At 69.8% G+C, this 55,146-nt stretch carries 57 protein-coding genes and 2 tRNA genes (1 of these 59 only partly in view); 28 read left to right on the top strand and 31 right to left on the bottom strand.

Annotation, left to right across the window (positions count from 1 at the left end; translation table 11 throughout):
• From J4573_RS48185 to J4573_RS48170, 4 genes are all read right to left on the bottom strand, one after another.
• Positions 1–200, bottom strand: partial view of a D-alanine--D-alanine ligase family protein gene (locus J4573_RS48185; RefSeq protein WP_208263166.1) — the 5' portion only. It extends 937 nt beyond the left edge of the window; 200 of the gene's 1,137 nt are visible here — the first part of the coding sequence; it begins with the start codon at positions 198–200; its stop codon lies beyond the left edge, outside the window.
• A gap of 21 nt (positions 201–221) precedes the next feature.
• On the bottom strand, positions 222–1,502 hold the full coding sequence (locus J4573_RS48180) for a trans-sulfuration enzyme family protein (protein ID WP_208263165.1): 1,281 nt from the start codon (positions 1,500–1,502) through the stop codon (positions 222–224).
• Positions 1,503–1,709: 207 nt separating this feature from the next.
• Positions 1,710–2,699 carry an NAD(P)H-dependent glycerol-3-phosphate dehydrogenase gene (locus J4573_RS48175; protein WP_208263207.1) on the bottom strand — a complete coding sequence of 330 codons (990 nt, stop codon included), beginning with the start codon at positions 2,697–2,699 and terminating at the stop codon, positions 1,710–1,712.
• 17 nt (positions 2,700–2,716) lie between these two features.
• On the bottom strand, positions 2,717–3,598 hold the full coding sequence (locus J4573_RS48170; RefSeq protein WP_208263164.1) for a lysophospholipid acyltransferase family protein: 882 nt from the start codon (positions 3,596–3,598) through the stop codon (positions 2,717–2,719).
• Positions 3,599–3,680: 82 nt separating this feature from the next.
• On the opposite strand from J4573_RS48170, the gene cofC reads away from it, so the two are divergent.
• A complete protein-coding gene (gene cofC, locus J4573_RS48165) occupies positions 3,681–4,340 on the top strand; it encodes a 2-phospho-L-lactate guanylyltransferase (protein ID WP_208263163.1) in 660 nt (219 codons plus the stop codon).
• On the opposite strand, the gene J4573_RS48160 is transcribed toward cofC, so the two are convergent.
• The 5 genes from J4573_RS48160 to leuC form a co-directional block, all read right to left on the bottom strand.
• Positions 4,337–4,582: a cold-shock protein gene (locus J4573_RS48160; RefSeq protein WP_208263162.1), complete on the bottom strand. Its 246-nt coding sequence runs from the start codon at positions 4,580–4,582 to the stop codon at positions 4,337–4,339. The genes cofC and J4573_RS48160 overlap by 4 nt on opposite strands.
• Before the next feature lie 120 nt (positions 4,583–4,702).
• Entirely contained in the window at positions 4,703–4,978 is a 276-nt protein-coding gene (locus J4573_RS48155; protein WP_208263161.1) for an HU family DNA-binding protein, read from the bottom strand.
• Positions 4,979–5,136: 158 nt separating this feature from the next.
• On the bottom strand, positions 5,137–5,370 hold the full coding sequence (locus J4573_RS48150; RefSeq protein ID WP_208263160.1) for an SCO5555 family protein: 234 nt from the start codon (positions 5,368–5,370) through the stop codon (positions 5,137–5,139).
• Positions 5,371–5,577: 207 nt separating this feature from the next.
• Positions 5,578–6,165, bottom strand: coding sequence for a 3-isopropylmalate dehydratase small subunit (leuD, locus tag J4573_RS48145; protein ID WP_208263159.1), 588 nt, complete (start codon positions 6,163–6,165; stop codon positions 5,578–5,580).
• A gap of 14 nt (positions 6,166–6,179) precedes the next feature.
• The gene (gene leuC, locus J4573_RS48140) at positions 6,180–7,577 is read right to left on the bottom strand and encodes a 3-isopropylmalate dehydratase large subunit (RefSeq protein ID WP_208263158.1); all 1,398 of its coding nucleotides are present in this window, start codon (positions 7,575–7,577) and stop codon (positions 6,180–6,182) included.
• Between the two features lie 97 nt (positions 7,578–7,674).
• Here leuC and J4573_RS48135 point away from each other — a divergent pair, with 97 nt between their 5' ends.
• Positions 7,675–8,394 carry an IclR family transcriptional regulator gene (locus tag J4573_RS48135; protein ID WP_208263157.1) on the top strand — a complete coding sequence of 240 codons (720 nt, stop codon included), beginning with the start codon at positions 7,675–7,677 and terminating at the stop codon, positions 8,392–8,394.
• A 271-nt stretch (positions 8,395–8,665) separates the two neighbouring features.
• On the opposite strand, the gene J4573_RS48130 is transcribed toward J4573_RS48135, so the two are convergent.
• On the bottom strand, positions 8,666–9,283 hold the full coding sequence (locus tag J4573_RS48130) for a TetR family transcriptional regulator (RefSeq protein ID WP_208263156.1): 618 nt from the start codon (positions 9,281–9,283) through the stop codon (positions 8,666–8,668).
• Positions 9,284–9,426: 143 nt separating this feature from the next.
• Here J4573_RS48130 and J4573_RS48125 point away from each other — a divergent pair, with 143 nt between their 5' ends.
• The 10 genes from J4573_RS48125 (at position 9,427) to J4573_RS48080 (ending at position 19,126) form a co-directional block, all read left to right on the top strand.
• The gene (locus J4573_RS48125) at positions 9,427–11,742 is read left to right on the top strand and encodes a glycoside hydrolase family 3 protein (protein WP_208263155.1); all 2,316 of its coding nucleotides are present in this window, start codon (positions 9,427–9,429) and stop codon (positions 11,740–11,742) included.
• Positions 11,743–11,840: 98 nt separating this feature from the next.
• A complete protein-coding gene (locus tag J4573_RS48120) occupies positions 11,841–12,467 on the top strand; it encodes a MerR family transcriptional regulator (protein WP_208263154.1) in 627 nt (208 codons plus the stop codon).
• An 81-nt stretch (positions 12,468–12,548) separates the two neighbouring features.
• The gene (locus J4573_RS48115; RefSeq protein WP_208263153.1) at positions 12,549–12,938 is read left to right on the top strand and encodes a YidH family protein; all 390 of its coding nucleotides are present in this window, start codon (positions 12,549–12,551) and stop codon (positions 12,936–12,938) included.
• Positions 12,935–13,243 (top strand): DUF202 domain-containing protein, encoded by a 309-nt coding sequence (locus tag J4573_RS48110; protein ID WP_208263152.1) that lies wholly within the window; start codon positions 12,935–12,937, stop codon positions 13,241–13,243. Before J4573_RS48115 ends, J4573_RS48110 begins: the two co-directional genes overlap by 4 nt.
• A 38-nt stretch (positions 13,244–13,281) precedes the next feature.
• Positions 13,282–13,788 carry an NADPH-dependent F420 reductase gene (locus J4573_RS48105; protein WP_208263151.1) on the top strand — a complete coding sequence of 169 codons (507 nt, stop codon included), beginning with the start codon at positions 13,282–13,284 and terminating at the stop codon, positions 13,786–13,788.
• A gap of 5 nt (positions 13,789–13,793) precedes the next feature.
• Complete coding sequence (locus J4573_RS48100; RefSeq protein WP_208263150.1) at positions 13,794–14,198, top strand: NUDIX hydrolase; 405 nt, start codon at positions 13,794–13,796, stop codon at positions 14,196–14,198.
• A gap of 207 nt (positions 14,199–14,405) precedes the next feature.
• On the top strand, positions 14,406–15,119 hold the full coding sequence (locus J4573_RS48095; RefSeq protein ID WP_208263149.1) for an alternative oxidase: 714 nt from the start codon (positions 14,406–14,408) through the stop codon (positions 15,117–15,119).
• Between the two features lie 121 nt (positions 15,120–15,240).
• Complete coding sequence (locus J4573_RS48090; RefSeq protein WP_208263148.1) at positions 15,241–16,257, top strand: glycoside hydrolase family 113 protein; 1,017 nt, start codon at positions 15,241–15,243, stop codon at positions 16,255–16,257.
• 91 nt (positions 16,258–16,348) lie between these two features.
• On the top strand, positions 16,349–16,708 hold the full coding sequence (locus J4573_RS48085) for a hypothetical protein (protein ID WP_208263147.1): 360 nt from the start codon (positions 16,349–16,351) through the stop codon (positions 16,706–16,708).
• Between the two features lie 546 nt (positions 16,709–17,254).
• Positions 17,255–19,126 carry a WD40/YVTN/BNR-like repeat-containing protein gene (locus J4573_RS48080; protein ID WP_208263146.1) on the top strand — a complete coding sequence of 624 codons (1,872 nt, stop codon included), beginning with the start codon at positions 17,255–17,257 and terminating at the stop codon, positions 19,124–19,126.
• On the opposite strand, the gene J4573_RS48075 is transcribed toward J4573_RS48080, so the two are convergent.
• Positions 19,117–19,584 carry a helix-turn-helix domain-containing protein gene (locus tag J4573_RS48075; RefSeq protein ID WP_208263145.1) on the bottom strand — a complete coding sequence of 156 codons (468 nt, stop codon included), beginning with the start codon at positions 19,582–19,584 and terminating at the stop codon, positions 19,117–19,119. The genes J4573_RS48080 and J4573_RS48075 overlap by 10 nt on opposite strands.
• 209 nt (positions 19,585–19,793) lie before the next feature.
• Here J4573_RS48075 and J4573_RS48070 point away from each other — a divergent pair, with 209 nt between their 5' ends.
• Positions 19,794–20,873 carry a hypothetical protein gene (locus J4573_RS48070; protein WP_208263144.1) on the top strand — a complete coding sequence of 360 codons (1,080 nt, stop codon included), beginning with the start codon at positions 19,794–19,796 and terminating at the stop codon, positions 20,871–20,873.
• Positions 20,874–22,828: 1,955 nt separating this feature from the next.
• On the opposite strand, the gene J4573_RS48065 is transcribed toward J4573_RS48070, so the two are convergent.
• The 3 genes from J4573_RS48065 to J4573_RS48055 all read right to left on the bottom strand — a co-directional run bounded on the left by J4573_RS48065 (position 22,829) and on the right by J4573_RS48055 (position 23,567).
• Positions 22,829–22,901 (bottom strand) — tRNA-Glu (locus J4573_RS48065).
• A 119-nt stretch (positions 22,902–23,020) separates the two neighbouring features.
• A tRNA-Gln gene (locus tag J4573_RS48060) sits at positions 23,021–23,092 on the bottom strand.
• A gap of 82 nt (positions 23,093–23,174) precedes the next feature.
• Positions 23,175–23,567, bottom strand: a complete 393-nt coding sequence (locus tag J4573_RS48055) for a VOC family protein (RefSeq protein WP_307797502.1) — start codon at positions 23,565–23,567, stop codon at positions 23,175–23,177.
• A gap of 40 nt (positions 23,568–23,607) precedes the next feature.
• Between J4573_RS48055 and J4573_RS48050 the strand changes: the two genes are divergently transcribed.
• The gene (locus J4573_RS48050; RefSeq protein ID WP_208263143.1) at positions 23,608–24,207 is read left to right on the top strand and encodes a PadR family transcriptional regulator; all 600 of its coding nucleotides are present in this window, start codon (positions 23,608–23,610) and stop codon (positions 24,205–24,207) included.
• A 42-nt stretch (positions 24,208–24,249) separates the two neighbouring features.
• Here the strand turns inward: J4573_RS48050 and J4573_RS48045 are convergent, their stop codons facing one another.
• Positions 24,250–24,885 carry a DUF2461 domain-containing protein gene (locus J4573_RS48045; RefSeq protein ID WP_208263142.1) on the bottom strand — a complete coding sequence of 212 codons (636 nt, stop codon included), beginning with the start codon at positions 24,883–24,885 and terminating at the stop codon, positions 24,250–24,252.
• A gap of 5 nt (positions 24,886–24,890) precedes the next feature.
• Positions 24,891–25,655 (bottom strand): fumarylacetoacetate hydrolase family protein, encoded by a 765-nt coding sequence (locus J4573_RS48040; RefSeq protein WP_208263141.1) that lies wholly within the window; start codon positions 25,653–25,655, stop codon positions 24,891–24,893.
• 118 nt (positions 25,656–25,773) lie between these two features.
• On the opposite strand from J4573_RS48040, the gene J4573_RS48035 reads away from it, so the two are divergent.
• On the top strand, positions 25,774–26,259 hold the full coding sequence (locus J4573_RS48035; RefSeq protein WP_208263140.1) for an SRPBCC domain-containing protein: 486 nt from the start codon (positions 25,774–25,776) through the stop codon (positions 26,257–26,259).
• A 12-nt stretch (positions 26,260–26,271) separates the two neighbouring features.
• Here J4573_RS48035 and J4573_RS48030 read toward each other — a convergent pair whose 3' ends face one another.
• From J4573_RS48030 to J4573_RS48020, 3 genes are all read right to left on the bottom strand, one after another.
• A complete protein-coding gene (locus tag J4573_RS48030; protein ID WP_208263139.1) occupies positions 26,272–27,651 on the bottom strand; it encodes a cellulose binding domain-containing protein in 1,380 nt (459 codons plus the stop codon).
• A 108-nt stretch (positions 27,652–27,759) separates the two neighbouring features.
• Entirely contained in the window at positions 27,760–28,125 is a 366-nt protein-coding gene (locus tag J4573_RS48025; protein WP_208263138.1) for a tetratricopeptide repeat protein, read from the bottom strand.
• A 339-nt stretch (positions 28,126–28,464) separates the two neighbouring features.
• Positions 28,465–28,764: a hypothetical protein gene (locus tag J4573_RS48020; RefSeq protein WP_208263137.1), complete on the bottom strand. Its 300-nt coding sequence runs from the start codon at positions 28,762–28,764 to the stop codon at positions 28,465–28,467.
• Positions 28,765–29,098: 334 nt separating this feature from the next.
• On the opposite strand from J4573_RS48020, the gene J4573_RS48015 reads away from it, so the two are divergent.
• The 5 genes from J4573_RS48015 to J4573_RS47995 all read left to right on the top strand — a co-directional run bounded on the left by J4573_RS48015 (position 29,099) and on the right by J4573_RS47995 (position 32,503).
• Positions 29,099–29,905 (top strand): GntR family transcriptional regulator, encoded by an 807-nt coding sequence (locus tag J4573_RS48015; RefSeq protein WP_243774778.1) that lies wholly within the window; start codon positions 29,099–29,101, stop codon positions 29,903–29,905.
• A gap of 52 nt (positions 29,906–29,957) precedes the next feature.
• Positions 29,958–30,371 (top strand): DUF6292 family protein, encoded by a 414-nt coding sequence (locus J4573_RS48010; RefSeq protein ID WP_208263135.1) that lies wholly within the window; start codon positions 29,958–29,960, stop codon positions 30,369–30,371.
• A gap of 178 nt (positions 30,372–30,549) precedes the next feature.
• Positions 30,550–30,714, top strand: coding sequence for a hypothetical protein (locus tag J4573_RS48005; RefSeq protein WP_208263134.1), 165 nt, complete (start codon positions 30,550–30,552; stop codon positions 30,712–30,714).
• 298 nt (positions 30,715–31,012) lie between these two features.
• Positions 31,013–31,855 (top strand): GntR family transcriptional regulator, encoded by an 843-nt coding sequence (locus tag J4573_RS48000; protein WP_208263133.1) that lies wholly within the window; start codon positions 31,013–31,015, stop codon positions 31,853–31,855.
• 39 nt (positions 31,856–31,894) lie between these two features.
• Positions 31,895–32,503, top strand: a complete 609-nt coding sequence (locus J4573_RS47995) for a GNAT family N-acetyltransferase (protein ID WP_208263132.1) — start codon at positions 31,895–31,897, stop codon at positions 32,501–32,503.
• 7 nt (positions 32,504–32,510) lie between these two features.
• On the opposite strand, the gene J4573_RS47990 is transcribed toward J4573_RS47995, so the two are convergent.
• Positions 32,511–32,762, bottom strand: coding sequence for a hypothetical protein (locus J4573_RS47990; protein ID WP_208263131.1), 252 nt, complete (start codon positions 32,760–32,762; stop codon positions 32,511–32,513).
• A 276-nt stretch (positions 32,763–33,038) separates the two neighbouring features.
• On the opposite strand from J4573_RS47990, the gene J4573_RS47985 reads away from it, so the two are divergent.
• Together J4573_RS47985 and J4573_RS47980 are read left to right on the top strand one after the other, a co-directional pair.
• Positions 33,039–34,571 carry a Crp/Fnr family transcriptional regulator gene (locus tag J4573_RS47985; protein WP_243774790.1) on the top strand — a complete coding sequence of 511 codons (1,533 nt, stop codon included), beginning with the start codon at positions 33,039–33,041 and terminating at the stop codon, positions 34,569–34,571.
• A gap of 14 nt (positions 34,572–34,585) precedes the next feature.
• On the top strand, positions 34,586–34,945 hold the full coding sequence (locus J4573_RS47980; protein ID WP_208263129.1) for an antibiotic biosynthesis monooxygenase family protein: 360 nt from the start codon (positions 34,586–34,588) through the stop codon (positions 34,943–34,945).
• Positions 34,946–35,091: 146 nt separating this feature from the next.
• On the opposite strand, the gene cimA is transcribed toward J4573_RS47980, so the two are convergent.
• From cimA to J4573_RS47955, 5 genes are all read right to left on the bottom strand, one after another.
• Positions 35,092–36,675, bottom strand: coding sequence for a citramalate synthase (cimA, locus tag J4573_RS47975; protein WP_208263128.1), 1,584 nt, complete (start codon positions 36,673–36,675; stop codon positions 35,092–35,094).
• A 256-nt stretch (positions 36,676–36,931) separates the two neighbouring features.
• Positions 36,932–38,035, bottom strand: a complete 1,104-nt coding sequence (locus tag J4573_RS47970; RefSeq protein ID WP_208263127.1) for a branched-chain amino acid aminotransferase — start codon at positions 38,033–38,035, stop codon at positions 36,932–36,934.
• A 177-nt stretch (positions 38,036–38,212) separates the two neighbouring features.
• Entirely contained in the window at positions 38,213–39,268 is a 1,056-nt protein-coding gene (locus J4573_RS47965) for a 3-isopropylmalate dehydrogenase (RefSeq protein WP_208263126.1), read from the bottom strand.
• Between the two features lie 79 nt (positions 39,269–39,347).
• Complete coding sequence (locus tag J4573_RS47960; protein ID WP_208263125.1) at positions 39,348–40,025, bottom strand: (2Fe-2S)-binding protein; 678 nt, start codon at positions 40,023–40,025, stop codon at positions 39,348–39,350.
• Positions 40,025–41,257: an ROK family transcriptional regulator gene (locus J4573_RS47955; protein WP_208263124.1), complete on the bottom strand. Its 1,233-nt coding sequence runs from the start codon at positions 41,255–41,257 to the stop codon at positions 40,025–40,027. Before J4573_RS47955 ends, J4573_RS47960 begins: the two co-directional genes overlap by 1 nt.
• 176 nt (positions 41,258–41,433) lie before the next feature.
• Here J4573_RS47955 and J4573_RS47950 point away from each other — a divergent pair, with 176 nt between their 5' ends.
• From J4573_RS47950 to J4573_RS47935, 4 genes are read left to right on the top strand one after another with little or no spacing between them, the layout of a single operon-like run.
• The gene (locus J4573_RS47950) at positions 41,434–42,531 is read left to right on the top strand and encodes a sugar ABC transporter substrate-binding protein (protein WP_208263123.1); all 1,098 of its coding nucleotides are present in this window, start codon (positions 41,434–41,436) and stop codon (positions 42,529–42,531) included.
• On the top strand, positions 42,528–43,304 hold the full coding sequence (locus J4573_RS47945) for an ATP-binding cassette domain-containing protein (protein ID WP_208263122.1): 777 nt from the start codon (positions 42,528–42,530) through the stop codon (positions 43,302–43,304). The genes J4573_RS47950 and J4573_RS47945 overlap by 4 nt, the downstream gene beginning before the upstream one ends.
• Complete coding sequence (locus J4573_RS47940; protein ID WP_208263121.1) at positions 43,301–44,539, top strand: sugar ABC transporter permease; 1,239 nt, start codon at positions 43,301–43,303, stop codon at positions 44,537–44,539. The genes J4573_RS47945 and J4573_RS47940 overlap by 4 nt, the downstream gene beginning before the upstream one ends.
• On the top strand, positions 44,536–45,489 hold the full coding sequence (locus J4573_RS47935; protein ID WP_208263120.1) for an ROK family protein: 954 nt from the start codon (positions 44,536–44,538) through the stop codon (positions 45,487–45,489). Before J4573_RS47940 ends, J4573_RS47935 begins: the two co-directional genes overlap by 4 nt.
• A gap of 649 nt (positions 45,490–46,138) precedes the next feature.
• On the opposite strand, the gene serA is transcribed toward J4573_RS47935, so the two are convergent.
• From serA to J4573_RS47920, 3 genes are all read right to left on the bottom strand, one after another.
• Positions 46,139–47,728 (bottom strand): phosphoglycerate dehydrogenase, encoded by a 1,590-nt coding sequence (serA, locus tag J4573_RS47930; protein ID WP_208263119.1) that lies wholly within the window; start codon positions 47,726–47,728, stop codon positions 46,139–46,141.
• Between the two features lie 383 nt (positions 47,729–48,111).
• Positions 48,112–48,666: a YdcF family protein gene (locus J4573_RS47925; RefSeq protein ID WP_208263118.1), complete on the bottom strand. Its 555-nt coding sequence runs from the start codon at positions 48,664–48,666 to the stop codon at positions 48,112–48,114.
• A 50-nt stretch (positions 48,667–48,716) separates the two neighbouring features.
• On the bottom strand, positions 48,717–50,123 hold the full coding sequence (locus J4573_RS47920; RefSeq protein WP_208263117.1) for a helix-turn-helix domain-containing protein: 1,407 nt from the start codon (positions 50,121–50,123) through the stop codon (positions 48,717–48,719).
• A gap of 183 nt (positions 50,124–50,306) precedes the next feature.
• Here J4573_RS47920 and J4573_RS47915 point away from each other — a divergent pair, with 183 nt between their 5' ends.
• A complete protein-coding gene (locus J4573_RS47915) occupies positions 50,307–50,684 on the top strand; it encodes an ATP-binding protein (RefSeq protein WP_208263116.1) in 378 nt (125 codons plus the stop codon).
• 112 nt (positions 50,685–50,796) lie between these two features.
• On the opposite strand, the gene J4573_RS47910 is transcribed toward J4573_RS47915, so the two are convergent.
• The gene (locus tag J4573_RS47910; protein WP_208263115.1) at positions 50,797–51,468 is read right to left on the bottom strand and encodes a DUF8175 domain-containg protein; all 672 of its coding nucleotides are present in this window, start codon (positions 51,466–51,468) and stop codon (positions 50,797–50,799) included.
• Between the two features lie 226 nt (positions 51,469–51,694).
• Here J4573_RS47910 and J4573_RS47905 point away from each other — a divergent pair, with 226 nt between their 5' ends.
• Positions 51,695–52,153: a VOC family protein gene (locus J4573_RS47905; RefSeq protein ID WP_208263114.1), complete on the top strand. Its 459-nt coding sequence runs from the start codon at positions 51,695–51,697 to the stop codon at positions 52,151–52,153.
• Between the two features lie 167 nt (positions 52,154–52,320).
• Here J4573_RS47905 and J4573_RS47900 read toward each other — a convergent pair whose 3' ends face one another.
• Both J4573_RS47900 and J4573_RS47895 read right to left on the bottom strand, forming a co-directional pair.
• Positions 52,321–52,947: a thymidylate synthase family protein gene (locus tag J4573_RS47900; protein ID WP_307797501.1), complete on the bottom strand. Its 627-nt coding sequence runs from the start codon at positions 52,945–52,947 to the stop codon at positions 52,321–52,323.
• Positions 52,948–53,331: 384 nt separating this feature from the next.
• The gene (locus J4573_RS47895) at positions 53,332–54,843 is read right to left on the bottom strand and encodes a DUF2079 domain-containing protein (RefSeq protein WP_208263113.1); all 1,512 of its coding nucleotides are present in this window, start codon (positions 54,841–54,843) and stop codon (positions 53,332–53,334) included.
• Positions 54,844–55,146: the final 303 nt, after the last annotated feature.

The following is a 55,146-nucleotide window of genomic DNA, read 5'->3' as shown; positions in this document are numbered from 1 at the left end:
GGCGCCAGCACCCACCGGCCGTCCCGGGCGATGCCGACCGGCACCACCTCGTAGCGTTCCGGATCCATCGCGGCCATCACCGCACCGGCCGTGATGCACGAGATGCTGTGCTCGGAGCTGCGCCCGCCGAACACCACGGCCACGCGGATCTTCGCAGCGCGGCCGGTCGCGTCGCCGGAACTAACTGTGTGGTCGGACATGACGTCCGACCCTACCGTTGATCAGCGGGGATCGGCCACGAGCGGCTGGGCGGGGGCGGACGGGGCGGGCCGGATCACCCGGACGATGGTGTCGAGGGCGTCGGTGACGTCCCGGACGAGATCGTCGGCGTCCTCCAGGCCGATGGAGAAGCGGACCGCCGCCGGGTCGACGCCGGCCAGCGAGAGCGCGGCGTCGTCGAAGCGGTGATGGGTCGTCGAGGCGACGTGGCCCACGGACGTGCGCGTACCGCCGATGCCGGTGGCGATCAGCGGGAGGCGCAGCGCGTCCACCAGCGCCAGCCCGGCGTCGCGGCCGCCGTGCGGGGTGACGGTGACGACCGCGCCGAAGCGCGTGCCCTCGGGCCCGGCGTTGAACAGCTTGCGCGCCAGCTTGTGGCTCGGGTGGCCGGGCAGCCCCGGGTACTCGACCGCGCGTACGCCCGGATGCCCGGCGACCGCCGCGGCGAACAGGTTGGCGGTGTCGCACTGGCGGCGCAGCCGCAGCGACAGCGTCTCCAGGCCGCGGCGCAGCAGGAACGCCTCGTCGGGCGCGAGCGCGGCGCCGGTCTCGGCGCGCACCCGGCGGACACCCTCGATCAGCTCGGGGCGGCCCACCACGGCGCCGCCGGTCGCGTCGCCGTGCCCGCCGATGTGCTTGGTGGCCGAGTGGACCACCAGGTCGGCGCCGTGCTCCAGCGGGCGGCAGACGACCGGGGTGGCGAGCGTCGAGTCGACCGCGAGCAGCGCGCCGCCCTCGTGCGCGATCTCGGCGATCAGCGGCAGCTCGGCCACCGACAGGCCCGGGTCGCTCATCGTCTCGGCCCAGACCAGCCGGGTCGTCGGCCGCAGCGCGGCGAGCACCGCGGGCGGGTCGGTCGTGTCGACGAACGTGGTGTCGACGCCGAAGCGGTTCATCAGGCCGGTGAGCAGCTCGCGCGTACCGCCGTACGCGGAGATCGGCGCGACCACGTGCGCGCCCGCGCGGGCGAACGCCAGGAACACCGCGGTGATCGCGGCCATGCCGGAGGCGAACGCCTGGCCCTCCACGGGGTCGGGCAGGCCCGTTCCCTCCAGCGCGGCGAGACCGGCGGCGAACGCGTCGGCGGTCGGGTTGCCCAGCCGGCTGTAGCAGTAGCCGAGGGACGGGTCGCTCACCAGGTCGGAGTGCTCGGCGGCGCCGGCGAAGCCGAACGCGCTGGTACGCCAGACGGGGAGGCCGACCGGCGTCTGCTGCGGTACGGGAGGTGGTGGCAGATGTACGGCGCGCGTGTTCTCGCCCTGCCTGCGAGTCTCTTTACGCATCGTTCACAGCATGTCACACACCGTATCTCCGTACATGCCGTACGCAGCATCGATCTCCACGCCGTATCGCTCTGCACGCGGCATCGCTCTGCACGCGGCATCGATCTACACGCGGCATCGATCTACACGCCGTATCGATCTACACGCCGTATCGATCTACACGCCGTATCGATCTACACGCCGTATCGATCTACACGCCGTATCGATCTACACGCCGTATCGCTCCGGCTTCGGGGAACGAGAGATGAGCGAGATGGCCGCGTCCTTGATCGGCATGCCGCGGTAGAGCACGTTCACCACCGCCTCGGTGATCGGCATCTCCACGTTGTGCTTGCGGGCCAGCTCCAGCACCGGCTCGGAGGACTTCACGCCCTCGGCGGTCTGCTTGGTGGCGGCGATGACCTGCTCCAGCGTCATGCCGCGGCCGAGGTTCTCGCCGAACGTGCGGTTGCGCGACAGCGGCGAGCTGCAGGTGGCGATGAGGTCGCCCATCCCGGCGAGCCCGGCGAAGGTGTGCTCGTCGGCGCCGAGCGCGGCGCCGAGCCGGGAGATCTCCGCCAGCCCGCGGGTCATGATCAGCGCGCGGGTGCTGTCGCCGAAGCCGAGCCCGACCACGACGCCGACGCAGAGCGCGACGATGTTCTTGACCGCGCCGCCCAGCTCGCAGCCGATCACGTCGGTCGAGGTGTAGACGCGGAAGTACGGCGTCATCGACGCGGCCTGCAGGCGCTGCGCCACGTCCTCGTCCACGCAGGCGGCGACCGAGGCGCAGGGCTGGCCGGTGCCCATCTCGCGGGCGAAGTTCGGGCCGGTGAAGACAGCGACCCGTTCCTCCGGCACGTCGGCGACCTCCCGGATGACCTCCGACATCCGCCGGGTCGTGCCGAGCTCCACGCCCTTCATCAGGCTGATCAGCACGGCCTCGGGCGGCAGCGCCGGGACCCACTGGGTGAGGTTCTCGCGCAGCGTCTGCGCGGGCACCGCGAGCGCGACGAAGTCGGCGCCCGCGAGGGCCTCCGCCGGGTCGAGGGTGGCCCGCACACCCGCGGGCAGCTCGATCCCGGGCAGGTAGTCGGGGTTCTCGTGCCGGGTGTTGATCGCCTCGACGACCTCGGCGCGCCGCCCCCACAGGGTGACCTCGCCGCCCGCGTCGTGCAGCAGCTTGGCGAACACGGTGCCGAACGACCCCGAGCCCATCACGGCCGTACGGAAAGTCACGAGGCGGCTCCGCTCTCGCCGGTGTTCTCAGCGTGCTCGGTCTTCTCAGCGTGCTCGGTCTTGTCCGCCGCGGTCGCCTCGGCGTGCTCGGCCTTGGCGGCTTCGGCCTTCTCCTTGGCGAGCAGGGTGCGCCGCTCCTCCTGAGCCTTGTGGTGGTCGTACAGCTCCTTGGGCGCCTCTTCGCCGCGCAGCTCACCGAGCAGGTCGGCGATCGCGCGCATGATCTCCTCGGTCGCCTCGTGCAGCACGTCCTTGGTCAGCGGCTTGCCCTCGTACCTGGACAGGTCCACCGGCGGCCCGGCGATCACCTGCATCTTCTTGCGCGGGAACGGGTGGAAGCCCTTCTTCAGGCTGCCCCGCAGACCGCTCTGGTCGCCCTTCTTATAGGGCAGGAGCTCATGGGCGCCCCAGTTCGCCACCGGAACGATCTTGGCCCCGGTCTTCAGCGCCATCCGCGCCACCCCGGTCTGGCCGGTCATCGGCCACAGCTCCGGGTCGCGGGTGCAGCTGCCCTCCGGGTAGAACATCAGGCACTCGCCGTCCACCAGCGCCTGCTCGGCGTCCTTGAGGGCGAGCGCGGCGTCGGAACGGTCGCGGTAGACCGGGATCTGGCCGGTGCCGCGCAGCACGGGCCGCAGCAGCTTCACGTCGAAGAGTGTCGACTTGGCCAGGTAGACCGGGTAGCGGCCGGACTCGTACACGAAATGCGCGAGCGCGAGCGGATCGGCCTCGGAGATGTGGTTGGCGGCGATGATCAGGCCGCCCTTCCGGGGCACGTTCTTCTGCCCTCGCCAGTCCCGCTTCAGCAGCCCGTACAACACTGGGCGCAGGATGGCGATCGTGAGCTTCCGCCAGGCCGGCGAATACTCGTGGCTCATGCCCGTCCCTCCTAGGTCAATCCCCTGTGAACGAGGGGTGTCCTCAAGTGTCGCGGCTTCGTGCGCATAGTGTCGAGTTGCCATGTCTACAGCAGAGGCCGCGGTGCCTCATCTCCAGTGGTCCCTGGTCGTCCCGGTCAAGGTGCTCGCCAGGGCCAAAACCCGCATGTCCACGGCCGCGGGCCCGCACCGGCAGGCCCTCGCGCTGGCCGTCGCGACCGACACCGTGGCCGCCGCGCTGCGTTGCGACCGCGTACGCGATGTGATTGTCGTCACCGACGATCCCGTTCCCGCCGCCGATCTTGCCGCACTCGGCGCCCGGGTGGTGCCCGACGAGCCGGACGCGGGCCTGAACCCGGCCCTCGTGCACGGCGCCCGCCGGGCCGCCGCCGGATCCCCTGTGGGAGCCATGTCCGCGGATCTACCCGCCCTGCGGCCGGACGAACTGTCCCGCGTCCTCGCCGCCGCCGAATCGGCGCCCGAGGCGTTCGTGCCGGACGCCCTCGGGATCGGAACGACCCTCTACACGGCCCGCCCCGGCGTCCCGTTCGCCCCCGCGTTCGGCGGCGAGTCCCGCATCGCCCACCGCGCCAAGGGCGCCAGGGAACTCCTGCTGGACGACATCGACAGCGTCCGCCGCGACGTCGACACCCTCGAAGACCTCAAGGCCGCCATGGTCCTGGGCCTCGGTCCGCGTACCGCCGAAGTGGCGGCTCTGCTGCCCGCGTTCCGTTCGGCCTAGGCGTCGCCGTCGGGCTCAGCGTCGGCGTCCGGCTTCGGGCGGGGCGGCAGCGCGAACGTCGAGAGCGTGATCACCGATACCCGGCCGTCGTCCTCGGCCAAGTTCACGCGCTGGCCGAAGCGCAGCATCCGGAGGCCACCGGCGTCGAACGCCGCCGAATCGAAGGCGAGCTCGGTCCCGTCGTCCAGCAGCACGCTGCCCGAGCGGGTCTCGGCGTCGTAGGTGCTCACGGTGCCCTGCATGCGATCAGCCTAGCCCGCAGGGCCGTCCGCGCCATCTGCGCCGAACGGCCCCCAGACGCGAGACGGCGCCCGACGCCACGTTGTGGAACGTGGCATCGGGCGCCGGCCCGGACGTGCTCGTTACTTACCGGCCACCAGGTTCTTGAAGTCGGCGCCCGCCTTGAACTTGGGCACGGACGTCGCGGGGACCTGGATGGTCTTGCCGGTTGCCGGGTTGCGGGCCGTGCGGGCAGGCCTGTCGGCCTTCTCGAACGAACCGAACCCGGTGATCGCGACCTTGTCGCCCTTGGCGACGGTGGTCTGGATCGTCTCCAGGATCGCGTCGACTGCCTCGGCTGCGGCCTTCTTGCTGCCCAGCCGGTCGGAGATGGCGTCGACCAGCTCACGCTTGTTCATGGGTGTACTCCTCTTGTTCCCCCCTTGCCCGAACGAAACTAAGGGAGTCTCGGCATCGGCACAATCACTGGACAGCAAGAGTTGCCGTGTCGCTGACGTTTTTGTCGCAATCGCCCCTGTCTCGCCAGGCGCCGGACCGAATCCGGCCACCGCGCACGCTACAACGCCTTGCGGTTCCCGTGGAAATCGGCGAGGAACGAGTCGAGCCGCCGAGCGGCCAGTTCGGGGTCGCGTTTGGCCAGATCGGTGATCGTCAGCAGATGCCTGATGAGGCGCCTGCGGGTCGCCTGCGGCAGCGGCGCGACGAGCTTGTGGGCCTCGCGCAGCTGCTCCGCGAGGGCGGTCAGCACCGGATCGTCCCAGTCGGGCCCGGTCCAGGGCGGCGTGCTCAAAAAGACCCCCAAATGAGTCGAGCGTGTCTCCGCGCAAGGACGATTGTCCTCCGCGCGGAGACACGCTCGGCCACCCGGGGTCGGATGCGGCCTCAGGCCGGGGCCGGATGCGGGCTCAGGCCAAGGTCGGATGCGGCCTCAGGCCGGGGCCGGATGCGGGCTCAGGCCAAGGTCGGATGCGGCCTCAGGCCGGGGCCGGGAGCCTGGTCAGACGGTGGTGGGGAGCCAGGGCGTACGGCGCTCCTCGAACTCCGCGATGTCGTCGGCGTGGCGCAGGGTCAGGCCGATGTCGTCCAGGCCCTCCAGGAGCCGCCAGCGGGTGTAGTCGTCGATCTCGAACGGCGCCACGATCGCGCCGCTGCGCACCTCGCGCTTCTCCAGGTCGACGGTGACCTCGGCGGACGGGTCCTGCTCGGCCTGGTCCTGCAGCGCCTCGACGGTCTCGTTCGGAAGAATCACCGGCAACAGCCCCATCTTGGTGGAGTTGTTGCGGAAGATGTCGCCGAAGCGTGGCGCGATGACGGCGCGGAAGCCGTACTGCTGCAGCGCCCAGACGGCGTGCTCGCGGGACGAGCCGGTGCCGAAGTCCGAGCCCGCGACCAGGATGCTGGCGCCCTCGTACTGCGGCTGGTTCAGCACGAAGGACGGGTCCTCGCGCCAGGCGGAGAACAGGCCCTTGTCGAAGCCGGTGCGGCTGACCTGCTTCAGCCAGACGGCCGGGATGATCTGGTCGGTGTCGACGTTGCTGCGGCGCAGCGGCACGGCGCGCCCGGTGTGCGTGGTGAACGCTTCCATGTTCTCGCTGCTCCTTACAGGTCGGCCGGAGCGGCCAGGTGGCCGGTCACGGCGGTGGCGGCGGCGACGGCGGGCGACACCAGGTGGGTGCGGCCGCCGGGGCCCTGGCGGCCCTCGAAGTTGCGGTTGGACGTCGAGGCGCTGCGCTCGCCCGGGGTGAGCTTGTCGGGGTTCATCGCCAGGCACATCGAGCAGCCCGCCTCGCGCCACTCGGCGCCGGCGGCGGAGATGACCTCGTTCAGGCCCTCGGACTCGGCCTGCTGCTTCACCTTCATCGAGCCGGGCACGACCAGCATGCGGACGCCGTCGGCGACCTTGCGGCCCGCCAGCACGTCCGCGACCGCGCGCAGGTCCTCGATGCGGCCGTTGGTGCACGAGCCGACGAAGACGGTGTCGACCTTGACCTCGCGCAGCGGCGTGCCGGCGATGAGGCCCATGTACTCCAGCGCGCGCTCGGCGGCCTGGCGCTCGACCGGGTCGCCGTAGGACGCGGGATCGGGCACCGAGTCGGCGAGCGGGAGGCCCTGCCCCGGGTTGGTGCCCCAGGTGACGAACGGGGTGAGCTCGGCGGCGTCGATGACGACCTCGCGGTCGAACTCGGCGTCGTCGTCGGTGCGCAGCGACTTCCAGTGCTCGACGGCGGTGTCCCAGTCCGCGCCCTGCGGGGCGTTCGGGCGGCCCTTCAGGTACTCGAACGTGGTCTCGTCCGGCGCGATCATCCCGGCCCGGGCGCCCGCCTCGATGGACATGTTGCAGACCGTCATGCGGCCCTCCATCGACAGCTCGCGGATCGCCTGGCCGCGGTACTCGATGATGTGGCCCTGGCCGCCGCCGGTGCCGATCTTGGCGATGATGGCCAGGATCAGGTCCTTGGCGGTGACGCCGTCGGGCAGGCTCCCGTTCACCGTGACGGCCATCATCCTGGGCTTCACCTGCGGCAGCGTCTGCGTGGCGAGCACGTGCTCGACCTCGCTCGTGCCGATGCCGTGCGCCAGCGCGCCGAACGCGCCGTGCGTCGAGGTGTGCGAGTCGCCGCACACGACGGTCATACCGGGCTGGGTCAGGCCGAGCTGCGGGCCGATGACGTGCACGATGCCCTGGCCGTCGTCGCCCATCGGGTGCAGGCGGATGCCGAACTCGGCGGTGTTCTTGCGCAGCGTCTCGACCTGGGTGCGCGACACCGGGTCGGCGATCGGCGCCAGCAGGTCGGTCGTCGGGACGTTGTGGTCCTCGGTCGCGATCGTGAGGTCGGGGCGGCGGACCGGCCGCCCGGCCATCCGCAGCCCGTCGAACGCCTGCGGGCTGGTGACCTCGTGCACCAGGTGCAGGTCGATGTAGAGGAGGTCCGGTTCGCCTTCAGCGCGTCGCACGACATGCGCGTCGTACACCTTGTCGGCCAATGTGCGGCCCATCGCTCCACCTCACCTGTGTGATCGTCTTATGAGCCACCACCTCGTGGCTCAGGTCACTCGACTTGCATCTCAGATTTCGAGACGGCAATATCGAGGTATGGACAACTCTAGCGGAGTCGGCGTACTTGACAAAGCCGTTCTCGTCTTGAACGCCCTGGAGGCCGGCCCGGCCTCGCTGGCCCAGCTCGTTCAGACCACCGGGCTGGCACGGCCGACCGCCCACCGGCTCGCCGTCGCGCTGGAGCACCACCGCCTCGTCCACCGGGACACCCAGGGCCGCTTCATCCTGGGCCCGCGCCTCGCCGAACTCGCCGTCGCCGCAGGTGAGGACCGGCTGCTGGCGATCGCCCAGCCCATCCTGGCCCAGCTCCGCGACCTGACGGGCGAGAGCGCCTCCCTCTTCCGCCGCCAGGGCGACGTCCGGGTCTGTGTGGCCTCCGCCGAGCGCACGAGCGGCCTGCGGGACACCATCCCGGTCGGCGCCGCACTGCCGATGACCGCCGGGTCCGCCGCCCAGATCCTGCTGGCCTGGGAGGAGCCCGACCGCCTGCACCGCGGCCTGCGCGGCGCCAAGTTCGAGGCCACCACGCTCGCCTCGGTCCGCCGCCGCGGCTGGGCCCAGAGCGTGGGCGAACGCGAGCAGGGCGTCGGCTCGGTCTCGGCCCCGATACGGGGTGCGGGCGGCCGCGTGATCGCCGCCGTCTCGGTCTCCGGGCCGCTGGAACGCCTGACCCGCTCCCCCGGCCGCCTGCACGCCGGCCCCGTCATGGCCGCCGCCGAGAAGATCAGCGAGTCCATGCGCCGCACCACCACCTGAGCTTCAAGAGAAGGCGAAAGCCGTGCCACAGCGCGAGCTGCGGCACGGCTTCGTCCTTTGCCTAGAGGGTCGCGCCGAGGTTCTGGAGTGCGGTGCCGAGATCGTTGAGGAGCACGCCGATCGCTCCCAGCGTCACGGCCGCTGCGATGGAGATACGGGTGAACGTGCGCATGGGACTCCCTGGGTATGCGGGGTCAGAGTCGCTACCCATAGTGACCATCACCACTCGCCTTGTGACTCTCCGTGAGGAGAGGGGTGTGTTGCCACCGGGTCAGGGACGCAGGGTCGCCAGGAGATCGTCGAGGTAGGCGCTGAAGAGGGCGGGCATGTCCACGCCGCCGGGGTCCAGCAGCCATTGGGTCTGCAGGCCGTCCATCATCGCGATGATGCGGGAGGCGTACGAGCCCGGGTCGATGCCGGGCCGCAGTTCGCCGGCCGCCACCCCGGCAGTGAGGGCCTCGGCGATCCAGGTCCGCATGCGCGCGTAGCGTTCCTCGGCCCAGGCGCGGGCGGGATGGTCGGCGGTGACGGCCTCGCTGGTCAGGACCACGAAGAGCCGGACGAGCTCGGGCACGCGGGAGTTGTGCTCGACGAGCCGTACGAGCGCGGCCCAGGCGTCCAGGCCGGTGGGCATCGTGCCGTCCTCGGCGAAGAACCGCTCCATGTCGCGGCGGTCGCGCAGCTCCAGTACGGCGACCAGCAGCTCTTCCTTGCTGCGGAAGTGGTGCAGCAGCCCGGGCTGGGAAAGGCCCGCACGCTCGGCGACGCGGGCCAGTGACGTGCCGCGATAGCCGTTCTCCGCGAACTCCTGCATCGCGATGTGCAGGATCCGCTCCCGCCGCGCGTCGCCCGCCGCATACCCGCGCCGGCCGTCGGTCCTCGTCGCCATCCCCGCCTCCTGCCTGCCCCCAACCCTAGCCAGGGCGAAAGGTAACGCAAAGATAACAAACCTACCGAGTACTCGGTAGTGCGACATAGAGTCGGCTTTGAGCGGAGCTTTGAGTGGACATGTGTCCCTAGGGAGGTTCTTCAATGACCATCGACGTGTCCGTCCTGCGCGAGCGGCTCGCTGAGCTGACGCTGGAGGAGAAGGTCGACCTGCTCACCGGGGCCGACTTCTGGTCGCTGCGCCCGATCGAGCGGATCGGGCTGCGCCGGGTCGTGCTGTCGGACGGTCCGAGCGGCATCCGCGGCACGGCCTGGGACGAGCGCGACACCAGCCTGCTGTTCCCGAGCGCCACCTCGCTCGCCGCCACCTGGGACCCCGGCGTCGCCGAACGGATCGGGCGGCTGAACGGCGCGCAGGCCCGCGACAAGGGCGTGCACGTTCAGCTGGCCCCGACGATCAACCTGCACCGCACGCCGCTCGGCGGCCGCCACTTCGAGAACTACTCCGAGGACCCGCTGCTGACCTCGCGGATCGGCGTCGGCTTCGTGACCGGCGTGCAGTCGGCCGGGGTGGCGGCGACGGTGAAGCACTACGTCGGCAACGACTCCGAGACCGACCGCATGTCCTATGACGCGCGCATCGACGACCGCACGATGGACGACCTCTATATGCGCCCGTTCGAGGACACGGTCAAGGCGGGCGCGTGGGCGGTGATGGCCGCCTACAACCAGGTGAACGGCGCCACGATGACCGAGAACGAGCCGCTCCTCACCGGCGTTCTCAAGGACAAGTGGGGCTTCGACGGCGTCCTGATGTCGGACTGGACGGCGATCCGTTCCACCCAGGCGAGCGCCAACGCGGGCATGGACCTGGAGATGCCCGGCATGCCGCGCAGCCCGTGGCGCGACAAGCTCGTCGCCGCCGTGCGCGACGGCAAGGTCTCCGAAGAGCTGATCGACGACAAGGTGCTGCGCGTCCTGCGCCTGGCGGCACGCGTCGGCGCGCTCGACGGGTTCCCCGAGCCCGCCCCCGCGTCCACGCCCGACGACGCGCGCGACCAGCTTCGCGAGATCGCCGCCCGCGCGACCGTGCTGCTCCGCAACGACGGCGTGCTCCCGCTCGCCTCCCCCGCCAAGGTCGCGCTGCTCGGCCCGAACGCGGTGCGCTTCAGCGCGCAGGGCGGCGGCAGCGCGCACGTCAACCCCGACCACGTCGTCACGCCGGTCGAGGGACTGCGCCGGGCGCTCCCGGACGCCGAGACCGCGGTGCACTCCGGCGTCTACCCGCACGAACGCCTCGCGCACCTGCCCCTGGCGCTCATGTCCGACCCCGAGACCGGCGAGCCGGGCCTGCGCCTGGACTACCAGGACGAGGACGCCAAGCTCCTCGACACCGAGAACCGGCGCGGCACGCACTTCATCTTCTTCGAGGGCCTGCCCAAGGGCACCCGCCGGATCGTCGCGCGCGCCGTCGTCACGGCGGACGTGGCCGGCGTGCACACCTTCGCCGTCGCGGGCGTCGGCCCGTTCGACCTCCGCCTGGGCGACCACGTCGAGTCGGTGACGCTGTCACTGGACGGCGACGACCCGGTCGAGGGCATGATGCGGCCGCCCGAGCACCGCGTCGAGCTGTCGCTGGAGGCCGGGCAGAGCATCCCGGTCGAGGTCGGCTACACGCTGGTCGGCGGGCTGTTCGGCGGCTCGTTCGCGATCGGCCACCACGGCCCGCACCTGCCCGAGGACCAGGAACTGGCCGCCGCCGTCGCCGCCGCGCGCGAGGCCGACGTCGCCGTGGTCGTCGTCGGCACGAACGACGACGTCGAGAGCGAGGGCTTCGACCGTTCGACGCTCGCGCTGCCCGGCCGCCAGGACGAGCTGGTCTCCGCCGTCGCCGCCGCGAACCCACGAACGGTCGTCGTCGTGAACGCGGGCGCGCCCGTGCTGATGCCGTGGCGTGACGACGTCGCCGCGGTCCTGTGGGCGTGGCTGCCCGGTCAGGAGGGCGGCGACGCGATCGCCGACGTTCTCACCGGCGCCGCCGAGCCCGGCGGTCGCCTGCCCACCACGTTCCCGTCGACCGAGTCCGGCATCCTTTCGCCGCACCCGGTGGACGGCGTACTGGAGTATTCGGAGGGCACATCGATCGGCTACCGGCACTACGAGCCGGCGCAGATCGCGTACCCGTTCGGGCACGGCCTCGGCTACACCACCTGGGAGTACGAGTCCGTGACGGTCTCGGACGGCGTCGCGACGGTGACTGTCCGGAACACCGGCTCCCGTCCCGGACGCGAGGTCGTTCAGGCGTACTCGACCGGCGGTACCCTGCGCCTCGCCGGCTTCGCGGTCGCCGAGGCCGCCCCGGGCGAATCCGTTTCTGTGCGGATCGAGCTGGACGATCGCTTCCCGGTGAACGCGCTCCGCGTCGGCCGCTCGATCACCGATCTCCGTCTCGGCGGGTAAGGGCGTTAGGGCTTGAGGGCCGCTGCGACTCGTTGGATAGTGGGGGTATCTGACGGCGCGGGTTGGATAGCGTGGGTATCCAACATAGGGGGTGCGTCGTGCAGATCTCCGAGCTCAGCGACCGCAGCGGCCTCACGGTTCAGACGATCAAGTTCTACATCCGGGAGGGACTGCTCCCGAAGGGGGCCGCCGCCAGCGCCACTCGCTCGGACTACGACGAACGCCACCTGGAGCGGCTCCGGCTCATCCGCGCGCTGCGCGAGGTCGGCGACATCCCGGTCGCCTCGATCAAGAAGATCATCGCGTCGGTGGACGACGAGTCGGTCGGGATGCGCGAGCTGTTCGGCACGACGCAGTACGCGCTCGGCCCGCACGTGGACGCCCCGGACGACCCGCACTGGCGCGCGGCGCGCGAGGACGTGGACGCGCTCATCCGCGAACTCGGCTGGCAGGTGAGCCCGGAGGCGCCCGCGCGGGAACTGCTCGCCCAGACGTTCGTGGCACTGAGGCGGCTCGGCTTTCCCATTACGCTCGTCGAACTCCGGCCGTACATGAAAGCCGCGATGAGCGTCGCCGAGCACGAGATCGGCGGAATCGCCGACGACGCCCCGCGTAGCCGCACCGTTCATTCGATGTTGGTCTCCACGGTGCTGTACGAGCAGGTCCTGACCGCCCTGCACCGGCTGGCGCAGGAGGACGTGAGCGCCCGTAGATTCGGGGATTGAGGCCGATTTCCGATATTGTCAGTCGGAATTCAAATTCACATCGATTGGGTCGATAAACAGCAAAGCGCATATCATCAATGCGTGACCGCGACCCATCCCCCGGAGACCCCAGGCGGCAAGTGGACCGACCGTCTGCTCGCCGAGGGAACCGACCCCGACCCCCGCTTCACCCTGGCCAACGAACGCACGTTCCTCGCCTGGATCCGCACCGCGCTCGCGATGATCGCGGGCGGCATCGGGGTGGCGGTCAGCGGCCACCTGATGGCGGCGCCACTGCGGCACGGCCTGGCGATCGGCCTGTCCGCCGGGGGCGCGCTGATCGCGGCCATGGCGTTCCGCCGCTGGCTGCGCACCGAGCGCGCGCTGCGCCGCGCCGAGACGCTCCCGCCGCCCGCGCTCGCGCCGATCATGGCCTACGGGCTGGCGATCGGCGCCATCGCGCTGCTCGCCGCGCTCCTGCTCACCCGATGAACCTCTGGGACCCCGGCGCGCAGCCCGAACGGACCGCGCTGGCCTGGTCCCGCACCACGCTGGCACTGATCGTCGCGGGCCTGCTGTGCGTACGGCTCGCGCCGACCCCGGGCGGCGCGGCGCTGGCCGCGTTCGTCGTCTGTACGGGCGCGGGGTTGCAGTTGCGCCGTGCCAGGCTGCAGCATCGTCGCAGGGGTCGGCGGCTTCGTGCGGGTGAGCCGGTCGCCGACCCCGTCTCCGTCCTCCTCGCGACCCTCGTCACCGTCGCGCTGGGATTGATCGGGCTCGTTTTCGCGTTGGCCTGACCTGACATCATGCGGCGGGACCACAACGGAGGAACGCGATGCGGATCGCAGTCATCGGCACCGGATTCATCGGCGGCACCGCCGCCCGGGTCGACACGCTCGAACGGGCGATCGCGGACGCGGAGGTCGTGGTGGTGACGCTGCCCGGCCAGGCCGTCGACGCGTACCTGGACGCCAACGGGCCCGCGCTCGCCGGCCGGATCGTCGTCGACGTCGCCAACCGCATGGGCCAGGCCGTTCCGAACAGCGCCGAGCAGGTCCGCGCCAAGGCGCCGGGCGCACGCTACGCCCGCGCGTTCAACACCCTCGGCGGCGAGATGTTCGAGGACCCGATCGTCGGCGGCGAGCGGGCCGACCTGTTCTTCTCCTCCGACGAGGACGCGCGCGCCGCTGTGGAACGGCTGGTCGAGGCGGTCGGCCTGCGCCCGGTGTACGTCGGCGAGGACCAGCACGACGTGGTCGACGGGATCTTCAAGCTCTACTTCGCCCTCGCCATCGGGCAGAAGCACGGCCGCCGCACCGCGTTCAAGCTGCTGACAGACTGAGCCACATGGATCAAGCGGTGCTCGACGTCGTGGCCTGGGTACGCGCCGACCAGGGCCGGATGCTGACCGTACGGTCGCGCGGACGGGACCTGCTCTACCTCCCCGGCGGCAAGCGCGAGCCGGGCGAGGACGACTGGACGGCGCTGTCGCGCGAGGTACGCGAGGAGCTGGGCGTCGAGCTCGAGCCCGGATCGTTCCGCGAGCTCGGCGTGGTCCACGCGCCCGCCCACGACCAGCCCGCGTTCGCGTCCGTGCGGATGGCCTGCTTCACCGCCGACTACGACGGCGAGTTCGCCGCGACGGGCGAGGTGGACGAGTTCCTGTACGTAGGACGTGCGGAGCGCGACCTCCTCGCCCCGGCCTCGCAGGCCGCCCTCGACCTGGCCGGTCGCTCGGGTCTCGTCCCTTAGGGCCCTGGGGCCCGGCGGCCCCTTAGGGGTGATCCCTTACGTCGCTCGACGTACGGGCGCGCGGTGCGCCATCCTCACGGCGCAGCTCGTTCACCGGGAAGAACATCCAGCGCGGTAGTCCAAGAGCATCTCCGCGGCCGACGCCGCGGTGGTCGCCGTCCACGCAACATCGAAGCGGATCAACCACCGCGACGAACGGACGAGACGATGACGATCACCGCCGCCCCCACCCCCGCCCTCGCGCCTGTTACGCAGGGCGCTCCGCCCAAGCTGTCCGCGTGGGAGCTGCGCGCCGCGCAGATCGACACGCTGGAGGCACCCCGTCTGCGGTACGGCCTGCTGGCGCGGATGCTGTTCAAGCAGATGGACCTGGTCTACGGGCGTGAGCGCACGCTGGTGAAGTTCACGATGCTGGAGTTCATCGCCCGCGTGCCGTACCAGGCGTGGGAACGCATGGGCTCCTTCTCGATGTCCCGGCACCGGCGCCGTTCCGCCCTCGCCAAGCGCGTGTACGACCGCATTCTCGAAACCCGCGAGGAGCAGGACAACGAGCAGTGGCACCTGCTGATCCTGCAGGACCTCGTTCAGCGCGAAGGGCACAGGCAGTCCTTCCTGCTGCACCGCGCCGCGCCATGGCTGGTGGCGTTCTTCTACTACCACGTGTCCTGGCTGCTCTTCCTGGTGAAGCCGGAGCTCAGCTACCGCCTGAACGCCGACTTCGAGGACCACGCCGAGCACGAGTACATGAGCTACGTCGCCGAGCACCCCGAGCTGGAACTCCGCCCCGCGCCCACGACCTACAGCGCTGAGTACGGCCACTACGACACGGTGGCCGACCTGCTGCGCCAGATCGGCCACGACGAGCGCGTCCACAAGCAGGACAGCCTCGTCCACATGAAGGCACCCCGTTTCCAGGACTGACCTTGGCCGGGGCTACTCCTGGCCCGGGACTGACCTTGGTCGTGACGGGAGCGTCTTTGGTCTAGGCGCAATGGCTTAACGGCCGATGCCCGTGCGGGCGCTCCCCGCGAAAAGTAGGCCCATGACCATCGAACGAAGGACCGTACTCGTAGGCGCTGCCGCCCTGACGGCCGCCTACGCGACCCCCGTCCAGGCCTCCACCCGCATCCCCTTGCGCGGCATGAACTACGACACCGAACGCGAGGTCTGGCTTACCCCCTACGTACGGCACGACATCAAGGCGATCCGCCACCAGCTCCATTGCACGGGCATCCTGCTCCTGGGCTCGGACCTGCACCGCCTTACCGAAGCCGCTGAAATAGCGACCGCCGAGGGGCTGAAGGTCTGGTTCGAGCCTCGCCAGTTCGACAAGGGTGCCCGTGAGACCCTCGCGTTCATCAAGGCAGTCGGCCACGTTGCCGAGCGCCTCAAAGCGGGTCTGTCCCTAGGCTGCGAGCTCACCATCTTCATGGACGGCCTGGTCCCCGGTAAGAACTACATCGAGCGCGCCCAGGCCCTGGCCACGACCCCCGACTACAACCAGCGCCTCAACAACTTCCTGGCCACGGCCCTCACCACCGTCCGCTCGATTTTCCATGGCCCGATCACGTACTCCTCCGGCGTATGGGAGGACGTTGCCTGGCAGGGCTTCGACATGGTCGGCATAGACCTCTACCGGGATTCCTCGAACGAGAAGACCTACGCCTCAGATGTCCGCGCGCTGCACCGCCACCGCAAGCCCGTCATCATCACCGAGTTCGGCTGCTGCACCTACCGAGGTGCCGACAAGCGGGGCGGCGATGGCTTCGACATCATCGACTGGACGAAGAACCCGCCGGTCATCAAAGGCCACCACGTACGCGACGAACGCGTGCAGGCCCGCTACATCGACGAGTGCCTGACCGTTCACGAGAGACAGGGCGTCCACGGCACGTTCGTCTACAACTTCATCGAGACCGAGTCCCCGTACATGCGCAACCCCAAGCTCGACATGGACATGGCCGGGTTCTCCGTGGTGAAGGTCTTCCCCGACTATGCACGCACCGGCCGCTGGGCGCCCAAGCTCTCGTTCCACACCATCACTCAGCACTTCAAGTAATCAATCCCGACACACACCAACAATGATTGACGTCCGTCACCCACAGTGGACACACTAAGAGCACCAATGATTCTGGTGAACGGGGACACCCATGAACGACCACATCGTTTACGCAACGGACCGCATCCGCTCCGCCTGCGACCTGCCCAGCCTGATGGCCGCCACCTTCGCCGGCGTCGAGCTCATGGAACGCTGCGCCACCGCCCTGGCCGCCGACCACCCCGTCTACAACCCGGCCCTCGCCGAGGCCAGCGACGCCTGGTGGGCACTGTCCGCCGCCCCGTCCCTCAAGATGTACAGCCCCGAGCCCACCCAGGCCGCCACGTTCTCCCTCTTGGTGACCCAGGCCCTCGTGGCCGCCACTTCCCGCACCCTGAACCCCGCAGACCGAGTCGCCTGCCTCGAAGCCGCACGTCACGCAGGCCGCGTCCACGACGCTCTCACCCACTAGGCCACTGGGCCACCACCTCCCACTTTCGTACACTTTCCCTCGCACGAGGGGGCGAACGTGGGCACTGACGACCGGCACGAGGAACGGGGCGAGGATCGGGGCGACTCCGCCCCGACCCCCGTTCCACCCAGCTGGGGCAATGCCGAACCCGAGGACAAGCTCGTAGCCAGCTGGCGTGCCTCTCCCACACCTCCGCCTCCTTCCGAGGAGCCGGCGCCGCCCCCACCTCCCTGGGTCCCGCCGCCCAAGAGCACCCCCGCACCTCACCCACCCAGCCAGGGGCAGGCGGACGCCATGCCCTGGACGCCCAGGCCTTTTCCCCAGGAGGCGGCGCGAAGGCCCGCCACGCAGGCTCGACCTCCTGCTGCGCGGGAGCAGGCCTGGGCGCGACCGGCACCGGCCGCGCCTGCGGGGGATGCGGCGTTCATCCGGCCCAGAGGGCTGCCCACGCCGCCCCGCTCCGGGCTGCAGCGGCTCATACGCCCTGGACTCGCGGTCGTTGTCGTCGTCGCGGCCGGATTGGGCGTCTGGCAGGGATTCCGCCTCATGGGGGATGACAAGCCTGGGGAAGGCCAGGGCGGCGGCGCGCGGAAAGCGGATCAGGTCTTCGCCGTGCCCCCGGCGATGTACGACGGGCACGAGCAGGCGGTCAGCGGGGTCGCGGTCAAGGGAAACACCGCGGTGGCCGTCGGCAGCGAGACCATCGATCAGCCTCGCGGCCAGTTCCTCGTGACCACCGACGGAGGCAAGGCGTGGCGTGCGGTCAACACCGACGGCGTCCCGGCCGCGGTCGCCGCCGGCCCCAAGGGCTGGGTGGCGCTCGGCGAGGCGGCGTGGACCAGCGCGGACGGGCAGGAGTGGACTCGGCGCGCGGGCTCGTTCAGCCCAGGCGACAAGGTCGCGGGCCTGGCCTTCAGCGAGCTCGGTTTCGTCGGGGTCGGCACGTCCTCCCAGGGACGGGCGGTGGCGTGGACATCACCCGACGGCGTGGCGTGGCAGCGCGTCGAGACGGCCGTGGACGCTGAGCCCGTGCGGGTCGCCGCGCACGGGCGCAACGTCGTCATGCAGGATCGCAAGGGCGCCCTGTGGCGTTCGGTCGACGCGCGTACGTGGACCAAGGCCGACGTTCCACAGAGCGACGGGTCGCACGGACCGATCGTCGCGCTGGCGTCCGGGCCCGGCGGGCTCTATGCGGCCCGTGAGGGTGAACGCAAGGACTCCAAGAAGAAGCGGAAGATCGCGGTGTTCTTCCGTTCGGCCGACGGGGTGGGCTGGGCGCGCGCGAGCATGATCGACCGGCGCACGTACGACCGGCTGGGCGCGCTCGGCGGCAGCGACAGCGGACTGGCGGCCCTGGTCCCGCTGACCGACGGCCGCGTGGCCGTTCAGCGCACAACCGACGGCGTCAACTGGCAGAACGTGGAGCGCCTGGCGACCGACGGCGGCCGGGCCGCGCAGGTCGCGGCGGCGCTGCCGAAGGGCGTGCTGGTCGCGGGCACGCAGACGGGCGGCGCCTACCTGACCGCGCCGGGCAGCCGCCACGGCGACGTGGACCTGCTGGGCGTCCCGGGCGCCGTCACCCCCGACCGTACGATCAAGCGGCTGGTGGCCGGCGGTGGAACGATCCTGGCGATCGGCAGCGCGGGCGGCGACGCGGCGGTGTGGAGCACGCGGGACGGCGAGAAGTGGACCCGTTCCGCGGGCGACGGCCTGGGCGGCGCCGGGGCGCAGCGCCTCACGGCCGCCACGTACGGCCCGCACGGCTGGGTGACGGTCGGCGGCAGCACGATCGCCACGTCCCCCGACGGCGCCTCATGGCACCCGGCCGGCGGAGTGCACGGCACCCTGTCGGGCGCCGCGTACGGCACGAGCGGCTACGTGGTGGTCGGCGACAACGCCTGGCGTTCCGACGACCTATCGCGCTGGACGCGTTCCGACCTGAAGGCGAGCGACGTAGCGGCGGTGTCCAAGGGATACGTCGCTGTCGGCGGCAAGGACCACGCCGAGGCCTGGCTCTCCGCCGACGGCGGCAAATGGACCGCCGTCACGATGCCCGCGAACCTGGGTCCGCTCAGCCAGGTCACCGCACGCGGTGACGCGGTCGTGGCGATCGGCGCCGGTGTGGTCGCGTTCTCCGGCGACGCGGGACGGACATGGCGCGGCCAGGCGATCCCGGCGACGCTGAACGCGGTCGTCGCCACCCCGCGCGGCTTCGCCCTCGGCGGCGAGACGTCCGGCGACGCCGCCATGTGGGCCTCGGCGGACGGTGCGACCTGGCGCCCGATCCGGCCGCACGGACGTGCCCTGGACGGCGACGGCCCGCAACGCCTGAACGCCCTGGCCGTGCTCGGCACGGACCTGGTCGCGGTAGGCCAGGACGACGACGTCCCCACCCTCTGGCGAACCCCTCAGCCCTGAGCCTTCTTGCGCTTCCGGTCGGCCTGGGCGGCGGCGAGGATCATCTCGTCGACGACCCAGCGCGCCTCCGGAGACAGGTCGACCAGCGCGCGCAGCACCTCCGAACGCACCACACCGCCCGCGACCTCGCGCCGCAGCGCCTTGAACGTCAGGTCGTCGTCGATCGGGTCGGCCTCACCGGGAAAGCCGAAGTAGCCGATCGGCACGCCGAAGAAGTTCGCCAGCGCGGTCAGCGTGCGCAGCTGCGGGTTGTCCTGCCGCCCCGTGCGCAGCTTCCACACCGTCGTGGACGAGATGTCCTCGCCCGTCGCCCTGGCGATCGCGGCCGCCGTCTCGACGTTGTTGCGGGCCGGCGGAACCTCCGCGGGCCACATGTTCCGGATCAGCCATTCGATCTTCTCCGCGAGCGTCGCTCCCGGAGCGATGCCGTGAACCGCCCCCGCCCGATCCTGAGCCACCTGTTCCCCACGCCCCCTGCTCTGTCGCCGTGCCCGATGACTTTAGTTGACCGAACGCCTTCCCGTCAGCCAGGGACACGGACGACACCGATCGGTATCGGTGTGATCACGGATCTCCCAACCCCGTGTCACCCTCCCCCACCCACCCGACCGGCGCTGATTACATCAGGTCACTGATCACGGGGCATCGTCGGGGGAGGTGGCCACCCGTGAAGGCATTCGCGCTGCTCATCGCGGCACTCGTCCTGCTGCTCTGCGCGCCGTCGACCGCGTCCGCCGCCGACTGCGTCAAGCTCCAGGGCGCCGCCGCCTCGCTGATCAACGGCGGCCGGCTCTGCCGGAATCTCCGGCACGAGATCACCGCCGAGCACCCCGACCTGGGCCGCGCGTTCCGCAAGCCAGTACGAGGCGGGGCCTCTCACAAGTCGCGCCCCGCCCACCACACCCCCACCAAGCCGGCCAAGCCCGTCAAGGCGGCCCCCCGGCAGCCCAAGCCCCAACCCCGCCCCGTTCAACACCGCCCCGTTCAACACAACCCAGCCCCCGACACCCCCGCACCCACCAAAACCATCGTCACCACCCCAGCCGCCAAGGCCACCCCGGCCGCGGCCCCTGCCGCAGAAGACCCGACCCCTGGCATCTGGCCGACCGTCATCGCGGTAGTCCTACTCCTCCTGGCCTTCGCACTCCATCAACAGATGACAAGACCCCTCCCCGCACTCCCCCGGCCCGCCCGTTCCCCCAAACCGCCAACACCGCTCCGCTCAGCTGAAGAGCTGGCCCGCCCCTCCGGCCTGGGTGTGGTCGGCCCCGGTGCCAACGGCTTCATGCGCGCCATGCTGGTCGATCTCCTGTCCCGCGACGCGAAGGTGGTCCTTTCGCGGAACGAGCTGAACCGCATGTTCGAGGGCGCCTTCGACGACGGCCTCATCCAGTCCCTCGCGCCCCGCCTGCACGTCTGCGACCTGCTGGAGGAGGCCGTCGAACACCTGGAACTCGACATGCTCATGGCCGAGGCGGAGCAGGCCAACCCCGACCTCAGCCCCACCCGCGGCCGCGACGTCCCCACGTACTGGATCTCCACGCCCGGCCAGGACGACGACGTAGTAGTACCCCTCGTCACCCGAGGCACCGTCGGCCTGGTCTTCGGCGAATGGCACCATGGCCGCACCTGCACCGTCGACTCGTCCGGCGCGGTCACCTGCACAGACGACGAGACCACCCTGGTGGCGCCGTCCCTCACCCCCGACGATGCCCTGGCCCAGCTCCGCTCGTACGCCTGCTTCTGATCACCAGCACGTATAAGAGATCGTGGCCGACCCGCCGGGCGCGAACCCGACCGACCCCGACCCGAACCCGCGCGCGTAACAACTGACCGTCGGCAAAACCGAAACCGTCACGCTGGTAGAACTCCCGCTCGCCAGCGTTCCGCCCCCGGACGCCGCGAGCCTCGCGACCCCCGAGTTGACCGAGGCCACCGACCAGTGAACGCTCCCACCCGAGGCCGTCAACCTCACCGTGCACCTTCCCGTAGCCGGTGCCGCGATCCGATGACACCCACTGTCGTTCACAATCAGATGCCCAGTGCCCCCACCCCCGCCCGGCTTCTTCTCCGTCCTCGCCTTGGGCGGCGCCTTGCTAGGTGGAGCCGACGAGGCACCAGGGCTAGGCGCCCCCGAAGCCCCGGGCTGCTGCCCCCCGTCACCCTTTGCCGACGGCGAAGCGCTAGGCGAGACAGTCGGCGACCCGAACCGGGTATCCGGCGTCTCCGCCGCCAGCCCGCTGGGCGGAGCCTGCGGCGTCCCGCCATCGGACGTGTAGTCCTTGGCCTTGGGAATCCCGAACGTCACCAGCGTGAGCACACCCCCCGCCAGCAGGATCACCCCGACCGTTCCCCCAGCCGCAGCCCAAGCCCGCTTCCGCTGCCCCTTCCCCCCACCAGGCGCCGCCCGCTTAACCCGAGGAGCCCCCGGTGCAGGCGCCACCCGCACATCCGGCACCTCATCCGCAGGCGTCAACGCCTTCATCCGCCCCTTATCAACCCGCACCCCCTTCCCACCCGCAGGCGTACGAGAGGCCGCAGGCGCACTACGCGGCGTGGGCCGAGGCGGCGCGGGCATGGGGGACAGACCAGGCGCACTCAACGGCGCGGCCGTCTCAGGCTGCGCAGGCGTTCCAGACGGCGTGGGTCCGTTCGGCAGGCCAGGTGCACCTGCCTGTGCGGACCCCGGAGACAGGCCAGGCCCGTTCGGGGGCACAGGCGCACTCAACGGCGTGAACGCCTCCGGCGGCGCAGACACGGCCTCCGGCGCAGGCGCCCCAGGCCGCGCGGTCACGCTCCCCGAAGCGGGCGCGCCTGGCGCTGTGGGACCGTTCACCACGTCGGGCGCGCCCGACGGCGCGGACGACGGGGACACACCAGGCGCGTTCGGACGCACGGGCGCCCTCAGCGGCGCGGTTACCCCAGGCCGCGCGGGCGCATTCCCAGCTGCGGGCGCCCTCGGGTGCGCGGGCATGTTCGGCGATGCGGGCACGCCAAGCGGAGTCGGCGCGTCCGGAGACACAGGCGCATGAGGAGGGGCGGGCGCATGCGGCGGCGTGGGGGTGGTCAGGGGGGTGGGGCCGGCGCCGGATTCGGGGTGGGGGCCGGTTTGGAGGGTGGCGGCCTGGTTGATGGAGACGCCTAGGACTTCGGAGACTTCGAGCGTTCCAAGGCCGTGTTGGCGGGCCAGGTCGGCGGCTTCGCGTTCTAGGTCTGTGGGGCCGGTGAGGGCGTAATGGAAGACCATGCGGCCGGGCTCTAGGCGGGGGTGGCCTCGGGGGCCGTCGGCGAGGCGGCTCAGGCACTCGTCGCGGACCAGGGCGTACAGCCAGGCGCGGAAACGGTCGAGGTCGGGGAGGGCGGCGGGCTCGCGGGCGGCCACCAGCGCCTCGCGGACGGCTTCGACGGCGAGGTCCCGGTCGCGCAGGAGGGCCTCGGCGTAGTCGAAGAGCCGTGGGCCGTACACGTTGTAGACGTGTGCGACGGCCCCGGGCCGGCGGTCGCGGAGGCCCTCGAGCAGCCGCAGGTCGCCAGCGTGGTCGGGGCTTGGATGGGTAGGCACGATCGCGATTGTCCCGGCCTCGCGATCGGAAGTAATGAGGTCGGCCGCACAGGTCGATGGGGGCTTTTGTCACTTGGTTGAGTAGGCCCCGGAAAAGATCGAAGCCCCGACCGCGCAATGCGATCAGGGCTTCTGGGATGTACCCCCGAGCGGATTCGAACCGCCGTTACCGCCTTGAGAGGGCGGCGTCCTAGGCCACTAGACGACGGGGGCTTGCAGCTCTTGCTTGGCCGTTTCGGGCCTCGCCCAGCTTACTGGACGTTCTCCCCTTGTGCGAACCGCTTGCGGACCTACAAGAGAAGCGGCCCGCCCGATCAAGATCGGCGGACCAGCTGGGGTACCAGGACTCGAACCTAGACTAAGTGAACCAGAATCACTCGTGCTGCCGATTACACCATACCCCAGTGCGTTTGAGCTGACCTGCCGGTCGCTCGCGCCTCAAGGAGAATACAGGACCCTGGGACCTGGGACCAAAACGATTGGCGATCAGGCCATGGCGAACAGCTCGAGTTGAATGCCGTCGGGGTCTCGGAAGCACAGCACCGGGCCCCATTCGGTCTCGGCGATGGGCGACTGGGTGACGCCCAGCCCGGCGAGTTTGGCGCTCCACTCCTCCAGTTCGGAACGGGACGCCACCTGGAACGCCAGGTGGTCGAGGCCGGTGCGGCGGTGGTCGAACGAGCCGCCGGTGGCGTCGCGGTGCTGCTGGAAGCCAAGGATCGGCTGGCCGGCCGGGTGGACGCAGATCGTTTCGAGCCACTCGTCGTTGTCGACCTGGGCGAACGGGCTGAAGCCGAGGACGTCGCCGTACCAGCGGACGCTCGCGTCGCGGTCGCGGACCGACAGGGACAGATGAGACACACCAGTGATCTCGGGCACGGTCTCGAAGATACTCCGGATCGGAGTATCGTCAAGGCCCATGGCGGCGCTCACCACGACCTCGTACGCGATCCTGTCCCTGATGGCGGTCAAGCCATGGACCACGTACGAGCTGAAACAGCAGATGGACCGCAGCCTGCGCGCGCTGTGGCCCCGGGCGGGCAGCGTCCTGTACGAGGAGCCGAAGAAGCTCGTGGCCCACGGCCTGGCCGGCAGCCGCGTCGAATACACCGGACGCCGCAAGAGCACGATCTACGAGATCACCGACGAGGGGCGCGCGGCGCTGCGGGGCTGGCTGGACGAGCCGGGCGCGGGGCCGGTCCTGGAGTTCGAGGCGCTGGTCCAGGTCGCGTTCGCCGATCACGGGAACATCGAGCAGCTGCGGGCCGTCCTGGCGCACATCCGGGCGTACGCCGAGTTCGCGCGGGCGGCGATCGAGGAACGGATGACCGAGTACGAGACCACCGGCGGCCCCTACCCCGACCGCCTGCCGGTGATCGCCCTGTCGGCGCGCTTCATGCGCGAGCAGAACGCGTCGCTGCTGCGCTGGGTCGACTGGGCCGAGGCCGAGGTGGCGCACTGGTCGGGCACCACCCCGGCCACCGGCGCACGCGTCCCCCCGGACGGCTTCAGCGGGTGAGCACGTTCAGCGGCTGATCCGCCCGGCGGCGTCCAGCGAGCCTCAGCGGGTGAAGTCGGGCGGGCCTATGTGGTCCTGGCCCCACTCGACGAGCGGGCGCAGCCGCCGCCACGCGTCGCGTACGCGATCCACGACCTCGGGCGTGCGCATCCACGGGTCGGCGGGCCAGCCCTCGTGCGCGTACAGCGACCGGTGGCGCAGCAGCTCGATGCGCGGGTGGTCCTCCGGTACGCCGCGCGGCCGCGTCTTCAGCCGGTCGCCCGCGATCTCCATGCCGGCCGAACGCAGGTCCGCGACGATCGTCTCCAGCGCCTTGCCGGACGACGCGGAGTCCACGGCCGCGCGGTACTGCCGCAGCTGCTCGGGCGACGGCGCGTACATGCCGCCCGCGACCATCAGGCCGTCCGCGTCGAGCTGGAAGTAGAAGCCGCCGCCGGTGTGGCCGCCCTGGTGGGTCTTGTACGGCGTCTTGTCCTTGCTGAAGCGCACGTCGCGGTACGGCCGGAACATCCTGGCCTCGCCGAACTCGTCCTCCAGCTCGCCGAACAGCTCGATCATCGGCTCGCGCACGCACCGCTCGTAGGCGGGCTTGTGCTCGGTCCAGTACGCCTTGGAGTTGTCGGCGAGCAGCCCCTCATAGAACTCGAACGCCTCGTCCTGGAATCCGGTGAAACCCACGGCCCCTACTCCCTGGCGACGACACGGTTGGTGAGCTCGCCCACGCCCTCGACGGTCACGGTGACCTCGTCGCCGATCTCCAGCGGGCCGACGCCGGCCGGGGTGCCGGTGAGGATGACGTCGCCCGGCAGCAACGTCATCACCTGGCTCACGTACTCGACCAGGGTGGGGACGTCGTGCAGCAGCAGCGACGTGCGCGCGTCCTGCCGCACGTCGCCGTTCACGGCGGTCGTGATGGCGAGGTCGGCGGGGTCGAGCTCGGTCTCGATCCACGGGCCGAGCGGGCAGAACGTGTCGAACCCCTTGGCCCGCGTCCACTGCCCGTCCTTCTTCTGCAGGTCGCGGGCGGTGACGTCGTTGGCGCAGGTGTAACCGAGGATGACCTCGGCGGCGCGCGCCGCGGGCACCTCCCGGCACATCCGTCCGATCACCACGGCCAGCTCGCCCTCGTAGTCGACCCGTTCGCTGAGCTTCTGGGGGTAGGCGATCGTCTCGCCCGGCCCGATCACCGCGGTGGAGGGCTTGGAGAACAGCACCGGCTCGGCCGGCGGCTCCCCGCCCATCTCGCGGGCGTGATCGGCGTAGTTCTTGCCGATCGCGATGACCTTGCTCGGCAGGATGGGGGCCAGCATCCGGACGTCGGCCAGCGGGAAGCGCTGCCCGGTGAAGGTGAGCTCACCGAAGGGGTGCGCCGCCACCGCGGCCACAGTGTTCTCTTCCACCACGCCGAAGGACATGCCGCCGTCGGTGGAGAACCTCGCGATACGCATGGTCAGCAGACTAGTACGCTGGCCGGACAGAGCCCGAAGCCGTCGAAACCATCCCATCTCCACCCAGGGGCTGGAAGCATGGAGACGGCCGCCACCGACTGCCGAAGGTCCCTCCCCCATGGCACAGCCGAACGTCCCGGCCCTGTCCGAGCCGATCCAGCAGGCGACGATCGTGCGCAGAGACCGCTCGCACACCTACAAGGTGTTCGTGCGCTCGCTGGGCGCCTGGTGGCCGAACCAACCCTTCTCGTTCGGCGCGGACGAGATCAAGGCCGTTCACGTGCAGGAATCGACCGGCGGGCGCGTCCACGAGGTGTGGGCGGACGGCACCGAGAAGGACTGGGGCCGCGTCGCGGCGTGGGAGCCGCCGAACCGCCTCGTGCTCACCTGGGAGGTCCCGCCCGCCGAGGGCACCGAGGTCGAGATCCGTTTCAGCTCGCTCGGCCCGACCCTCACCCGCGTCGAGCTCGAGCACCGCGGCTGGGACAAGCTGCCGCCCGAACGCCTCAGCGCCATCGCCGAGGCGTTCGCCGGGCGTGGCGGCGACCTGAACGAGGGCTGGAGCCGCATCCTCGGCCACTTCGCCGCCGCCGCCGAGTCCTGACCCCGGCCCCGCTCAGAACCCGCAGGGCTTGCCGTTGACCCGGCAGCCCTTGGGATTGGCCGCACTGCCCGCCGCGCCGTACTGGATCGCCCAGGTCGCGCCGGGCGGGATCGCCTCGGCGCCCTTCTCGCTCTGGATCTCCACCTTGTCGCCGCCGTGCACGAGCCGGCCGCCCCACAGGTTCTTGACGTCGTTCTTCGGCGCGTCGAACGTGATCTTCCAGCCCTTCATGGGCTTGTTCGAGGTGTTGGTGATGACCAGCCGCCCCTCGTAGTAGCCCTCTTCCTGCTGCATGAGCTGATAGGTGATCCCCTTCCCGGTGACCACCGGCCCCACCGGCGCCGTGGTCGGCTGCCCCGGAACGGCCGGCGCAGTAGGCGCACCCGACTGCCCCGGAACGGTAGGCACGGCGGACGGCACCGGCGCACCTGACGCCCCAGGAGTAGCCGACGTCGTCGGCGAAGGCGTACCCGCCTTAGTAGGCGAGCCCGACGCGCCCGTCGTAGGCGAAACGCTCGGCGTCGACGCAGAGGCCGTCTTCTTGTCCGAGTCCTTGCCCCCGCTCAGCACGATCGTTCCGACCGCAGCCCCCGCCAGAACGGCCACGGCCCCGACCGCACCAAGAATCAGCACCCCACGCCGCGCACCCTTACCGCTGCCGCTCCCCGGCGGCGGAGACGGAGTGCCGTACGGCCCAGGAATGCCCCCCGCAGGCATGGCAGCAGCCTGCACTCCCCCAGCAGGCACTGCCGCAGCAGCCGCCATCGACGCCCCGGCAACGTGCTGCACTCCCGACTCGGGTTGCGGCACGGAGCTAGGCTGCGTTCCCGCCTCCGGTGAGACCGGCGCAGGCTGATGCATCTCGACCGCAGGCCCGCCACTGGGCGACTTGGGTACGGGCGGCGTCCCCAGGCCCGCCCGTTCCTGTTCCTGCTCAGACCCGAACAACGCCGTCCAAGGCTCTTCCGAAACCGGAGCCATTGGCTCCTGCTCCGGAAGCGGCACAGCCCCCTGCTCAAACTGCGCCACCACTTGCGGTTCCTGCGGCGCGGTAGGCGGCTCAATCGGCACAGCAGGGGTCTCCGCAACAGCGAAGTCCGTCACCGTGGCCGGGGCCTCTTCTTCCAGCACCGGCGGTACGGAAAAGTCCGTCACGGTCTCAGGCACGTCATCAACAGGAAGGTCTTCCTCTGGATCGTCCACAGGAAGCGCCTCAACGGCAGCCGGGTCCTCATAAGTAGCGTCAAGGTCCACGGGCCGATCGGTGACGGTCTCGTCAGCCAAAGGCGCCGCGTCCTCCGCCGTAGGCGCCTCGCCGGCATCCTTGGGCAGCCGGAACTCGGCTGTGGTCATGTGATCCGGGGGCATCCACCCGGGCTCGTGGCCGCTCATCTCGTCACCTTCCACGGCGCGTCGGACTCATTGGGTCCGACGATGGCGGCGACGATTCGGTTCGTTCGGCGGCGCAGGTTCCGCGACCGACCACGGCCAACCAGGCGTTCAGCCCGCGGGCTGAGCCTCCAGGCCACGCCGCGCGGCGGCGCGCTGGTGACGGTTGAGCATGTCGGTGATCAGCTCGATCGCGTCGGGCGTGGTGGCGTCCGGCGCCCCAGCGATCCAGCGTGTGGCCTCGGCCAGCAGGCGCTCGGACGCGGGCGGCCGCTCATCGGCGAGCCGCCCGAGCACGTCCCCGAGACGCAGTGCTGCCCGGCCGCGGTCGGCCTCGGCCGCGCGGCGGTACCACTGGGCGGCCTGTTCAAGGTCGCCCTCACGCTCATATTGCTCCCCGAGCCCGTACGCCAGATCGACCAGCGACCCGTCCGGACCGTCCCCGACCGCGCCGGGGCTCAAAGGTCGGACAGGCATGCGATCACTCCGGAAGGTCTCTGGGAACGGAAACGGCGCCCGCGATGGCGGACGCTCACGAACACCAATGGTGACCGCGAACCCGGACTTCCGCCACCGCTTTACCCAAGTTTCCTGAGTTTGTCAGTGAACGCCCGGTTACCGAACGCCACCATCAGCTGTCCAGGGGAGGCCACCGGCCAGTTCAGCCATCATGATGTGAGGAACACCTAGACGTGTGAACTTGTAGGTACAAGCTGACAAGCCAAACAACGGCGCACGTGGGGCACGTCCCCGGCGATCATCGCAGCACCGATCCCAGGGGAATGACGACCTTCGAAGCGAGAGAAACCGAGAGCCTCAACGCCGGGAACGGCTGCGGCCGACCACGGCCAGGCCCCCGGCGAGGACGAGAGTGAACGTCAGCACTGAGCAAGCCAGGTCCCAGCCCGCCGGCGCCTCCAGCAGGAACCCGCCCAGCGCCGTTACGCCCAGGGCGACCAGCCCCAGCGCGACCACGACGGCAAGGCGTGCGGTGCCCCCGGCGACCGATACCTCGACCCGCACGTACTCCATGCGCGGGTCGGCCTTCGCCGTCGGCATCTCGTCGACCAAAGCTCCGTATGTGAGTTGGGTGGCTTCCACCTGTCCGTCCTCCACCGATCTCTCCTCATCCGGCGCGGGGTCACCACTCAGGTCACTGGACTCCTCCACCGGTCACTCCTTAGGTCGCCCGTTCGCCCCATTCGTTGACTCGGCACGCCCTGACGGCACTCACGCCAGCAATCTCTAGAGTTCGATCCGATGCACTCTGTAGCATCTGTTCGGTGAGATGGCCGTTCATGGCAGCTACTCGCTCTACTCCCTACAAAGGTGTTTTCCATCCCAAGTAGGGGAAAAACCTGATCATGGGAATCAGTTGTCTCAGACCCACTGAAACCACGCAGCTTCCCTGGTTGGAATGAGGGAGGAGATGGCAGTCAAAGAACCCCCCATGTACCGGAAGATCGCCAACGCCCTCCAGCAGCAGATCGAGTCGGGCGAGCTTCCGCCAGGGGAACAGCTTCCGTCGGAGAAGGAGCTGGCCACCACCTGGAGTGTCTCGGAGAGCACGGTCAAGACGGCGATCAGTGAGCTCCGCAAAGCGGAGCAGGTCAGGACCGTTTCCAAGAAGGGCACGTTCGTCGCTGAGCAACGTGAGCCCTTTTACATCACCCTGAGCAACGTCGACCTCGGCTCCACCGGCAACCCCACCGGAGCCGGGCTGGGCGGCGGCGAGGGCCAGGCCTTCGTCGAAGAGGCGCAACGACAGGGGCACTCCGCGCACTTCACCACGCCCGAGGTCAAGATCCGTAAGGCGACGAAGGCCGAGATCAAAGCGCTCGGGATCCCGGCCGACCGGCCGCGGCCGCAGGTCGTCGGCCGGTCGCAGGAACGGTTCGTCGACGGTAAGCCGCACTCGCTGCAGACTTCGTACTTCGACCTGGACCTGGCCAAGCAGGCGCCCCTCCTCTTCGAGGAAGAGGACATCGAGGAGGGGACCGTCAACTATCTGGCAGCGATCGGACGAAGCCAGAGCGGCTACATCGACGAGTTCGTCGGACGGCCGCCCGCCGACCAGGAACGGGCCTTTTTCGGGCTGCCGAAGCAGAGTGCCGTGCTGGAGATCTCACGCACCGCTTACGATCAGAATCGGCTCCCGTTCCGGCTGACTGTGACCGTTTACCAGCGAGGCGTGAACGCCATCCGCTTCATCACGGGAGAGGTCCCCGACCACATCTGGCCGCGGCCGCCTCGCTAAAGACCCACCAACGTCCAGATCAACTCTAGGCATCACAACAAGGAAGCCGAACATGCCTGAATCGCAACACCCATCGCGCCACCCGGTTCCGGAAGTCAACCTGGTCCACGGCTACACGACGGCCGTAGTCGACGCGCTCATCGCATCGGGCTTCGGAGTGCATCGGTCCTGGCTGGACCCGATGAACCCGATCGACGCCACCGTCATCCTCGGGCGGGACGCCCTGGTGTGGGACGAGTGGACCGGCTGGAACATGGGAGAATTCGTCTCCGGACGACAGGGAGAACGGACCGTCCTTCGAGAGGCCCGCTCGATCAGCGCTAGCGTGCTGGTGGAACCGCGTCACCTGGTTCAGCTCATCGTCGGCGGCGTCCAGTCACCGATGCCGCGGTCGCACCGCGCACCCGACGCCCGCGATGGCCTCGTCGACGCCCTGCACGGCTACGACGTCGCCGATCGACACTGACTTATCCGCAGGCCTCGCGGTCCCGCGACACTCCGCGGGACCGCGAACCGCTTCCGGGCCGTCGTCAGGCCATCGTAGATATTCAATGCGGCCGTCAAGTGCTCCCGCGCGTGCTCAAGGTCGCCCGTCGCGCGTTCCAGCGCACCCAGCTGGTAGTCGGCGAACGCCTGTGCTCGGCATGTACACGCAGATTGATGTACAGCGCCGCCCCCATGCCATCGATGGAGAGCACCTGAAGCTGCCCGCCGGCGGCCGCGCTCTCATCGATGACACGGCAGACCGGCTCGACCTCGTCATCGCGGCCGACGAAGGAAGTCGGCGAGGTCGCGCGGCAGCGTGTTGATCCTCGGCCGGGCCGGTGGTTCTGGTTCGCCGGCCTGTGCGTCGCTCGTCGACTCGGGACACCCAGCAATTTTATCGACGCATTGCGGACGATGATTATCGGATGAGAAACATCTCGGAATTACGAGACCCGAAATGGAGATCGACTGGAACCCCGTTGCGATCCGCGACGTTGCCTCACTTGCTTAACCGGTCGGCTTATCAACTTGTACCAACAAGTCAACATGGCCGCCTTTACCCTCCTTGGAGAGCTAAGAAAACCTGATACCGGCTCATCGTTGCCGAGGACGGAGAGACCAATGGCGGCGCGACGATGGCGTGAAGTCGCCAATGACCTGCTCAGACGCATCGGCGAGGGTGACTTTCCGCGGGAGAGGGAGGGCGGCCGCAGGAAGCTGCCGCCCGAGAGCGAGCTGCAGAGCCACTACGAGACCTCGCGCAACACCATCCGCGAGGCCTTGGACTTCCTCGCCACTCGCGGCCACGTGGTGTCCGAGCAGGGCAAGGGGACGTTCATCGTCTTCCGACCGGAGCCGGTGCACGTGACGCTGTCGGCCACCGAGCTGGGCGTGGGGCCGGGCGGCGGCGAGGGCGAGTGGTACAAGCGCGACGCCGCACTGCAGAACAGGACGCCCACCAGCTCGGCACCACGAGTGCAGATCCAGGTAGTCACGAGCCAGATCGCCTGGTACCTGCAGATCGAGCCGAACACCCAGATCGTGTCCCGGCATCAGGAGATCTATCTCGACGGTGACCCCTGGTCGCTGCAGACCTCGTACTACCCACTGGACTTCGCCCTCAAGAGGGGCGCCAGCAAGCTACTGCAGGCGCAGGATATCCCCGAGGGAGCGGTGAAGTATCTCGGCGACACACTGGGATACCGGGAAGAGGGCTACCACGACGAGATCAAGGCCCGCGCTCCCGACGACAACGAGAAGCGTTTCTTCGCTCTCGGAGACTCCACCCAAGATGTCGTCTTCGAGACGATCCGCACCGCGTACAGCACCGAAGGGCGGGCGTTCCGGCTGACGGTCACGGTCTGGCCGGCCGACCGCAACCTCCTTCACTACAACATCGGTAACGTCCCCGAACCCATCGTCGAGGAACAGCACCGATACCCACCTTCACCGCCCTCGGAGTGAGCCCACGCTGCTTCCCATGGGCACGAGGAAGTGAACGTCATGAGCAGGATCCGCGATCGCAGGATTCGAGCGCGGGGACCGCGCCTTCATGTACGGCCCGCTGTCGAGGACGACCTGGACGACGTCATCAGGCTCATCGACGAGGCCGGGCACTGGCTGAAGACACAGAAGAGCACCGACCAGTGGAACAAGCCCTGGCCGGACCGCGACAGCCGTGACAAGCGCGTGCACGACGGCATCAGCAGAGGGCTGTCGTGGGTCGTGATGGACGGCCCGACGATGGCTGCCACGGTCACGATCACGGCGGTCGGCAATGCCGCCCTATGGACGGACGAAGCGCAGTCAGTTGATGCGGTCTATGTGCACCGGCTGGTCATCGACCGCAGGTACGCAGGGATCGGACTCGGCGCCGAGCTGATCGACTGGGCAGGCGAGCAGGGCCGTCGGCAGCAACCGGGCGCGACCTCGATCCGCATCGACCTCTGGACGACCAACGAGGGGCTTCACGCCTACTACCGCGGGCTGGGGTTTCTCCCCTGCGGGGTCACGCGCGGCTCGGACGACCTGCCGTCCGGCTCGATGTTCGAGAGGCGGCTGCCGGTCGCTCCCCCCTCCATCCCACGGCTCACGACAGACCCACAGCCCTAGCCCGCCGTCAGAGGATCTTCCATTGCATGAGGTCGCCGTCGCGATCCTCACGGCAGAAGACGGCGCCGCCGTCGGCGACCATGCGTTCTATCTCGGCGTACACCACGAGCGCACGGTTGATCGCGTCGGTCTTGGTGTGGCCGGTGAGTTCAGTGATCTCCTGTAGGGAGGTTCGCGCCTTCACGCTGAGATTGACGGTGACCCGTTCCCCCACGGCCGGCACGGCCGCCGACTCCGAAGATGCTCCAGGGTTCTTCATCAGCGGGTTCTCCCATCAGAGGACAGACGCCTCCACCACCGAATGTGCGGTGTTCGCATGCATCTAACCGGGTTGATGCCCGCACTCTATGCCAGAGAAACCCGCCTCAGCATCACCGAATGATCTCAGATCCACCAGACTCTGTGCAATTTGCAACAGAGTTTGATGCAGCAATTGCATGTACTTCATATGTACGGCGTCATACGCTGGCGAGCATCGAGCCCGTTCAGATGTGGCGGGCTCCCTCCCCGGCGGAAGGGAGGGGGAGTGAGCGAGATGAAGGACCGGCGCCGGCTCCGGCCGAGCCTCTCCATCGTGGTCGTCGGCCTCTCGATGGTGGTGATCGCGGGATCCGTCCTGGTGGGCGGCGTCCGCGGTGTGGTCGCCGCCGTGATGGCCCTGATCGCCGTGCCGATCGCAGGGTTCACCTACGACCAGATCGCGCTGACCAGGAAGGGCAGGTCACTGGCCACCACCGTGGAGGAGATCCGGGCGCTCAAGAGCAGCGACGAGGTCGCTTTCACCGGGCCGCTGACAGCCCTGCTGCGGCTGCTGTTGCACCGCAGGCCGGAAGCGCCCGCGACAGCGCTCGAGCCGGTCGGTACGTCTCGGCCGGGGCCGAGCCGAAGCCCGGATGTGACAACCGACCATGACCCGCATGAGGTCTCCGGCTATGGGGGCGGTCTGCCCCGCCGCGGCATCTCATGGCACCGGGGGCCGGATGAGCGGCCTGGTGGGGTGTTCCGGCCTACGTTCTGGGAGGCGCTCACCGGTGGGGAGCAGCGGTCGCTGGAGGGGCGGGCGCGGACGGTGGCGTTTCATCGGGGTGAGGTGATCTGCCGTGAGGGCAGGCCCGCCGAACATGTGACCGTGCTGATCAGCGGCTGGGCGCGGGTGTGGGTGAACGAGCCTGACGGGAGCCGCGACATCGCGTTCCGCGGGCCGGGCGACCTGGTCGGGGAACGGGCGGTGATGCTCGTGCGGTCGCGGTCGGCGATGGTGACGGCGGAGACCGAGATCTGCGCCATGCAGGTACGTGCGCAGAGTTTCCTGCTCTTCCTCGCCGACCACCCGCGGGTGCAGGGCGTACTGGAGCGGGAGGTGTACGACCGGCTCACCGAGGCGCCGCTCCTCGCCACCGCGCAGGCGCCGGGCTGGGAGGCGGCGATCGCGCCGGGCTGGTCCGAACGGTCCGCCTGGCCTGAGGTGCCCAAGTGGTCGGGCGGGAACTGCTCGATTCTGCTGACCGACATCGCCGGGTTCGGGGGTCACGACCGGGACGACGACGACCGGCTGATCGTCCGGGAGAGCATGTACGAGATGCTCCAGGACGCGTTCTCCGGCTCGGGGCTGCGGCAGAGCGACTACTACCAGGAGGATCGCGGGGACGGGGCGCTCATCGTCGTGCCGCCCGACACCCCGACCCGTTCGGTCGTCGACCCGATGCTGGCGCGGCTGGCGGCGGGGCTGCGGCGGCACAACCGGCGCGCGAGCGCGGCGACCCGGATCCAGCTGCGTGCGGCGCTGCACGTGGGACCGGTGACCAGGGACGCGCGCGGCGTCTCCGGCGCCTCGATCATCCAGGCGGCGCGGCTGCTGGAGGCGCCGGTGCTGAAGGACCGGCTCGCCGAGACCACCGCCGATCTCGGCTTCATCGCCTCCACGTTCGTGTACGAGACCGTCATCCAGCAGGGTCCCGGCTACGTCGACCCGGCCTGCTACCTGCCGGTCGAGATCCGGGTGAAGGAGTCGGCGCTCACCGCGTGGATGTATCTGGCGGGCGGGTCGTCCTCGCTCCGGGCCGTGTAACTAGGATCGACGGCATGTCCGTGATCAAGATCAATGTGCTGACCGTCAGTGAAGAGATGCGCGAGGAGCTGGAGCGGCGCTTCGCCGGCCGGGCCGGGCTGGTGGAGTCCGCCGACGGCTTCGAGGCGTTCGACCTGCTGCGGCCGGTCGAGGGCACCGACAGCTACTTCGTCATGACCCGCTGGCGCAGCGAGGAGGACTTCCAGCGCTGGACCGAAAGCCAGGCGTTCAAGCACGGCCACGCCCAGGCCGCCAAGGACGCCGAGGCCTCCGGGCAGGGCCACGGTCACGGGCATGGCCACGGCGGGCCGGCCGCCATGAACGCCGAACTGTGGTCGTTCGAGGTCATCCAGAGCGCCCGGCCCAAGCAGTAAGCGCGCCACGCACGCGAGCGCGCTACCTGAGCCTGGGGGCGATGCCGAAGGCGAGCCACCGGGCGAAGACGGCGAAGCCGTGTCGCGTTCGCGCTTTTGCGGTTCGGGCCCCAAGCCGCCAGGCTTGGGGCCCGAAGCCGCGAAAGCTAATCCAACACAGCCTCGTAGCCGGCGTGGAGGAGGCAGTAGGTGACGGCCTCCTCCAGGGCCTGCCAGGACGCGGCGATGACGTTGTCCTCGACGCCGACGGTGCCCCATTCGCGGGCGCCGTCGCTGGACTCGATGAGCACGCGGGTACGGGCCTGCGTTCCGTGCGTGCCCTCCAGGATGCGGACCTTGTAGTCGACCAGCTCGAGGCGGGCGAGCTCGGGGTAGAGCCTGCCGAGGGCGATGCGCAGTGCGTTGTCCAGGGCGTTGACGGGGCCGTTGCCCTCGCCCGTGGCGATGATCCGCTCCCCCTTGGCGTGCAGCTTGACCGTGGCCTCGCTGACCATGGAGCCGTCGGGGCGGCGCTCGACGATGGAACGCCACGACTCGACCTCGAAGTGGCGCTGCCGGACGCCGGTGAGCTCCTCGCGCAGCAGCAGCTCGAACGAGGCGTCGGCGGCCTCGAAGGTGTAGCCGGTGGACTCCAGCTCCTTGACCCGGTCCACAACGGCCTTGGCCTTCTCGCCAGACAGGTCGTAGCCCAGCTCGCGGCCCTTCAGCTCCACCGAGGCGCGCCCGGCCATGCTGGAGACCAGCATGCGCATGTCATTGCCGACCGTCGCGGGGTCGATGTGCTGGTAGAGGTCGGGGTCCACCTTGACGGCGGACGCGTGCAGACCGGCCTTGTGGGCGAACGCCGACAGCCCGACGTAGGGCTGCTGGCTGCTCGGCGTGACGTTGGTGACCTCCGACACCGCGTGCGCGATGCGGGTCATCTCGGCGAGCTGGCCGTCCGATACCAGTTGCATGCCGCGCTTCAGCTGCAGGTTGCCGATCACCGTGAAGAGGTTGGCGTTGCCCGAACGCTCGCCATAGCCGTTCGCGCAGCCCTGGACGTGCGTGGCTCCGGCCCGTACGGCGGCCAGGGAGTTGGCGACGGCGCAGCCGGAGTCGTCGTGGCAGTGGATGCCGACGCGCGCGCCGACCCCGACCACCTCGTGGACCACGTCGGCGAGCTCGTCCGGCAGCATCCCGCCGTTGGTGTCGCACAGGGCGATCACGTCGGCGCCGGCCTCGGCGGCGGTGCGCACGACCTCCAGCGCGTACGCGCGGTTGGCGTGGTAGCCGTCGAAGAAGTGCTCGGCGTCGAGGAAGACTCGTTGGCCCTCCGCTCGCAGGTGAGAGACCGTGTCGCGGATCATCGCGAGGTTCTCGTCGAGCGTCGTGCGGAGGGCCAGCTCGACGTGCCGGTCGTGACTCTTGGCGACAAGGGTCACGACCGGTGCGCCGGAGTCGCGCAGGGCGGCCACCTGGGGATCGTCGGCGGCCCGCACACCGGCACGGCGGGTCGCGCCGAACGCGGTGAGCTGCGCGTGCTTCAGGTCGAGCTCGGTCTGAGCCCGCCGGAAGAACTCGGTGTCCTTGGGGTTGGCGCCGGGCCAGCCGCCCTCGATGAAGCCGACCCCGAGCTCGTCGAGGTGGCGCGCGACGACGAGCTTGTCCGCGACGGAGAGGTTGAGCCCCTCCTGCTGCGAGCCGTCGCGGAGCGTGGTGTCGTAGACGTGAAAACCGTCGCCCTGCATCGAAATCCCCTTCAGGGTCTGGTCGGCGCCGGGGCCTTGAGAAAACTGCCCCTGGAAAGCAAAAAACCCCTCACGGACGTGAGAGGTCTGCGCGCCGGCGATGTCCTGTTAGCTGCCGGCGCGCCAGCCGATAATTACGAGGCTGTAGCGCATGATGCAGGCAAGCATGCCACACGGACGACAAGGAGCGGACATCTATCTCAAATAACGAGACGGATGCCCGCTCACATGGCGGTTCGGGAAGGCCCGGACGGAACTACACGATCTTGTGGACCCAGCCGTACGGGTCGGGCTTGGTGCCGTACTGGATGCCGATCAGCTCCTCGCGCAGGCGCATCGAGACCGGGCCTGGCTCGCCGGTGCCGATGGTCCACTCGCGGTCGGTGCCCTTGGCGCGGCCGACCGGGCTGATGATCGCGGCGGTGCCGCAGCCGAAGACCTCGGAGATCGCGCCGCTCTCGCAGCCCTCCTGCCACTCCTCGATGCTGATCTTGCCCTCCTCGACCGGGATGCCCAGGTCGGGGGCGAGCTTCAGCATCGAGTCGCGGGTGATTCCGGCGAGCAGGGCGCCGTTCAGCGCGGGCGTGAGGAGCCGCGCGCTGGAGCCCTCGCCGTAGACGAAGATCAGGTTCATCGACCCGACCTCCTCCACCCAGCGGTGCTCGTGGGCGTCAAGCCAGACGACCTGGTCGCAGCCGTTGGCGACGGCCTCGGCCTGCCCGGCGAACGAGGCGGCGTAGTTGCCGCCGGTCTTGGCCTCGCCGGTGCCGCCGGGGGCCGCCCGGACGTAGTCCTGCGACAGCCAGACCGAGACCGGCTTGATGCCGCGCGGGTAGTAGAGGCCGGACGGGGACGCGATGACCATGAAGAGGAACTCGTCGGCGGGCCGGTTGACGCCGAGGGCACGGGTCGTGGCGAACATGAAGGGCCGCAGGTAAAGGCTCTGGCCCTCCTTGCCGGGGACCCAGTCCTTGTCCGTGCCGACCAGCAGCTCCAGCGCGTCCACGAACAGCTGCTCGGGGATCTGCGGCATCGCCATCCGCTGGGCGGACCGGTTCATGCGGGCGGCGTTGGCGTACGGGCGGAACGTGACGATCGACCCGTCGGCCTGCCGGTAGGCCTTCAGCCCCTCGAACAGCTCCTGCGAGTAGTGCAGCACCTGGCTGGCCGGGTCCATGGGGATCGGGCCGTACGGTTCCAGACGGGCGTCGTACCAGCCCTTCCCCTCCTGGTAACGGATCGTGATCATGTGATCCGTGAAGTGCATCCCCCACCCGGGGTCGGCCAGGATCGCCTCCCGGTCGGCGGCCGGTGTCGGCCGCTCGGTAAGGGTGATCTCGAAGTCAAGGGTGCTGCTCATCGTCTCGGTCCTCTCCCGGATCGCCGCCTCGGCCCCGTTGCCGAACGGCATCCTTCATCCCCATTGTCTACTTCGTCCAGCCCACTCCTCCGATCACGGTGCGCGCACAGCAAAAACCGGGCACGCCCGCGAGGCACGCCCGGAGTTCGCTCTGATCTTGGTCAGAGAGGCGCGCCCCTAGCCGGATACTCGCTTCGCGATCGCGTCGCCGATCTGCGCGGTCGACCGGGCGCCCAGGCCCGGGCGCTCGAGAAGGTCGTCGGCGACGGCCTGCTCGACGCGCCGCGCGGCCTCGGCGGCACCGAGGTGGTCCAGCAGCATGACGACGGACAGGATCGTAGCGGTCGGATCGGCCTTGCCCTGGCCCGCGATGTCGGGGGCGCTGCCGTGCACCGGCTCGAACATCGACGGCGCGGCGCCGGTCGGGTTGATGTTGCCGGAGGCGGCGAGGCCGATGCCGCCGGCGACGGCGGCGCCGAGGTCGGTGATGATGTCGCCGAACAGGTTGTCGGTGACGATCACGTCGTAGCGCCGCGGCTGGTTGACGAAGAACATGGTGGCCGCGTCGACGTGGCTGTAGTCGACCTCGACCTGCGGGAACTCGGCCGAGAGCTCCTTCAGGTAGCGCTGGTAGAGCCCGGCGGCGAAGGTCAGCACGTTGTCCTTGTGGACGAGCGTCAGCTTCTTGCGCGGGCGGGCCGCGGCCTGCTCGAACGCGTAGCGGATGATCCGCTCGACGCCGAGGGCGGTGTTGACGCTCTCCTGGGTGGCGACCTCGTGCGGGGTGCCCTTGCGCAGCACCCCGCCGACGCCCGCGTACGGGCCCTCGGTGCCCTCGCGGACGACGATCATGTCGATGTCCTCGGGCTGAACGTTCGCCAGCGGTGTGGAGGCGCCCGGGAGGAGCTTCACCGGCCGCAGGTTGACGTACTGGTCGAGCTCGAAGCGCATCCGCAGCAGCAGCCCGCGCTCCAGAGTGCCGCTCGGGACGGTCGGGTCGCCGATGGCGCCGAGCAGGATGGCCTCGTGACCGCGCAGTTCGTCCAGCACCGAGTCGGGCAGCACCTCGCCGGTCCGGTGCCAGCGGGCGGCGCCGAGGTCGTACGGGGTCTGCTCGAAGCTGAGGCCGGACGCGGGGGCGATGGCCTCGAGGACCTTCAGCCCCTCGGCGACGACCTCGGGGCCGATGCCGTCACCGGCGATGACGGCCAGGCGAACGTTGCGGGAAACCATGCGGGCACTCTACCCCCAACGTCTCAGCTCTTGAGCATCCATCTCATATTCCGGACCCCTCGTCTCGCACACCCCACCTCTAGGGACGGGGAAGGAGCGCACAGTCGCCGCACATCCCGCCGCCGGGAGGCACCTTGTAATAGAGGCAGCAGCTCCGCCTCACGAAGGCGCCTTGGGCATCGAACGAGCCGCTGTCGATGAACGGCTCGCGCGCCAGCAGGTCCCGTACGAGAGCGTTCAGGCGCGGCGCCAGATCAGACCGCAGCCTTCCGGCATACAGCGCCCCTACCAGCGCGGACGCCGCGTTCCCCCAGATCAGCCCGTCCGCCAGCCGTACGGCCTCCAGCATCGCGGCGCGCAACGGCCGCAACTGGCCTTCGACGACCGTCGCATGAACGGCCTCCGCCGCTGATCCGCTGAGCGCGGAAGGCTCGGCGAGCCAGAGGGCGATCGGCGCGCCCGGGGCCCAGCGCCAGTGCAGCGAGCTCAGGTCAGGTACGACGCCGAGCGCGGCCGCGACCACGACGGGCGACCACAGGCGTGAGGCCAGTCCCTGGAAGAGGATCGACGCGGCGACTCGACGCTCGCCCGTGCCCAGGCGTTCGGCGTAGGAGTCGATCAGGCCGAGCAGCCGGTCCGGATCGTTCTCCGGCAGCGGGCGCCAGGTCGGGTCGCACTCCTCGGCCGGGTCGGTGACGATCTCGAAGAACGGCCCGAGCGCCGCCGCCTCGGCCAGGCAGTGGACGGCGCCCGCCATCACCCGACCGCCGGTTCGGCGACGGCGCGGTTGAAGACGATGTCCAGCGCGGTCGCGAGCCCGACCGCGAGCGCGCCGACCACGGTGGCCTCCTCGGCGAGCGCCGAGGGCCGGATCGGCGGCGGGTCGAGCGGCGTCATGTCGGCCAGGCGCTCGCGCACGGCGTCCAGCAGCACGTCCACGCCGTGCCGCCCGAGGCCGCCGCCGATCACGATCAGCTGCGGGTCGAGCAGGGCGATGACGCTGGCGAGCGCGCGCGAGATGTTGCCCGCCTCGTACTGAACGGCCTCCAGCGCGATCGGGTCGCCGGCGCGCGCCGCGTCGTACACCTTCTTCACCGTCAGGCGGCCCGGCATCCCGAACCGGCTCGCGGTCGCGACCAGCCCGGCCGCCGACAGCACGCTCTCCAGCATCCCGTGCCGCTTGGCCTCCGGGGAGCGCGTCAGCGGGTCGGTCTCGCCGACCGGGAGGAACGCGACCTCGCCCGCGGCGCCGCGCGCACCCCGGTAGAGCCGTCCGTCGAGCACGATGCCCATGCCTATGCCCGTGCCGATCGACAGGAACACGAAATTGTCGACCTCGGCGCCGAGCCCGTGCGCCTGCTCCCCCAGCGCCGCGAGCGAGATGTCGTTCTCGATCAGGCACGGCGCGGGCAGCCGTTCGGCCAGCTCGAGAGTCACACCGGGCCGCTGCCAGCCGGGCAGGTTGGGTGCGAGCAGCAACCGGTTGTTCTCGGCGTCGTGCACACCTGGCGTCCCGAGGACGATGTAGGTGACCTCGCCGGGCGCGATCCCGGCCTCCGCCGACAACTCGTCGACGAGCCCCGCGAGCTGGTCGATGAGCGCGGACGCGCTGCGCGCCTGCGAGCGCACGTCACGCCGTACGACCGGCTTGCCGTCCAGGCCCGACATCGCGGCGCGCACCCACTCCCGGCCGACATCGATGCCGATCACGCGGCCCGCCGTCGGATGGATCTCGTACAGCATCGCCGCGCGGCCCGCGTTGCCGGTTCGGTGGCCCACGGTCCGGACCAGGCCGGTTCGCTCAAGGTCGGCGAGGGCGAGCGAGACGGTCGGCTTGGACAGCCCGGTCGCCTGTGCCACCTCGGGGCGCGAGATCGGCCCGTCCAACCGGATCCGTTCGTAAACGGCGCGCTCGTTCATCACCCGCAGCACGCTCGTCGTGCTCGCGATGGGCTTCCCGTTGCCGCCCGTGCCCGTCCCGATCGTCACTTGCCTACCCCCGCATCCACTACCTCGACAGTGGCATATCACGTTCCGGCTTCGAGGACTTCATGGGCCTTGTATTTGTTAGGAAGACTCCCTTACTTTCATCCTAAACCCCGGCCGCGCACCGCCCCGCGCGGCCGGGGACCTGGTTCGGGGGTCGCACGAAAGGCGGAAGCCCGATGCATCGAACGAGGTTCCTGATTCCCGCGGCCGCCGCCCTGCTGGCCGTGACGGCCGGGGCCGCGGCCGGTTGTGGATCCGGCGACAAGAACGACAAGGGCTCCGGGTCCGGCAAGGGGAAGACGATCGCGCTCTTCCTGCCCGAGTCCAAGACCACGCGGTACGAGGCGTTCGACCGGCCGCTGTTCCAGGAGCGGGTCAAGCAGCTCTGCCCCGACTGCAAGATCATCTACGGCAACGCCGACCAGGACCCGAACAAGCAGCAGTCCCAGGTCGAGGGCGCCCTCACCCAGGGCGCCGACGTCATCGCGCTGGACGCCGTCGACGCCAAGGCGGTCGCGCCGCTGGTCAACCAGGCGCGGCAGAAGAAGATCCCGGTCATCGCCTACGACCGGCTCATCACCGGCATCGGCTACGCCTACTTCGTCTCGTTCGACAACGTGCGGGTCGGCCAGATGCAGGGCCAGGCGCTGCTGGACGCGCTTAACCAGCGCGGCACCACCGCCAAGGGCAAGATCGTCATGCTGAACGGCGCGCTCACCGACCCGAGCTCGGGCGACTACAAGAAGGGCGCGCACCAGGTACTGGACGGCAAGGTCCAGATCGGCCGCGAGTTCGACACCCCCGACTGGAGCCCCGACAAGGCGCAGCAGGAGATGGAGCAGTCCATCACCGCGCTCGGCCGCGACCAGATCGTCGGCGTGCTGTCGGCCAACGACGGCATGGCGGGCGGCGCGATCGCGGCGATGAAGCGCGCGGGCTACAAGCAGCTGCCGCCCATCACCGGGCAGGACGCCGAGCTCGCCGCCGTACAGCGGATCCTCACCGGCGAGCAGAACATGACCGTCTACCTCAACATCAGGGCGCAGGCCTACCAGTCGGCCGAGCTGGCCGTCGCGCTGGTCAAGGGCGACAAGCCGACCGCGCCGACCAAGGTGAACAACGGCACCGCCGACATCCCGGCGTACATGCTCGCCCCCACCGCCGTCACCAAGGACAAGATCAAGGACACCATCATCAAGGACGGCTTCTACACCGCCGACAAGATCTGCACCGGCGAGGTGGCCGCCGCCTGCAAGAGCGCGGGTCTCCAGTGACGGCCGGCACCACGAGCAAGGCGGGGAACGCCCCCGCCGCCACTCCCGTTCTGTCCGCGCGGGAGATCTCCAAGCGGTACGGCGCGGTCCAGGCTCTCGACGGCGTGAGCCTGGACCTGGCCGAGGGCGAGGTCGTGGCGCTGGTCGGCGACAACGGGGCGGGCAAGTCCACCCTGGTCAAGGCCATCTCCGGCGTCATCTCCCCCGACACCGGCGAGCTGGCGTTCGACGGCCGCGCGGTCCGCATCGCCCGGCCGCACGACGCGCAGGCGATCGGGATCTCGACCGTCTACCAGGACCTGGCGCTGTGCGAGAACCTCGACGTGGTCGCCAACCTCTTCCTCGGCTCGGAGCGCAACCGATGGGGCCTGCTGCGGCCGCTCCGGATGGAACGCGCCACCCGTGACCTGCTGGCCTCCCTCGACGTGCGGATCCGCGACATCCACGCCCCCGTCGCGGCCCTGTCGGGAGGCCAGCGCCAGTCAGTCGCGATCACCCGCGCGCTCATCGGCGAGCCGCGGGTGGTGCTGCTGGACGAGCCGACGGCGGCGCTCGGCGTCGAGCAGACCGCGCAGGTGCTCGACCTCATCCGGCGGCTGCGCGACCGCGGCCACGCCGTGATGGTCATCTCGCACAATCTCGCCGACGTCCGCGCCGTCAGCGACCGGATCGTGGTCCTGCGGCTGGGCCGGAACGCGGGCGACTTCCGTACCGCCGACACCTCCCAGGAGGCCGTCGTGGCGGCGATCACCGGAGCGGAGGCGGCGGCATGACCACCGTGTCCACGACCAAGAGCAACGACAAGGGCGGGAGTGAGAGCGCGTCGCGTGAGCTGCGCGACCGGCTGTCGGAGCTGACCGGGCGGCTGCGCGGCGGCGAGCCGGGCGCGCTGCCGGTCGTCGCCGGGCTCGTCGTCATCGCGATCGTGTTCGGGTCGCTGAACGAGCACTTCCTGTCGGCCGAGAACCTCACCAACCTCGCGCTGCAGATGGCCGCCACCGGCACGATCGCGCTCGGCGTCGTGATGGTGCTGCTGCTCGGCGAGATCGACCTGTCGGTCGGCTCGGTCAGCGGCCTGTGCGGCGTGGTCATGACGCTGCTGTACGTCAAGCACGGCGTGCCCGCCGGGCCGGCGGTGCTGCTGGCGCTCGGCGCGGTCGCGCTCGTCGGGCTGCTGCACGGGCTGATGTTCACGATGCTCGGCATGCCGTCGTTCGTCGTCACGCTGGCGGGGCTGATCGGCTGGCAGGGCCTGCTGCTCTACCTGCTCGGCGACGAGGGAACGATCAACCTGCCGTTCGACGGCTCCATCGCCAAGCTGAGCGACACCTGGCTGCCCGCGTGGCTGAGCTGGCTCGCGGTCGTGGTCATCGTCGCGGTGTTCCTCGGCTCGTCCCTGCTCACCCGCCGCGCCCGCGCCCAGGCCGACCTGCCGGTCGCCTCGGTGTACTGGCCGCTGCTGCGCGCCGGGGTGCTCGCGGTGATCCTCGCCGCCGCCGTGGCGGTGCTGAACGGGGACCGCGGCGTACCGCTCACCCTGGTCATCTTCGGCTCGCTCGTGGTGATCCTCGACCTGCTCCTGCGCCACACCGTCGTCGGCCGCTGGATCTACGCGGTCGGCGGCAGCGTCGAGGCGGCCCGCCGCGCCGGGATCAGCGTCACGCGGATCCGCATCCTGGCGTTCGTCGCGGCCTCGCTGCTGGCGGGCGCGGGCGGGATCCTGGCGGCCAGCCGGCTGTCGGCGGTCAACCAGAGTTCGGGCGGCAGCGACATCCTGCTGAACGCGATCGCCGCCGCGGTGATCGGCGGGACCAGCCTGTTCGGCGGCCGCGGCCGCACCTACGCGGCGCTGCTCGGCATCCTGGTCATCCAGTCGGTCACCAACGGCATGCTGCTGCTCAACGTGAACTCCTCGGTCCGGTTCATGGTGACGGCCGGGGTGCTCGCGCTGGCGGTCGCGATCGACTCGGTGACCCGCCGCGCCCGGCCGGGCGGCGTCGCCCGGTGAGCGTCGTCCTCGGCATCGACTTCGGCGGTACGAAGATCGCCCTGGCCACCGCCACCGAGTCCGGGCGCATCCTGCGCCGTACCCGCCTGGAGACCAGGGCCCGCGACGGCGCCCCGACGGTCGTGCGCCGCGCGGTCGCCGCCGCGCACGACCTGGTCGCCGAGACCGGCGCCGGCCCGCTCAGCGCCGTGGGCGTCTCAACGTTCGGCGTCGTGCGGGGCGAACGGGTCGTGCTGGCGCCCAACGTGCCGGGCTGGGAGGAACTGCCGCTGCGCGGCCTGCTCCGGTCCGGCCTGGGCGTTCAGGTCCACCTCGACAACGACGTCAACGCCGCCACCGCCGCCGAGGTCCGGTGGGGGCGCCTGTCCGGGGTGGACACCGGCCTCTATGTGAACGTGGGCACGGGCCTCGGCGCCGGGATCGTCGCGGGCGGCAGCGTGCTCAGCGGCGCCAACGGCGCGGCGGGCGAGATCGGCTACGTCCTGACCTCGCCCGGCCAGCCCGCCTACGCCGCCGGGCACGCGCCCCTGGAGGAGTACGTGTCGGGCAGCGGCCTGGCCCGCCGCGGCTCCGACCTGATCGGCCGGGACGTCGCCGCGCACGAACTGTTCGAGATGCGGGACGACCCGGAGGTCGCCGAACTCCTGGAGGAGGCTCTCGACCGTCTCGGGATGGCCGTCGCCAACCTCGCCATAGCCCTGGACCCCGAACGGGTCGTCCTCGGCGGCGGAATGGCCGCCGAGACGTCCGTGCTCCCCCGCCTGCAGGCCCTGCTGAAGTCCGCCGTCCCGTTCCCGCCCCGCCTGGAACAGGCCCGCTTCGCCGGCGACGCCTCCCTGGTAGGCGCCATAGCCCTGGCCCTGGACGCCCGGGACGCCCAAGACGCCCTAGACGCCCTAGACGCCCTGAACGAGTCTCAGGAGGCCACGCAGGAGGCGCCCGGCGCCTGAGAGTGCTCCCCGGATGTCCCCGGATGCCTTCCGTGGCCGGTCAAGGTCTCCGGGGCCCATAAAAAGTTCACGTGGACGTCCCGATCGATCGGGACGTCCACGTGAGCGGGCGGGTCTGTGGGCCTGCCTGCGAGGTGATCGCATGCGAGATGCCCGCCTGCGGCGGGTCTCGGGTGCCTACCGGCTGGGCTGGCCGCCGTTGTCGCGGCGGTCCATCGCCGTCTGCAAGGCGCGCGAGGCCTCGTCCTGGGAGTCATCGGCGGGCTTGACCGAGAAGGTCTCGTTCATGGTTTCGCTCCGTTGTACGCGTATGGCTGCTGTTCCGGGCCGCCGGGAGACCGTGGTTCGCACGGTCCGGCTGAGAACAGGGCTTACGGCCAGTACCCCACTCCGCAGCGGGTGGCCGGCCTGTCCCTAGGCCCCGCTGCGGCAGCGAAGGATCACTACGAAGCGCCGCATTACCCTGGCCACGTTACCTCTGGTCAGCGCAAACGTCCCGACCGGTGGCGCAACTTCTCACATGCTGAGACTCATACGGTCTCGACCTGCGGCGATGAACGGCCGTGGCCCCGTGCGGTCAGCACGGGGCCACGGCCCTGAAAGCGCAGGTGTCAGAAACGTTCAGACGCTCAAGACACCGGATGCAGTCCTAGGAGACCAGGTCCACGCGGCGGCCCATGTCCGAGCCGATCGCGCCCTTGATGTCGTCCACCAGCTGCGGCGGGATCGCCGAGTCGACCGTCAGCGCGATCAGCGCCGTGCCGCCCTTGGCGTCACGGCCGACCTGCATGCCGGCGATGTTGACGGTGGCGTCGCCCAGGAGCCGCCCGACCACGCCGACGATGCCGGGACGGTCGGTGTAGGCGAAGAACGCCATGTGCTCGGTCGGGACGAGCTCCATCGCGTAGCCGTTGATCTCGATGATCCGCTCGGCGTGCTTCGGACCGGTCAGCGTGCCGGACACCGACACGACCGAGCCGTCGGCCATCGTGCCGCGCACCTGGACCACGTTCCGCCAGTCGGGCGAGTCCTCGCTGGTCGTGAGCGAGACCTCGACGCCGCGGTCGCGGGCCAGCAGCGGGGCGTTCACGAACGTGACCGCCTCCTCGATGACGTCCACGAAGACGCCCTTCAGCGCGGCGAGCTCCAGCACCTTGACGTCGTGCGCGGTGATCTCGCCGCGGACGACCACGTCCAGCCGTACCGGCACGCCGCCGGCCAGCGCGGTGAAGATCCGGCCGAGCTTCTCGGCGAGCGGCAGCCCCGGCTTCACGTCCTCGGCGACCGCGCCGCCCTGGACGTTCACCGCGTCCGGCACGAACTCACCCGACAGCGCGAGCTTGACCGAGCGCGCGACCTGCGTGCCAGCCTTCTCCTGCGCCTCGTGGGTGCTGGCGCCCAGGTGCGGGGTGACCACGACGTTGTCGTGGTGGAACAGCGGGCTGTCGGTGCACGGCTCGGTGCTGAACACGTCGATGCCGGCGCCGGCGACGCGGCCCTCCTTGACGGCCAGGTCGAGAGCGGCCTCGTCGACGATGCCGCCGCGTGCCGCGTTCACGATCCGCACGCTCGGCTTGACCTCGTGCAGTTCCTTGTCGCCGATGAGGCCGAGGGTCTCGGGCGTCTTCGGCAGGTGAACGGTGATGAAGTCACTCTCGCGCAGCAGCTCGTCCAGCGTGACCAGCTTCACGCCGAGCTGCGCGGCGCGGGCGGCCTGCACGTACGGGTCGTAGGCGACGACGTTCATGTCGAACGCGGCCAGGCGCTGGGCGACCAGCACGCCGATGCGGCCGAGGCCGAGCACGCCCACCGTCTTGCCCTGCAGCTCGACGCCGGTGTACTTGGACCGCTTCCACTCGCCCTGCTTCAGCGCCGAGTGGCCCTGCGGAACGTTCCGGGCGGTGGCCAGCAGCAGCGCGATCGCGTGCTCGGCGGCGGTGACGATGTTGGAGGTCGGGGCGTTCACGACCATGACGCCGGCCTTGGTGGCGGCCTCCACGTCGACGTTGTCCAGCCCGACGCCGGCGCGGGCGACCACGCGCAGCTTCTTGGCGTGCTGGAAGACCTCGGCGGTGACCTTGGTGGCGCTCCGTACGATCAGCGCGTCGACGTCGGCGACGGCCTGGAGCAGCTTCTCGCGGTCGGCGCCGTCCGCGTGGCGGACCTCGAAGTCGGATTCGAGTACGGCGATGCCGGCCGGGGAGAGTTCTTCTGCGACGAGGACGACAGGCTTGCTCAAGGGAACAGTCCTTCGAAAGAGGATGTGTGCAGGTGAGGTTGCGAGTCCACCCCGTCGTGCCCCCGCTTGCGCCAAGTCTAGTCCCCCTACTGAGAGGTACCGACGAGGCGGGAGACACATCCGCGTTCGCCCGTAAATAGGGCCTCACAGGCGCATCTGTGCCCCATGTCCGGCTACCCTGGACCGTTCCCGTGGCCCCCCAGCACCCCCCGGGCCCCGTCCGCCCATAAGAGCAAGGCCCTCGCTCCGCTCGGACAGCCTTCCTTGGGGCTCCGCCCCAAACCCCAACCGGGGGCAAGCCCCCAGACCCCCACCCCCTTGAAGTGGTTCAACCCTTCCGCCAGGACAGCGGCCAGAAGGCCAGCCCGACCACCCAGCCGAGCTCAGCTCCAGACTCCATTGAGCTTCTGCACAGGCTGGAGGCTCCCGTCGGCGACACGGCGCCTCACCTCGTCCCACTCGCGGACGACCCGTCGCTCACCGTCAGGTATCCGCGGCCACTCAGCCCGGGTCACCAGCCTCCCCGCGTAGACGGGCTCCCACGACAGGCCATAGAAGGCCCCGATCTCCGGCACCCGGGTCTTCAGAGCGTGAAGGGTGCGCCGGTGATACCACTTGCTGACTGCGGTGATGGCCAATCCGCTGCTCAGGGCCTCGCGAATGAACGCGAGCGAGAACTCCACGTTCTGCTCGGTGTCGGAGGAACGGTCCTCCACCCGGATCGCCTGATCAGGCACGCCGCGCAGGCTGAGGAGCTCATGGAACCAGCGCCCCTCGACAATGCCGGTGTGCCGGTTGACCCCGCCCGTTGCGATGATCAGCGGGGCCAAGCCCTGGTGATACCGCTCAGCCACAAGATCGATCGGCTGCACCTGATTGGTCCCGAAGACCACATGAGCCGTCGGCTCCTCGCTGGGCGGCGGAGCCTCGATGTCCACGAACGCCGTCAGCTCGCGAACGCGCTCCTCGCTCAGTCGCTCACCAGTCATCAACGGCCCCGGGACATCTGGTTGTGGCCCACACCTGTGGAGCCCAGAACCTCCTGGTAGCGCGCGTGATACTCGGCTGCCTGCCGCGTTCCGCCGAAGCGCCTCTCAAGTGTCTGATCAAGGTCTCCGGCGAGGGCCATGGTCGGCCATGCCGGGCGGCAGCCACCGAGGGCCGCGTGGCCCGAGGAAACCGCCTCGTCGAGGTCGCCGACTCCGGCTCGCGCCATTCCCATGATCAGCAAGGAGCGCGCGTATCCGGACGGGTGCTCGCCGCGTTGCCTGGCCTCGGGCCGGTAGACACTCCTGATCACTCGGTCGGTGGCGCCGACCGCCTCACGGTATTCGCCGAGCAGCATCAGCGAAGTAGCTGTATATGGCGGATCTTCTGCCAGGTTGATGGAGAACGCACCGGTCGTCGCAGCATCGTCTGGAAGCTTCGCGATCGCCGTAGCGGCATGGCGGCGCGAGGCGGTCATGCGGTGTTCGTCGCCGGCCAAGGCCGCGGCCCGCATCTCCTGAGAGGCGAGCTTGGCATGCACGACCGTCCCTACCAACGCCTGCTTCTGGCCCCGGTACGCGAATTCCATCGACCGACGTGGCTGCCCCTGATAGAACGCGATCATGGATCGGGTCCAGGTCGCCCAGGCCTCCATCTCCGGATGCCCGGCCTCGCGACCGCTGCGCTGCGCATCCGCACACCACACCCGTGCCGCCGAATGTTCTCCCATGTCGCAGGCGGCGACGGCGAGCAGGCTGGACAGCCATCCGGCCGCCACGATGAGGTCGGTACGTCGCCGGACCCCGGCGTCCTTCAGGATCTCTCCCGTGTAGCCCCGAACGACCAGCAGCTCGTCATAGACCTCTGAAGGAGACCGCGAGCAGACGGTCATGGAGTAGTGCTCGATCAACTCACTCAGGCTCCCGACGACCGAGCTCACGCGATCGTGCCCAATGAGATCAAGGGCTTGGGTGACTCTCCGCCCTTCCCCGAGTCCGAGCAGGGGCAACGCGGCTGCCGCGACCCCCTGCTTCACGAAAGCTCTGCGCAGCATCTCCGCGATCTGCTCCCAGCCGTGAACGCCCGCCTGTGGATCTGCGGCGAACTGTAGAGCGATCACGCCCGCCGGTGCAGCAGGGGCAATCACCTGAACCCCACGCCTGTCCGCGCGCGTGACTTCACACGCGGCCTCAAGCCGCCTCAGGTCTGCGTCGAGTGCGGCCGCGAGCGCGGGCAGATGAACGTCCGGCACACGCCGTTCGCACTCGTACCGGGAGATGTCCCACCGTGTGAGCGTCGCCCCGGAGATCCCGTTCACGTGCTCAGCCAGCGCCGCCTGAGAGAGCCGCGCCGCCTTACGAAGCTCATGGAGCAACGGCCCGATCCGCTCGCCGCCATGTCTGCTCATGGGTCTCCAGGCCAGGTGTGCGCCAGCGTGTGGGCCTCGTCTGGCCCACCTGAGGCTCCTCTTCATACTGCACCCGACGCGCTTCAGTAAGCAGGAAGTCACCAGCAGTAAAGGACACGAATGAGGCTTCCCGCAGTCCCCAGCCCGGATGGCCTGAGTTGTCGGCTCATCCTGTCGGCGGACATGAGGATGATCCGCCTAGCCCGCAAGCTCGCCGAGAACGCGCTCGAAAACTGGAGCCTCACGCACCTCAGGCTGCCCGTGACCACAACGGTCACCGAGCTGGTCACCAACAGCTCGAAAGCTGCGTCCGGCTCAGAGATAGAGGTCGTCCTCCGCCTTCAGGGTCCATGGTTCCGCTTGGAGGTCCGGGATTCCTCGGATGTCATCCCCGAGGTTCCCGCGGAGCTGGACCTTGACGCCGAAGACGGCCGAGGACTGTGGGTCGCCTCCCACCTGGCCGACAAGTTCGGCATCGACCCAGGTCCGCACGGCGGCAAAACCATCTGGGCGATGTGGCTTCAGGACCGTCCGGACGAACAGTGCTCCCCCTTGCCATGACTCAGATGGCCACTGACCGAACCGGCTTGACCATCCTGCCGGAGGCGGTCCGGAACCGACTCCAGGAGCACACGCCAATGCTCTGCCTGACTCGGATCGCCAAGGGTTGGAACTAGAAGCCGCCCCAGAAGACATACCCGGAGAGCGAGTTCACGGCGTGGGGTGCCGAGCCCGTGGAGCCCTTCGGGGTTGGTACGAGCTTCCAGTCGCCGTCCCACTTCACGGTCGTGATCCGAGCTGTGCGGACCCCTGCCCCGCGCGCGGGGTCCCGCGACACGGTTCCGATGACCGCGGTCTGGGGCGTGTAGGAAACAACGTGAAAGCCCGCGATCTGTGCCGCGTCCTTGTCCGCTACCAGAGGTTGGGAAGGCCGGACCCGCGCATAGGCCGCCTTGCCTTCGCCCGCCACGGCCTGCTGCTCCAGAATCTCTTGCCACCCTGTCGACCGATCGAGACGCACGCTGATCTGCACCGCGGCGATCAGGGCCCCGCGCGGAGAGTGCGCGTAGCAGCGGGCGATGTCCCCCTGGGTCTCCATTGGCCCGACCGCCGGCGAGAACGGCACCGCGACCCCCCTGAAGCGCTTCCACCACACCTGCCTCGGCGCCGTCTGCGGAAGATCCTGGTGCGTGTCACTGGGATGACAGGTGCTTGCCTGCGCCGGACTTGCGGTCAGGGGCGCGGGCTTCGCTGTAGCCGCCGCGGTCTTCTCCTGGCCCTCCTCTGAACATCCGACAACGCCCAAGACTGCAACCATGACCGGCAGGCAGGCTTTCTTGAACATGAGGGACTCACTTCGCATGGCGGACCTGACAGAGGAACCTGACATATTAGGCCCTCTTGATCAAGAGTCCCTCGACGATTCACGCCCACCCCCACACCGCCCGGCGCTCCGGACAGCGTGCCCGCGTCGCCAGCAAGGAGCGCCAAGGAGGGCTGTCCGAGCGGAGCGAGGGCCACTGTGCCTCGGCTGCGGGCGCTATGTCGGTGGCGGGGGTTATAAGTGGGGCATGACGCCCTTGCATTGGAAGCTCGTCGTGGACGCCAACGATCCGCATGCTCAGGCCGACTTCTGGGCCGCTGCGCTCGGCTATGAGGTTGAGGATCACAGCGTCCTCATCGGCAAGCTCCTCGATCTGGGCGCCGTGCCGTCCGAGATCGTCATCGATCATCGGGATCGGCGCGCCTGGTGGGACGCGGCAGCGGTACGTCATCCCGACGATCCGCATGACGCGGAAAGTGGGACCGGGCTTGGGCGTCGGTTGCTCTTCAATCGTGTGCCGTCGTCGGAGACTAAGGCTGGCAAGAACCGGCTGCACATCGACCTGCACGGGGCTGCGGGTGAGCGGGAGGCTGAGGTCGAACGGCTCCGTGGCCTCGGGGCACAGGTGCAGAACCACGTGAAGGAGCCCGGCGGCGAGTGGGTGGTCATGACGGACCCGGAGGGCAACGAGTTCTGCGTGCACTAGCCCTCTGGCTGGCTTGGAGGGGACGCACCACTTCAAGGGGTGGGGGTCTGGGGGCTTGCCCCCAGCCTGGGGTCCGGGGCGGGAGCCCCGGGGAGGCTGTCCGAGCGCTGGCGAGGGCCTTGCCTTTGGCAAAGGACGACCCCGGCCGGATGCGGGTCCGGCCGGGGTCAGGCGGCGTTGGGCTCGGGGAGAGCCGCCAGGACGGTGGCGACGCCGTTGGCGTCGGCCACCTCTACGTGGGGGACGTCGATGAAGACGCGGAGGGGGCCGGGCGGGAGGCCTAGGTCGTCGGCTACTTCGAGTTGGATGGCGCGGAGTGGGATGTAGGCGAGGTAGCCGCGGTAGACGTTCTGGGAGCGGAACATGGCGGTCATGATCAGGCGGTAGCCGCGGATGCGGAACGAGAGGGCGGCCAGGGGCGGGATGGTGTCGCCGGGTTCGCCGGGGACGGCCAGGGAGATCCACGCGCTGGTGGTCCAGGGGCGGGCGCGGAGGAGGTCGGCGACCCAGTGGAGCTGGTGGACGCCGTTCAGGTCGCGCATGCGCTCTTCGTACTCGGGGTGAACGGAGAGGCGGGGTTGGTCCTGGGCCCAGCGGGCCATGCGGGTGCGGTCGCCGTATTCGCGGAGGATCGGGTCCTCCCAGCTCAGTGAGGCGATCTCGAAGAGGACGGGCGGGCCCTCGATGATGGGGCCGCGGTCCTCCATGCCGGCCTCACCGGCCGACCATACGTGGCGGAGCACGGCGATCCATGCCCTGCCGCAGGTGTCCCAGCGCTGTACGGCCGGCTCCACGTCAGGACTCCCCGCCGGAATTCGCCCCTCTCGAGGCGAACGGAAACAGTGAATTATTTGCCGTGGTGAATGCGGGAGGGGGAACAATTACCGCCCGCACGTCGTGTCCACTCATGACTCCGCCCCACTGCCACTCCGGACGCGGTCACATTGAGTGTTAGCCCAGGTTCGGCTGGACTTCGCCGCACCCGTAGCGGCCTACGTCAAGTATCGGCCAAACAGTGCGAAAAGGGTAGGGTGAATATGCCTTTGGGCCCCCTGGGACTTTCCCCGGAAAGCTATTGGACACCGGGTCCAGGGGTGTTCCTATTCCACAATCTGACTATTCTCAACCCAGATGTCTACTCGCCGTCAACACGATGTCAATCGGACTTTGGGACGACTTCAATCGGGCCGGTGCAGGACCAGGTAGCCGTCACGGGCGAAGAGGGTCCGGTAGCCGCTCGCCTGGAGCTGCGTCACCCGGAGCCGCTGCTCCTCGACGGCCCAGAAGGGGAACTGGATGCGCCTGGTGTCGGCGACCACCCATGGGGCGTTCCGGGGGCGCCGATCCCACAGCAGAACGCGGGCGCGGGTCGACAGGACGGGGCCGATCGGGTTGACCGCCTCGACCAGCGCGTCGTCGGGGACGAGGGCTGCTGCGGCGGCAGCGGCGCGCGCCCGGTCGTTTCGCCGCCACAGATTCGGGTCGGCGAGGGCGTTGAACGAGAAGTACGGAACAGTGATCAACGCGGCGGCTGCAATTCCTGCGCCGGTGAGCATTCCAGGATGAAGATGAGTTCGAACGCGTTCGGGGAGACGGGCGCGGGCTTTGGCGAGCTGCGGGGCCAGAACGCGGCGAAGCCGGACCGAGCCGTCGACCGCGGCCATGAGCAGGACCGCGATCAGGAACGCGTTGTAGTGGTAGCGCGGCTCCCACCAGTTGGCGCGGTCGGCCAGCATCCGTTCGGCCACCAGCGGGAGGACGGTCAGGGTCAGCGGGGACGCCAGGGGCAGGAGGAGCAGGGGGGCCACGAGCAGGGCCATCGTGCCGACCTTGATGGACGGGGTCAGCAGGCCGGTCACCACGTCCCACGGGTGCGTCAGCGCGTGCCGGGCGGCGCTCGACATGTCCGAGCCGAGCGAGCCGTACGCCCAGTAGTAGTCGTCGTCGCCGCCGAAGGCGGTGATCAGCACCTTGGAGCACAGCCAGGTCGCGACCATGCCGACCACGATGTAGCCCGCGCCCCAGCGCCGTTCGCCGCGCCGGGTGAGCAGGTAGAGGCCGAAGCCGACGAGCAGGAGGCCCATGTCCTCCTTGACCAGCAGGAGGGCCGCGGCGACGATGGCCGCCTGGCGGCGCTTGCCGGCGTCATACCGTTCCACCATGAGCGCGGTCAGCAGCGGTACGAACGCGACCTCGTGGAAGTCGAAGTCCAGCGCCTCGGCGATCGGCCACGACAGCGTGTAGCCGATCGACACGCCGTAGGCGGCGCCGCGGCCGAGGTGGCGGCGCGTGTAGCGCCAGATCGGCACGATCGCCAGCGCCAGCAGCAGCGCCTGCGCGATGAGCAGCGTCGCCGGGCCGTCGTGGATCCAGTAGAACGGGGCCAGCAGCGCCAGGATCGGCGAGAAGTGGTCGCCGAGGATCGAGAAGTCCGACCCGAACCCGTTGTGCACGCTCTTGACCATCGCGCGCGGCATCTCGAAGCGGCTGTACGAGCGGATCGCCTGGTCGAAGATCACCAGGTCGTACGTGCTGGCCTTGAACGTGTAGAGCTGCAGCAGCGAGTAGGTGCTGTAGAGCGCCGCGGCGGCGGCGACCAGCAGCGCGGGCGCGGGCGGACGCCGGACCCATCGCGGACGGCCCGCCGGTTCCTCGTCTGCGCGTTCGTCCACCGCAACTGCCTCTGCCACGCGCCTGGACGCTACCAGTCCGGAGCCCGTGGTCGAGCCATCACCGCCTGTTGATCATCACCCTCGCGCCGCCGCCGCGCGCACGCCCGCCGCCCGACGGGACGAACGGTTCACCACGCGCCGCGCGGACGGCTCGCCGCACGACGGGTGCATGGCCCGACGGGCGCACGGGCCGCCGCACGACGGGCGCACGGGCCGCCGCACGACGGGCGGACGGGCCGCCGCGCGACAGGCACACGGGCCACCGCACGACAGGCACACAGGCCACCGCACGACAGGCACACAGGCCACCGCACGACAGGC

The sequence above is a fragment of the Actinomadura barringtoniae genome, assembly GCF_017573505.1.
Lineage (GTDB): Bacteria > Actinomycetota > Actinomycetes > Streptosporangiales > Streptosporangiaceae > Spirillospora > Spirillospora barringtoniae.
This window is presented reverse-complemented; position numbering and strand designations above follow the sequence as displayed.

What these genes read in the sequence shown, in the direction of transcription:
- J4573_RS48180 (WP_208263165.1), bottom strand. Translation starts at nt 1,502, where the DNA reads ATGCGTAAAGAGACTCGCAGGCAGGGCGAGAACACGCGCGCCGTACAT.
- J4573_RS48175 (WP_208263207.1), bottom strand. Translation starts at nt 2,699, where the DNA reads ATGGGCTCGGGGTCGTTCGGCACCGTGTTCGCCAAGCTGCTGCACGAC.
- J4573_RS48170 (WP_208263164.1), bottom strand. Translation starts at nt 3,598, where the DNA reads ATGAGCCACGAGTATTCGCCGGCCTGGCGGAAGCTCACGATCGCCATC.
- cofC (WP_208263163.1), top strand. Translation starts at nt 3,681, where the DNA reads ATGTCTACAGCAGAGGCCGCGGTGCCTCATCTCCAGTGGTCCCTGGTC.
- J4573_RS48160 (WP_208263162.1), bottom strand. Translation starts at nt 4,582, where the DNA reads ATGCAGGGCACCGTGAGCACCTACGACGCCGAGACCCGCTCGGGCAGC.
- J4573_RS48155 (WP_208263161.1), bottom strand. Translation starts at nt 4,978, where the DNA reads ATGAACAAGCGTGAGCTGGTCGACGCCATCTCCGACCGGCTGGGCAGC.
- leuD (WP_208263159.1), bottom strand. Translation starts at nt 6,165, where the DNA reads ATGGAAGCGTTCACCACGCACACCGGGCGCGCCGTGCCGCTGCGCCGC.
- leuC (WP_208263158.1), bottom strand. Translation starts at nt 7,577, where the DNA reads ATGGGCCGCACATTGGCCGACAAGGTGTACGACGCGCATGTCGTGCGA.
- J4573_RS48135 (WP_208263157.1), top strand. Translation starts at nt 7,675, where the DNA reads ATGGACAACTCTAGCGGAGTCGGCGTACTTGACAAAGCCGTTCTCGTC.
- J4573_RS48130 (WP_208263156.1), bottom strand. Translation starts at nt 9,283, where the DNA reads ATGGCGACGAGGACCGACGGCCGGCGCGGGTATGCGGCGGGCGACGCG.
- J4573_RS48125 (WP_208263155.1), top strand. Translation starts at nt 9,427, where the DNA reads ATGACCATCGACGTGTCCGTCCTGCGCGAGCGGCTCGCTGAGCTGACG.
- J4573_RS48110 (WP_208263152.1), top strand. Translation starts at nt 12,935, where the DNA reads ATGAACCTCTGGGACCCCGGCGCGCAGCCCGAACGGACCGCGCTGGCC.
- J4573_RS48105 (WP_208263151.1), top strand. Translation starts at nt 13,282, where the DNA reads ATGCGGATCGCAGTCATCGGCACCGGATTCATCGGCGGCACCGCCGCC.
- J4573_RS48100 (WP_208263150.1), top strand. Translation starts at nt 13,794, where the DNA reads ATGGATCAAGCGGTGCTCGACGTCGTGGCCTGGGTACGCGCCGACCAG.
- J4573_RS48095 (WP_208263149.1), top strand. Translation starts at nt 14,406, where the DNA reads ATGACGATCACCGCCGCCCCCACCCCCGCCCTCGCGCCTGTTACGCAG.
- J4573_RS48090 (WP_208263148.1), top strand. Translation starts at nt 15,241, where the DNA reads ATGACCATCGAACGAAGGACCGTACTCGTAGGCGCTGCCGCCCTGACG.
- J4573_RS48085 (WP_208263147.1), top strand. Translation starts at nt 16,349, where the DNA reads ATGAACGACCACATCGTTTACGCAACGGACCGCATCCGCTCCGCCTGC.
- J4573_RS48080 (WP_208263146.1), top strand. Translation starts at nt 17,255, where the DNA reads ATGGGGGATGACAAGCCTGGGGAAGGCCAGGGCGGCGGCGCGCGGAAA.
- J4573_RS48050 (WP_208263143.1), top strand. Translation starts at nt 23,608, where the DNA reads ATGGCGGCGCTCACCACGACCTCGTACGCGATCCTGTCCCTGATGGCG.
- J4573_RS48040 (WP_208263141.1), bottom strand. Translation starts at nt 25,655, where the DNA reads ATGCGTATCGCGAGGTTCTCCACCGACGGCGGCATGTCCTTCGGCGTG.
- J4573_RS48035 (WP_208263140.1), top strand. Translation starts at nt 25,774, where the DNA reads ATGGCACAGCCGAACGTCCCGGCCCTGTCCGAGCCGATCCAGCAGGCG.
- J4573_RS48030 (WP_208263139.1), bottom strand. Translation starts at nt 27,651, where the DNA reads ATGAGCGGCCACGAGCCCGGGTGGATGCCCCCGGATCACATGACCACA.
- J4573_RS48025 (WP_208263138.1), bottom strand. Translation starts at nt 28,125, where the DNA reads ATGCCTGTCCGACCTTTGAGCCCCGGCGCGGTCGGGGACGGTCCGGAC.
- J4573_RS48015 (WP_243774778.1), top strand. Translation starts at nt 29,099, where the DNA reads ATGTACCGGAAGATCGCCAACGCCCTCCAGCAGCAGATCGAGTCGGGC.
- J4573_RS48010 (WP_208263135.1), top strand. Translation starts at nt 29,958, where the DNA reads ATGCCTGAATCGCAACACCCATCGCGCCACCCGGTTCCGGAAGTCAAC.
- J4573_RS48005 (WP_208263134.1), top strand. Translation starts at nt 30,550, where the DNA reads ATGTACACGCAGATTGATGTACAGCGCCGCCCCCATGCCATCGATGGA.
- J4573_RS48000 (WP_208263133.1), top strand. Translation starts at nt 31,013, where the DNA reads ATGGCGGCGCGACGATGGCGTGAAGTCGCCAATGACCTGCTCAGACGC.
- J4573_RS47995 (WP_208263132.1), top strand. Translation starts at nt 31,895, where the DNA reads ATGAGCAGGATCCGCGATCGCAGGATTCGAGCGCGGGGACCGCGCCTT.
- J4573_RS47990 (WP_208263131.1), bottom strand. Translation starts at nt 32,762, where the DNA reads ATGAAGAACCCTGGAGCATCTTCGGAGTCGGCGGCCGTGCCGGCCGTG.
- J4573_RS47985 (WP_243774790.1), top strand. Translation starts at nt 33,039, where the DNA reads ATGAAGGACCGGCGCCGGCTCCGGCCGAGCCTCTCCATCGTGGTCGTC.
- J4573_RS47980 (WP_208263129.1), top strand. Translation starts at nt 34,586, where the DNA reads ATGTCCGTGATCAAGATCAATGTGCTGACCGTCAGTGAAGAGATGCGC.
- cimA (WP_208263128.1), bottom strand. Translation starts at nt 36,675, where the DNA reads ATGCAGGGCGACGGTTTTCACGTCTACGACACCACGCTCCGCGACGGC.
- J4573_RS47970 (WP_208263127.1), bottom strand. Translation starts at nt 38,035, where the DNA reads ATGAGCAGCACCCTTGACTTCGAGATCACCCTTACCGAGCGGCCGACA.
- J4573_RS47965 (WP_208263126.1), bottom strand. Translation starts at nt 39,268, where the DNA reads ATGGTTTCCCGCAACGTTCGCCTGGCCGTCATCGCCGGTGACGGCATC.
- J4573_RS47960 (WP_208263125.1), bottom strand. Translation starts at nt 40,025, where the DNA reads ATGGCGGGCGCCGTCCACTGCCTGGCCGAGGCGGCGGCGCTCGGGCCG.
- J4573_RS47950 (WP_208263123.1), top strand. Translation starts at nt 41,434, where the DNA reads ATGCATCGAACGAGGTTCCTGATTCCCGCGGCCGCCGCCCTGCTGGCC.
- J4573_RS47940 (WP_208263121.1), top strand. Translation starts at nt 43,301, where the DNA reads ATGACCACCGTGTCCACGACCAAGAGCAACGACAAGGGCGGGAGTGAG.
- J4573_RS47920 (WP_208263117.1), bottom strand. Translation starts at nt 50,123, where the DNA reads ATGAGCAGACATGGCGGCGAGCGGATCGGGCCGTTGCTCCATGAGCTT.
- J4573_RS47915 (WP_208263116.1), top strand. Translation starts at nt 50,307, where the DNA reads ATGAGGATGATCCGCCTAGCCCGCAAGCTCGCCGAGAACGCGCTCGAA.
- J4573_RS47910 (WP_208263115.1), bottom strand. Translation starts at nt 51,468, where the DNA reads ATGTTCAAGAAAGCCTGCCTGCCGGTCATGGTTGCAGTCTTGGGCGTT.
- J4573_RS47905 (WP_208263114.1), top strand. Translation starts at nt 51,695, where the DNA reads ATGACGCCCTTGCATTGGAAGCTCGTCGTGGACGCCAACGATCCGCAT.